Raw genomic sequence first — 40,599 nt, 5'->3', positions numbered from 1 at the left:
GATAAGTGTGTCCGGGGAAAGGGGAGCTGCGGCCAGTTTCAGATTTATGCAACAGCGCCCCTACGACCTTCAGATTATGAGCCCGAAGAGCTGCTCCAACCCGCGACACACACCAGAGCTGGTTCTGGTTTTTCGACCAGCTTTCTGCCGCAATAAGCTATAGCATTGGTCTCATGTCAGGCGGCAGCTTTCAGGTTCGTGTCGTCACTCGTTTTTAGATCTGAGATTTCGGACTGAGGAAAAACTGAAAGCGTTAACAAGCCGCTGAAAAGGATTTTGAGCAACTGTTCTCGAAGAACCGATCAATGCGGCTCACAAGAGGTTTTGATCAGCTTATCGAGAGAGCGCAAAACTCACCCTGTTCTGCCGGTTCGTGTGCCGCACCAGGCTTTTTCAGTGATCTTATAGGCCGCTATCCGAGCGGACTCGTCGCATTCAACATTTTGGTGCATCGCACACTTAAGACACGACATATTGAGGTCGAATCGATTTCGCGAGATCCTTGCCCCGATTTCGAGACAACTTTGCCCCGATTTACACCCTCAGTGCGTCCAGGCGCCCCGGCGATCGACGGCAAAGTTTTCTGCGTAGCCGCGCGGGCGGATATTGGATTTGCGCTTTTTCGGGTCGGACACCATCGCCTCTATGCCATTGTCGCGGGCATAATCCAGCGCGGCTTCCTTGGAATCGAACCGCAAGCGCACCTGAGCCTGTGTGTCTGTGGAAGAGGTCCAGCCCATCAGCGGATCCACTTCGCGCGCCGAGTCCGGTGCAAATTCCAGAACCCAGTGATGGGTCTTGGCCTGACCCGAGGACATGGCGGTTCGAGCCGGCTGATAGATACGCGCGCGCATGGGACACCCTCTGAATTGAATTGCGCCATTATCGCGAATTTGTGCCGCGAGGGCAAGCACCGCTGGCGGCGTCTTATGTCGCATCCGATCTTTCCGGCGCAGAGCGGGACTGGGAGGAGCAAGCAGCCCGAGCCGGACAGATCATCACAGGGAGAGCGAGGGGAGCGGGAGACGTGATCGCCTCGTGCGGCACACAGGCTGCTTGCTCTTTATCTTAGGAGGGTGGCATGCGCAGGACCAAATGAAAATTTCACTTAAAATGAACACGAAACGGGCCAAAGTCATCGGGAAATTCAGATCAAGACCTTGAAAAGGCATCACTATCACTCAAATATGCGACACTTTTGACGCGAGTTCAGCAAAAACCACTCTGCCGACTTTTCAGGCAGATGTCGCAAAACCCGTGCCGCAGCCTTCTCCTGACACCCGATGTCAGCAGCCAGACCGTCCACCTCTTTACCCGAAGCGCTGCGCCTGACAAAAGATGATGCCTTGAATATGCCGCCGCAAACGACACCTGTGTGAGGCACGCCACGAGGTTAGATCATGCCCTTTGCCCATTCCGACAAGTCCGAAGCTCTGATGCACGCGCCCGCGCCGGACGTGAAACAGCGCGAAAAGCTCGAAGGCGGAATCCGTTTTCGCATGGCGACGGATTTTGAACCGGCCGGCGATCAGCCCACCGCGATCAAGGAACTTGCAGGCGGCGTGATGGCGGGCGAGCGGGATCAGGTGCTGTTGGGTGCCACCGGCACGGGCAAGACCTTCACCATGGCCAAGGTGATCGAGGAAACCCAGCGTCCCGCGATCATCCTTGCCCCCAACAAGACGCTTGCCGCGCAATTATACGGCGAATTCAAGGGCTTCTTTCCCGACAACGCGGTCGAGTATTTCGTCAGCTTCTATGACTACTATCAGCCCGAAGCCTATGTGGCGCGCTCTGACACCTATATCGAGAAAGAATCCCAGATCAACGAACAGATTGACCGGATGCGCCACTCGGCCACCCGGGCGCTTCTGGAACGCGACGATGTGATCATCGTGGCCTCGGTGTCCTGCATCTATGGCATCGGGTCGGTGGAAACCTATGGCGCGATGACGCAGGATCTGCTGGTCGGCAGTGATTACGATCAGCGCAAGATCATCGCGGACCTCATCGTGCAGCAGTACAAGCGCAACGATCAGGCCTTCCAGCGCGGCACCTTCCGGGTGCGCGGCGATTCTCTGGAAATCTTTCCCGCCCACCTCGAAGACCGCGCCTGGAAACTGTCCTTCTTTGGCGAAGAACTCGAATCGATCACCGAATTCGACCCGCTGACTGGCGAAAAGACCGGCACATTCGACCGTATCCGCGTCTATGCCAATTCGCACTATGTCACGCCGAAACCCACGCTCAATCAGGCGGTGATCTCCATCAAGAAGGAACTGCGCCAGCGGCTTGACCAGCTGGTGAATGACGGCAAATTGCTTGAGGCCCAGCGTCTGGAACAGCGCACCAATTTCGACATCGAGATGATCGAGGCGACCGGCGTCTGCAACGGCATCGAAAACTATTCACGCTACCTGACAGGCCGCGCACCGGGCGAGCCGCCCCCCACCCTGTTCGAATTCATCCCCGACAATGCCATCGTTTTTGCCGACGAATCCCACGTCTCGGTGCCGCAGATCGGCGGCATGTACAAAGGTGACTACCGGCGCAAATTCACCCTGGCCGAACACGGCTTCCGCCTGCCTTCCTGCATGGACAACCGCCCCTTGAAGTTCGAGGAATGGGATGCCATGCGCCCCCAATCGGTCTTTGTCTCGGCCACCCCCTCGGCCTGGGAGTTGGAACAGACCGGCGGCGTCTTCACCGAACAGGTCATCCGCCCCACCGGCCTGATCGACCCATACATCGAAATCCGCCCGGTCGATACGCAGGTCGATGACCTGCTGGATGAGGTGCGCAAGGTGGCCGCCAATGGCTTCCGCACGCTGGTGACCACCCTGACCAAACGCATGTCAGAGGATCTGACCGAATACATGCACGAACAGGGCATCAGGGTGCGCTACATGCACTCGGACATCGACACGCTTGAGCGGATCGAGATCCTGCGCGACCTTCGCCTTGGTGCCTTTGACGTGCTGATCGGGATCAACCTGCTGCGCGAGGGGCTGGATATCCCGGAATGCGGGCTGGTTGCCATTCTGGACGCGGACAAAGAGGGGTTTCTGCGTTCTGAAACCTCGCTCATCCAGACCATCGGGCGTGCTGCGCGCAATGTCGAAGGCCGCGTGATCATGTATGCGGACCGCATCACCGGCTCAATGGAGCGCGCCATGGGCGAAACTGACCGGCGCCGGGAAAAGCAGATCGCCTATAATGTCGAGCACAACATCACCCCGGCAACGATCAAGAAGAACATCGATGATGTGATGTCAGGCATCTACAAGGGCGACACGGACATGAGCCGGGTCACCGCCAAGGTGGACAAGACCCATGGTGGCAATCTGCAAACGGTGCTTGAGGGGCTGCGCATCGACATGCGCAAGGCCGCCGAAAACCTGGAGTTCGAAGAAGCCGCCCGCCTTCGGGACGAGGTCAAGCGGCTGGAAGCGGTGGACCTTGCCATCTCGGCCGACCCCATGGCGCGCCAGCAGGCGGTTGAGCGCGCCTCGGAAGAGGCGGTCAAGGGGCGTGGACGGTCGACCGCCGGGCGGGGCGGGATGCACGGCGGCAATGTGAAACGACGGGGACGGTAAGCCGCCCCTCAGGTCACCCGCGCAGCACGGCCAAGGACCCGTTGCTCGTGGCGGTCGATCTCTTCCCTGCAGCAGAAAACCGCCAATCTGTGACAGCTTTCATATCGTCGGGAACAAAACCCCCTGCTCCATGCGTTGTCCTGTCAGCAAGTACGAAACAATCGCTCAGGAGGAAGCAATATGGAATATGGACTTCTAGGACTGATCGTCCTCGTTGCTGACATCTACGCCATCTACAACATCCTCACATCTGGCGCCTCCACGGCGGCCAAAGTTGTGTGGACACTGGTGGTATTCATCCTGCCTGTGCTGGGCTTTATTGCCTGGCTCGTGGCTGGACCCCGCGGCGCTTCGGCCCGCATCTGACCAGTCTTGCCCGGACGGTCAAAGGCCTGTGCGTATCCCTCCGCACAGGTCTTTTCTATGTCCGCCGCAAATCTCAACCGGGTCAGTCCAGAACGATGATCCCAGTGTGCTTGGCCTTGAATTCCGGCTCAACATGGATGGTCACGTTGGCATCAATGACCACTTCTTTCAGGCAATGCTCGACCTGATCGCAGACCTCATGCGCCTCGGCGACCGACATCTCGCCCGGCACCACAAGGTGAAAGTCGATAAAGGTGACCTTGCCCGCATGGCGCGTGCGCAGATCATGCGCCTCGACCGCGCCGCCGGCCTTGGTCGAGATGACCTCGCGAATTGCCTTCAGCGTGTCTTCGGGAACGGCCTCATCCAGCAGTCCACTCAGGGAATCGCGGATCACCTTCCAGCCCGACCACAGGATGTTCACCGCGACCAGCGCTGCAAGCGCGGGGTCCAACACCCACCATCCCGTCGCATAGGCCAGCAGGATGCCAAGGGCCACGCCGCAGGAAGTTACGACATCCGACAGCAGATGCCGCCCATCCGCCACCAGTGCAGGCGACCGTTCCACCCGACCCCGGGTGATCAGCACCCAGCACCAGAGCGCGTTCAGCACCGTCGCGCCCCCATTGACAAGCAGCCCCTCGATCGGGGCATCGATCACCTTCGGGGCAAAGAAGCCGCCATAGGCCTGATGCATGATCAGCATCGCGGCGATGATGATCATTACCCCTTCCAGAGTGGCGCTGAAGAATTCTGCCTTGTGATGACCATAGGGGTGGTTCGCATCCGCCGGCAGCGCCGCGACGCGGATGGCGATCAGCGCGGCAATCGCCGTCACCACGTTGACCGTGCTTTCCAGCGCATCCGACAGCAGCGCGACAGACCCGGTCATCCACCAGGCCAGAGCCTTGAGCCCGAGGACAGCAAACCCCACCAGAAGGCTGCCAAAAGCGAGTTTCATAGTGGTGTTCACAACGGCGTCCCCGCAAGGTTAGAATCGGCTGATAGCAGCGCCACTCGACCCGCGCAACACATTGATATTGCGCATGATAATCGCTCGCATTTACCTTAAACGCGCGGACGGGAATTCCGGCCCCGGCCACAAAGGGCGCGCATGGACAGCGGTTTGAAAAGGTTGCGAAAAATATACCCGTACCAGATCTTGCAGGGGCGCAAAGCCGCACCATCTACCATGCGCGTGTTAACCCTCAGATCCAAAGGATCATCCCCATGCGCCCGCTCCTCATCGCCTGTCTGCTCGCGACCGCTGCCGCCCCCGCATTTGCCGACAGCACCTCTGGCAGGGTTGTTGCATTTGACCGCAAGGCCAATGTTCTGGTGATGGACGACAAGACGGTCTGGTCGCTGGAAACGCTCAAGGTCGTGCCAGAGGGTCTGAAATCCGGCGATCTGATCAAGATCGATTATACCTCGAACGCAGACAACGGCTGGGGCAAGATAAACGCGATCGTGATCAAGGGCTGACACCCCCCCGACGCCCTGCCGCGCCAGCCATCACGGCGTTTGCCGCGGAAACCTGGACCGCTGATTTCGCGTGAAATCACGGCCAGAGACTGCGAATATCCGATTCAAGTTCAACCCGAACTGCTGTAGCGTGCCATCATGCGTATCCTCTTCCTCATCCCTCTTCTGGCGCTTGCCGCCTGTGGCACACCGCGCGAACGGTGCGAATCGGATGCGGCCGCGCCCTATCGCGCGGCCCTGCAGGAACGCGCCCGCATCGCCGAGGATCTGGCGCGCGGCTATGTCTTTCAGACCCGCTTTGAACAACGCCGGACCTTCGGCTGGTGCGGCCTGCCCAGCGGGGGCTTTTACCAGTGCTGGGAAACCGACACCCAGCCGGTGACCCGCCGTGTGCCGCTGGACACCGCCGTGGCTCAGGCCCGGATGTCCGAACTGAACACCACCCTGCCCTTCCTGCGCACGGCGGCAGAGGCCGACACCGGCCAGTGTCAGGCCCTTTATCCCGCAGAGACTCTCGCAGAGAAACCCGCAGAGACTCCGGCAGGCACGCCCAAGGGCTGATCCCGCGTCATTCCAGCGCGTAGGGACCGTGCTTTAGGATAACCGGCACGATCAGATCCTCTTCATCCTCCAGATGGCGATGAAGCAGCGCGCCAAAAGACAAAAGCTCCTTGTGGAACGGTCCCGGCTTGCCCTTGCCCTGCAGCACCGCATTGGCAGAGCTGGTAAAGCGGTTCAGCAGCCCGTCCATCGCATGGTGGTCCGCATCCAGGATATCAAACCCTTTCAGAAGCTTTGGCTCCATCTTGCTCAGCACCGGGAAATAATGGTGGTCTTCGATCTGATGATGACCGTGCAACTGACTGACCAGCATGCCGCCATATTGCGAAACCCGCTTCTTGTGGGACTGCGGGTCGATCTTGCGGTCGATGGCGGCCTCGGCATCGCTCTGAAGGCTGCCCAGCAGGTTGCGGAACATCAGATGCCTGTCCAGCCAGAACGCGACCAGACCCGAAAAATGCGGATGCGCCTCCCAGTCTTCGCGTGGGAATGTTTCCAGCAAGACGCGCAGCGCCTCGGGCATGTGGTCACGGTGTTTAAGGTCTAACTTGCTCATATCTCACCTCTGCCCCGCCACATGGCACAGGCAGAGGCGATGTCAATCACCGCAGCACATGTACGGCGCAAGCGGAATGGCGCACCACATGGGTGGCGGTCGATCCCATCAGCAGATCCTGCATGCCCGGACGGTGCGATCCGATCACGATGAGATCCGCGCCGCTCGTTTCGGCATATTCCAGAATCGTGCGCCCGGAATGCCCGGTAATCACCCTGTGCGACGCAGGACCATAGGCACTGGCGAGCCGGGTCAGATCCGCTTCGATCGCGGCATGCGAACTGCGTATGAAATCCTGTGGCAGATAGTTGATGACATAGCCGGGGATCTCTTCGATCACATGCAGCAGCGTTATCTTGCCACCCTTGCTTTGCAACATCTGTGCGACCTTCATGGCCGCAGCGATCTTGGTTTCGTCGTCGAATGAAATGGGCACAATGATGTTGCTGTACATGGCTCTGTCTCCCTTTGCCGGACGGACAAGAGCTAAGGCAAAATCCGCTCAGACGCGTTGATCCGGATCAATTGGGTGATTCGCACGGCCCCGACGGTTTCGATGCGCGGCGCGCTCAGTTGAAATCGCGCCGACCCACAGCGACCAAAGGCAGCGTTTGACCGCTCCGACGCGCTGACGCAAGGCGACGGTGCAATGGACTCAGACGTTCGGCTCGCCCTGCAAGCCCAGCAGTTTGCGAAACCCTGTCCAGTAGCCCGGCAGACGCGGCGGCTCCACCATACCCAGCAGCGCCTCATCTTCCCAACGCTGCATCCGCCGACGGGTGAAATCGCGGCCCCATTCCAGATAGGCACCGGCATCGTGGGGGCGCAGACGGCAGGCAGATCCGACCAGACCCACCAGCGTTTCCGCCGGCGAATACCATTCATCCTGAATGCCGGTCACCTTGGCCTGAACAAGCGGGCCGACCCAGCGCATCAGCGCCTTGTCGGAAAACTGCAGCAGCATCTTGCCCATTTCCGCGCGCGAATAATGAATCAGCGGCGGAAAAGTATCAAAAAACACGGCATTGCCATCGATAATCGCAAAGTTGCGGATCGACGGGTGAAACCCGATGCGCGTCTTGAACTGGTCGGCATTGTTCCAGAACGTGGCGATCACATCCCCTGCCGCTTCCATCATCGCAACCGTCTCGTCACGGGTACCCGACTGCATCAGTGGGCGCATCATCGCCTCGTTGGGCAGCGCGTCCTGCACGATGACCGGCACCCGGCGCCCCTCAATGGGCAGCAGCAGGAACGCGGTACACGGCAGCGGCACACCTGCGGTGCGCAGGGCCGCGGCATAGTCATCATGACAGGCTGCCAGCCGCTCCAGCGCCGTCTCGTCGGACAGACCGCGGTAGACCTTGATCACCTTGTTGGCAAAGGGGCCGCTGGCGGGCCGGAACGGCGCGCAGAAATAGCCGAGTTTGGAAATCGGCTGACCGCGCGTGGCGCTGTCTGCCACGATCAGTGCGCGCAGGGCATCCAGATCCATGTCTCACTCCTTTGGTTTGGCGGCAGCCTTACAGCGTTTCCTGATCACATTGAAGCATTCCCGGCCGCCCAAAGTCACAGAGAAGAGAGCGCATCTGGAAATACAGCTTAGACCCGAAACCTCTTAGCCATTTGCAAGCAGGGCCGCCACCTCTGCCGTAAGGGCGTCAACCTCGGCACGGGCCGGCGTCTTGGAGCCTTCGGCAGCGCTGCGCCCCTGCCCCAGCGCCTCGGCATAGATGACGCGGTTGGCAAATTGCGAATCGGCGATGCGCGCCATCAGCTTGTCCGCCGCCTGCGCCACATCCGCCGACAGGCGCGTGCCCGCACGGGCGCGGTTCATCACGATCAGCGCCTCCTTGTCCTCACGCTTGGCCAGATCCAGCACGCCCTCGGTTGCCCACAGATCCACATGGCTCATCGACACCGGCACAAGGACCAGATCGGCGCAGCGCAGCGCCGGGCGCAGATCGCTGTCCGCCTTGGGCGGGGTGTCGACGATGACGATGTCGTGGGTCCCGGTCAGTTTGCGGCATTCATAGGTGATCCCCCAGGCAGAAGATGTGGCAAACTCCATCCCCTCGACCAGTGCGGGATCCTGCTCCAGCCGCATCATGAACCAGCGGCCCAGCGATCCCTGAGGGTCGATATCCACCAGCGCAACGCTGCGTCCCATACGGCGAAAGCCGATCGCCAGATTGGCTGCAAGGGTGGTCTTGCCCGACCCGCCCTTTTGCTGCGCCACCGTGATCACCGATCCGGTCATGCCCGATACTCCCCTATCACCAAAAGGCCCTGCATCCCTGCAAACCTTAGGACCATGTTGCACGGGCTGCGGGCAAAACACCACCACCCCAACTGCGCGCGCATCGTTAAGGCCGCATTAACCAGCCTTACCCGATTCTAAAGATCAGGAGAGTGTGATGCGAATCCTTGCCCTGCTGCTGACCCTGCTTTGTCTGCTGCCCGGGCACGCCCCTGCAGGCGCCTGGCCGCGCGCGCAGGGCACATGGTTTGTCGCCTCCGACATGCGCCTGTCCTGGCCGCAGGATCTGACGCGCTGGACCAGCACCTTGCCGGTCGCGCAATATTACACGGTCTACGCCGAATATGGCCTGTCGCGCCACATGACGCTGGGCCTTGATCTGGGCCGGTCGGTGTCGGGCGGGGGCAAAAGCGTGCTGTTCCTGCGCATGCCGCTGCCCGACTTGCCAAGGCACACAAAACTGGCGGTGGATCTGGGGTTGGGCCAGATCGATGGCCGTGCAGTGCTGCGCCCCGGCCTGTCGCTGGGCCATTCCGTCGCGATGTTCGGCCTTCAGGGATGGCTCGCCGCAGACGGCGCTGCCGAACTTGCCCCGCTCAGCAAACGCGCCGATCTCAAGCTCGACCTGACGTTTGGTCTCACGCTGAACAACCGGGGGACCAAGGTCATCGTGCAGATGCAGACCGGGCGGCCATCGCAATTCGCCCCCTTCGCCCGGCTCGCCCCCTCTGTTGTCTTTCCCTTCGGGCGCAACCGCCTGGCCGAACTCGGCGTGACCTATGGGCTGCGCGGCGACGACAGCTTCGGCCTAAAGATGGGCCTGTGGCAGAGCTTCTGACACCCCTTCCCGCCGCCGCGCTTGCCCGGTATGCTGGCGCCATGACATCCCCGATCCGCCCCACCAATGACGAGGCACGCCAGCTTGCGCGCAAGCTGATCCACTCCGCGCGTCATGGCGCACTTGGCGTGCTCGATCCCGCCACAGCCACCCCGCTGGTCAGCCGCATTGGCCTTGTGCCAGGGCCCGACGGCCTGCCGCTGGCGCTGGTGTCGGACCTTGCACATCACACGGTGGCGCTGCAGGCCAATCCTGCCTGCTCGATCCTGCTGGGTGAACCTGGCGGAAAGGGCGATCCGCTCACCTGGCCACGCCTGTCTCTGCAGGGCACAGCCCAGTTCATCCGCCACGGCGACCCGGATCATGGCGCGCTCGCCATCCATTACCTGACCCATTCCCCAAAGGCCAAGCTCTACATCGGCTTTGCCGACTTCTCACTTTTGCGCATCAGGGTACTGTCGGCCCATCTGAATGGCGGCTTCGGAAAGGCTTTCGTGCTGATCCCGGCAGATCTGACCGTTGTCCACAGCCTTTCGACTTAAAGCGTCCTAAAATCAACAATTTGACCGCAACGGGTGAAATCCCGCGCCCCAGGTCAAAGGCGTCAGGCCGCGACCCCAGGCTGCGGAATGATCTGCACACCGCTGATGCGCCATTGCCCGCCTTCGTCAATCAGGCGATATTCCAGCAGATGCGTGCGCCCGTCCTGATCCTGGATCAGCACCCGTTGCGCCATCTCGCCGCCCTCGGCGTAAAGCTCGGTGAACCGCACATCGCCGGGGCGCCAGACCATCGGATAGCCTTGCCGGACCATCTGCCCAAACACCTCGGGTGTGCCGAACATGCCCTTGATCGACGGCGCGGCAAAGCTGAACGCCGTGACAAAATCGTCCCTAAGAAAGGCGTCCAGCTGTGACTGGATCGTCGTCTCTATCGCGGGATCACGCGCAACCGCTTCCTGCGCCGGGGCGGCACTGGTCCAGAACAGGGCGGCGAACAGGGCTAGGACAAGATGTTTCATGCTGAGGATCCTCCGGCGCAGGGGCTAAGGGTAAATCCCGCCCGCTTGCCGTCAAGTCACGCAGCGGCCCGCGCAAAAGTTTCACGCAGCCATTGCGCGCGAGGATGACCACAAAGCCTCCTCGCGCCAGTTTTTCAGACGATATCGCCCGCCAGCGCCCGCTCGATCAGGGCAGTGGTCTCTTCCACACCATAAAGCGCGATGAACCCGCCAAAACGCGGCCCCTGACTTGCGCCCAGCAGCACCTCGTACAGCGCCTTGAACCAGTCACGCAGCGGGTCGAACCCATGCTCTGTGCCCACGGCAAAAACAAGGGTCTGCAAAGCCTCATCATCGGCGGGGCCGTCATAGGCGCGCAACCGCTCGACCAGATCGCGCATCGCGGCGGCCTCTTTCTCATCCGGGGCGCGGAACACTTTGCCCGGCTTCACGAAGTCCTGATAATAGGCCACGGCAAACCCCGCCGCCTGATCCAGATCGGCGTGGGTGTCCGGTGCAGCATCCGGCGCATACCGGTGGATAAAGCCCCAGAGCGTTTCCTTGTCTTCGGCCCCCGATACCGACGCGAGGTTCAGCAGCATGGCAAACGGCACCACCATCCGGCTTTCGGGCACCTTGCCGCCGTGGATGTGCCAGACCGGGTTGTTGACCTTGCCTGCCGCATCCTGCGTCGCATAGGCACGCAGCTGCTGGTGATATTCATCCACGGCCTTGGGGATCACGTCGAAATGCATCCGCTTGGCGGTCTTGGGCTTGAGGTACATGAAATACGACAGCGATTCCGTGCTGGCATATTTCAGCCACTCATCAATCGACAGGCCGTTGCCCTTGGATTTGCTGATCTTCTGACCGGTGTCATCCAGGAACAGCTCATAGGTGAAATGCTCGGGCGCCTTGGCGCCCAGCGCGCGGCAGATACCGTCATAGATCGGCGTGTTGGTGCTGTGATCCTTGCCGTACATCTCGAAATCGACCCCCAGCGCCGCCCAGCGCGCGCCAAAATCCGGCTTCCACTGCAACTTCACATTGCCGCCCGTGACCGGCAGCGTCCATTCGCGCCCGTCCGCATCATCAAACGTGATCTCGCCCTTGGCGGCGTCAACATTCTTGATCGGCACATAGAGGACCCGGCCGGTTTCCGGGTGGATCGGCAGAAAGATCGAATAGGTCTGCTGGCGCTCATCGCGCAGCGACTTCAGCATGATCGCCATCAGATCATCATACCGCTCGACACAGCGCAGCAAGATTTCGTCGAACTGACCCGAACGATAAAATTCCGCGGCCGAGATGAATTCATACTCGAACCCGAAGGTGTCGAGGAAGCGGCGCAGCATCGCATTGTTATGCGCGCCAAAGCTGTCATGCGTGCCGAACGGATCAGGCACCGAACTCAGCGGCTTTTGCAGATGCTCATCCAGTTGGCGCGGATCGGGCACGTTGTCGGGCACCTTGCGCATGCCGTCCATGTCATCAGAGAAACAGATCAGCCGCGTCGGGATGTCCGAAATCAGCTCGAACGCCCGGCGGATCATCGTCGTGCGCGCAACTTCGCCGAAGGTGCCGATATGCGGCAGACCCGACGGACCATAGCCGGTCTCGAACAGCACATACCCCTTTTCGGGCGGCTTGTTTTCATAGCGTTTGAGCACCCGGCGCGCTTCTTCAAAAGGCCAGGCCTTGGCGCTCATTGCGGCGTCACGCAGATCGGACATCGGGTTTCTCCTACAGGGATGCGCGGGCGCGCGCAGTTCACAACGCCCGCTACCTATTGCGGGCCGCTGCCCGGGTCAATAATCTCTGCCCCGAACACTCCGCCCCTTTCAGGAAGGCCACACGTGAACGATTTGACCGCACACCCGCTCAGCCCGCAGGATTGCCTTGTTGCGCTGATGATTGCCGTTTCGGCCTCGGACGAAAATATCCGCACCGTCGAACTGGTCAAGATCCAGTCGACCGTGAACCACCTGCCGATCTTTGCCGACTATGACGATGACCGCATCAGCGGCATGGCCGAAACCGTGTTCGACCTGTTGGAGCAAGAGGACGGGCTGGATGCACTGTTCGGCCTGCTGCGCGACAATTTGCCAGAACGGCTGCACGAAACGGCCTATGCGCTGGCCTGCGACGTCGCCGCCGCCGATGGCACCCTTGCCGAAGCCGAACTGCGCCTGCTTGAGGAAATCCGCTACGAGCTGGACCTTGACCGCCTGCACGCGGCCGCCATCGAACGGGGCGCGCGCGCGCGGCACATGCGCGCCTGAGGCCGCGCGGATGGGGGCGCTGCCCCCGTCCCCTTTCAGGGGCCTCCCCCGGGATATTTAGGGGCAGATGAAAACCGAGGGTAGCCATTTTAGGTTTGGGAGGCTTCAGGCGGTGTAGAGCATGCCCCAGCGTTCGATCAGCGCCTGTTGCAACCCCTTGGCGCGGGCGTTCCAGCCTGAAGCACCTGCGGGGCTTTCACGCTCTTCCCGGTTCAGCTTGTCGCGGCGCGGGATGTTGGCGGCAAAGATCGCAAAGGCCAGTTCGGTCCCGTCCGGCAGATCGACATAGCCGGCAAGGCCGCTGACAAAATTCAGCGTGCCGGTCTTGGCGTGGACCTGGATCGGATTGCCCTTTGTCGGGCGGCCCTGGCTGTCACGCAACGCAACAGTCTTCAGCAGCGGCTTCAGCCCCAGCCGGTCGCGCACGTTCAACATCAGCTTCATCATGTCGGCGGCGGCGATCCGGCTGTCATCGCCCAGCCCCGAATGATCTACCATTGCCACATGGCCCAGCCCCAGCGTTTCCTTTGCCCAGGCGTTCATCGCGGCGGCAGAGTCCTTTTGCGAGCGGGCTTGTCCGTCACGGCGAATCGTTGCGGCAAGGCCGACCATCTCGGCGGTGATGTTGGTGGACCATTTCAGCATGTCATGCAGGATAACGGCCAGCGGCGCGCTTTCAAGCTGGGCGATCACCGTGCCTTCGGGGCGCTCTGTCACCAGCTCTGGCGTGCCGAGCAGGATTCCCTGTGAACGCGCAAAGGTCTGGAACACCTCACCGGCATACCGTTCCGGCTCGCGCACCGGCAGCCAGCGCGCGCCGTCATTGCCCAGCGCGCTGCGCGCCACCGTCCAGTCATCCCGCCCGTCGCGCCTCTGGTAGGTATAGATCGGCGCTGCACGCGGCACGATCTGCATCCGCGCCATGGTCACATCGGGGCGGTACCGGTCCGATCGGGCATCCATCGTCACCGCATAATCGGCCCCCTCCTTGCGCCATTCGAAATGTACGCGATTGAAATTCAGGCTCAGCCCTGACACCGCCGGGTTATAGCCGACCTGATCGGGCTGTTCGGGGTCGATGGCGGCGGTAAAGGGCAGCGCGCCGCCCCAGACCAGGAACCGCCCGCGCACCTCGCGCACGCCGACCTCTTTCAGCTGTTCGGCCAGGCTGGCCAGCCCGTTGGTGTCCAGCGTTGGATCCCCCCCGCCCGCCAGCACCAGATCGCCCTGCACCACCCCGTCTGCAAGCCCGCCGGTCAGGATCAACTGCGTGCCAAAGACATGATCCGCCCCCAGCGTTTCCAGCGCATAAGACGCGGTCATCGCCTTGGCCACGCTCGCCGGCGGCATCCCCGTTTCGGCCTCGTGTTCTTCCAGCATCAGCCCCGTCGCCAGATCCGCCACCGCAAAGCCGACCATGCCGTCCAGCCGCGCCTTGGCGATCAGCGCCTCTGCCGGGGCCAGGCTGCGTGCCAGCGCCGTCCCGCCCCGCGCCATCGGACGCAGCGAAGTGAGCGGGGCATCGGCCAGCGCCGGGGTGGCGACAGCAGCTCCGAGGGCAGCCAGAAAGGCGCGGCGGGAAAAAGCATATCTCATGGCGCGATGTAACCTCAGCCGTTCAGCGCAGGCAAGACGCCGCGGAGATGGAAATCGGGCACCCGGCAGGCAATTCTACGTGATGGGCCCCCTGCGTCGCGCCTCTGCCGGAACCGGCCGCGGCAGCCGAGGTCAGAGACGGGATTCGGCACACCGCAGCGCGGGTGCGCGTCCGCGGACTCTGCTCGCAGATGCACGGGTGTGATCGTGTCTGCCAACAGCCGGGAGCCGCGATAATCAAAACCCGGACAGCTCCGAGGCGCGCCGATCAGCCCGACCAGCCGCCCCGAGCCCGGATGGCCGACGAACTGACGTCGAGCATTGGCACATTCACGAAACACCAGGTCGGCGGTTTGGAGTGAGCCAAAAGGGCTGAGGCGCGCGGCGACAACTGGGAGGCGCGGAACACCCGGGCCGTGCGCGACATCCGGGCCGATATCCTGTCGCCCGGACGGGCCAGTACGCCGATGGGCACCGCTGCCATGATCTGTTTCCAGCGGTCCCAGCGGTGAAATTGCGCCAGATTGTCAGCCCCCATCAGCCAGACGAACCGGACCCCCGGATGCGCCTTTTGCAGCGCCGCAATCGTTTCGGCGGTGTAGCGCGTGCCGATCCTTGCCTCGGCATCGCTGACGATGACACGCGGCGTGTCCATCAACGCCCGCGCTGCCTGCAGGCGCGTCTCCAGCGGCGCCGGGCCGCGCGGCTTGAGCGGGTTGCCCGGACTGACAAGCCAGATCACCTTGTCCAGGGCAAAGCGGCGCAGCGCCTCCTTGGTGATATTCACATGACCCGCATGTGGCGGATCGAAGGAGCCCCCCAAAAGCCCCACGCGCTGCCCGGCGCGCAGATGCAGTCCGGTGTTCAAGATATCTGAGGTCATGCGCATGCGGGCTCCGGTACCGGTCGCACTGGCAAAAACACCGGATCGCGCTGGGATTCAACGTCTTTCCATCCTTTGACAAAAGGCGGCGCTGAAAGCGGGTCGGCTCCCTGCCCGCCCCCGCCGCGCCTGCGCCCTCAGAAGTCCTGCCAGATGCCCGGGCCGGCAGCCGCTGCGCGCTGCGGTGCCGCAACCGCAGCCTTGGCAGCTTTTTTCGGAGCGGCCTTGGCCGCTGCGCTTATCTCGATCGGGGCGCTGACCACATCAAAGGGTTCATCCCTGAAGCTGGGCTCGGGCGCGGTCGAACGCTTCGGCGTATCAACCTTGATGATCTTTTTGCTGTGAAACTTGCCCACCAGCTCACGCAGGCTCAGCGCCTTCTGGGTCAGCGACCGGCCTGCAGAGGTGAATTCCAGCACCATGCCCGCGTTTTTCTGTGTCACCGAATCCAGTTCGTTGATGCCGGTGTTGATTTCGCTCAGCGCCGTGGATTGTTCGCCAGATGCCGCACCGATCGCCTGCACCCTGTCCGTGATATCCAGAACCAGCCCCAGGATTTCGTCGATCGACCCGCCCAGTTCCGTCACAAGCTCCACGCCATTCGTGACGCTGCGTGTGGAGGAAGAGATCAGATCGCGAATCTCGCCGGCGCTGTCCGAAGACCGCTGCGCCAGAGAACGCACTTCCGAGGCCACAACCGCAAAGCCGCGTCCGACATCTCCGGCGCGGGCCGCCTCGACCCCGGCATTCAACGCCAGCAAGTTGGTCTGAAAGGCGATATCCTCCATCACGCGGATAATCTGGGCGATCTGCTTGGACGATTCCTCGATCGTTGCCATGGCCTGAACGGCGCGGTTCTTGACTTCACCCCCGCGCTCCGCACCGGCACGGATTTCACCAATAGCCTGAACGATGGACTGCGACCCTTCTGCGGTGGATTGCACGCTCGACGTGATCTCGTGCATCGCGGCGGCTGTCTCTTCCAGAGTGGCGGCCTGATTCTCCGTCCGGTTAGACAGCTCTTCGGCAGAGGTTCCGAGCATCGAGGATTCCGATTCGATGGACGAGGCGCTTTCGCTCAGCTCGCCAATCATCCGGCGCAACTCGTCAAGGGTGTCGTTGAAATGCATACCCAGATCCGCATATTCACTCGGCAGGTCGTTGCCCAGATCACAGTCCAGATTGCCCTTCGACAACTTCTCCAGCGATACGCTGAACTTCGACATGATATCGCGCTGTTCGGCAGACATTCTCTCGCGATCTGCTCCCGCCGCCTGCCCCTGCTGCAGCGCCTGCTGAAGCCGCTCCATCGTCCGCGCGATATCGCCGATTTCATCGCCCGTCTTGGCCTCATGGACCGAACTTGTGTAATCGCCAAGGGCAATGTCGTCCACACTCTTGGCCAGCCTGGAAATCCGCTGGGTGATGCTGCGCGCAATAAAGATCGCAAGCAGCAAGACAATCACGCAGACGATCGCCACCTGGATCAGGCTGACAAGGGCAAGGTTGTTTTGCGCCGCCAACACCTCGGTCATGTCCTGCTCAAGCACGACACCCCAGTGGCTTACCCCCACGGTCACACCCACCGTCAGCGCCTCGACAGGCTTGCCCAGCACCCCGGGGACATTCATCAGCACCTTGTGCTCATCCGCAAGGGCGTCCTGGATCTGCTCAAGCCCGGGCAACTGATCCAGCGGAGAAAAGGTGCGATCCCGGCCGACAAAGCTCAGCGCGCGCCCCTTCGCATCAACAAGATAGACATGGCCCGTCTCGCCCAGCAAAACCGATTTGGACAGGTTGCTGCTCATCGTTTCGAGCGGGACCTGAACCGCCACGACTCCCATAAACGCGCCCGCCGCATCAGATATCCTCGTGGCAAAGAAGGTTGTCACAAGACCATCGTCAGGGGCGTAGGCGGCAAAGATCGACCGATACACGGTGTCGCCGTCGCCGTCCCGCGCGGCAACAAAGGCTTGCGCCAACCCGCTGTCCTTGTAGGGGCCCGTCACAAAGTTTGTTGCAAAATCCGGCTCTTTTCCCGCGGAATAGACAACGTCACCTTCAGGATTCAGCAGAAGCAGATCGGAGTAACCGTTATAAACCGCAAAGCGGTGCAGCGTGTCATGATAGGTGGCATGCACCCCGGACCAGTCCGAACCGTCACCCGCATTGTCCAGCAGCGCCTTTTCCCCATCGGGATTCGGGTTTGCATCGACATACAGCTGCCGCAGCGTCGCGCCCGGATCGCTGCCCATCGTCGCCCACGCAGAGCTGAAGCCGCGCAGCGCCGCTTCTGTCGACATGCTGCTGGAGAGTACATCCATATCCGTATCAATGCCATCGAACCAAGCCACGAGGTCCTCGGCCGCCTGATCCAGAACCACTTCCAGCGCCTTGGCATTCTGCTCTTTCAGAACCCGCGCCCCATCGACATAAGAAAAAGCGGCCGCCGCAACGCTGATCAGGATCGTCGGCACCGCGATCATGATGGGAACCTTGATGCCCAGCTTGAGCCGGTTCCACTTGTTTGTGCTTTTGGGCATGGTGTTGGTCTGGGACATTGGCTGGGGCTCACTGATCAATTGACGGAGTGTCACGGATGCGCTCGCACTCGAGACGCTGCATCGCAAACTGACCACGAATGTCTTGAGAACTGTTTAAGCGGCGAAGATCGCGCACCGCATTGCCCCTGCCGCGCCCCTTCGTTATCTAGTCTGCCAAACGTTCACACATGTCCCAAGGGGTTCTCCGATGGCAGCCTATCAATACGTCTACCACATGGATGGCGTCTCAAAGACCTATCCCGGTGGCAAGAAGTGCTTCGAAAATATCAAGCTGAACTTCCTCCCCGGGGTGAAGATCGGCGTGGTCGGCGTCAACGGGTCCGGTAAGTCGACCCTGATGAAGATCATGGCCGGTCAGGACAAGGATTTCCAGGGCGAAGCCTGGGTCGCCGAAGGCGCGCGCGTCGGCTACTTGCCGCAGGAACCCGATCTTGACCCCAACCTCGATGTCCGTGGCAACGTCATGCTGGGCGTCGCGGCGAAAAAAGCCATTCTCGACAAGTACAACGAGCTGGCGATGAACTATTCCGAAGAGACGGCGGACGAGATGGCCGCTCTGCAGGATCAGATTGATGCAGAAGATCTCTGGGACCTCGATTCCCAGATCGACGTTGCTCTGGAAGCCCTCCATTGCCCGCCGGACGACGCCGATGTGACCACCCTCTCGGGTGGGGAACGCCGCCGCGTCGCGCTCTGCCAGCTGCTGCTCGAAGCGCCGGAAATGCTGCTGCTCGACGAACCGACCAACCACCTTGACGCCGAAACCATCGCCTGGCTGCAGCAGCACCTGATCGACTACAAGGGCACGATCCTGATCGTCACCCACGACCGCTACTTCCTTGATTCGATCACCTCCTGGATTCTCGAACTCGACCGGGGCCGCGGCATTCCGTACGAGGGCAACTATTCCGCCTGGATCGACCAGAAGGCCAAGCGTCTGCTGCAAGAGGCACGCGACGACAAGGCCAAGCAGAAGACGCTGGAACGCGAACTCGAATGGATCCGTCAGGGGGCCAAGGCACGTCAGGCCAAATCCAAGGCACGGATTTCATCTTATGAAAAGATGGCCGATCAGTCGGTCAAGGAACGTGTGGGCAAGGCGCAGATCGTCATCCCCAACGGCCCCCGTCTGGGCAGCAAGGTGCTTGAGGTCGAAGGCCTGAGCAAATCCATGGGCGACCGCCTGCTGATCAACAACCTCACCTTCTCGCTGCCGCCGGGCGGCATCGTCGGCGTGATCGGCCCCAACGGCGCCGGCAAATCCACACTGTTCAAGATGATCACCGGACACGAGACCCCCGATGCGGGCGAAGTCTCGGTCGGTGACACGGTGCAGCTGTCCTATGTGGACCAGTCGCGCGACGATCTGGCAGCAGACGACAACGTCTGGATGGCGATTTCCGGCGGGGCCGAGTTGATCACGCTGGGCGACGCCGAGATCAACTCGCGCGCCTATTGCGGGGCCTTCAACTTCAAGGGCACCGATCAGCAGAAAAAGGTTGGCTTGCTCTCAGGCGGGGAACGTAACCGCGTCCACATGGCCCGCCTCCTCAAAGAGGGCGGCAACGTCCTCCTCCTCGATGAGCCGACCAACGACCTCGACGTCGAAACCCTGCGCGCGCTCGAAGATGCGCTCGTGGATTTCGCCGGCTGCGCCGTGGTCATCTCGCACGACCGCTTCTTCCTTGACCGGATCTGCACGCATATGCTGGCCTTCGAGGGCGACGGCCATGTGGAATGGTTCGAAGGCAACTTCGAGGATTACGAAGAAGACAAGAAACGCCGCCTGGGCGACGACGCGGGCGAGACGAAGCGCAAGCACAAGAAGTTTACGCGCTAAGCGACAGACCCTCGCAAGGAGGTGGGTGATTCTTCGCGCAGGCGAAGGGTCACCCAGACCATCCCACCAAAAGGCCGCACCCGGCACCAGACAGCCACAGCCCGTCTCAGCCGGTCACCGCCTCCCCGCGAGGCTCACGGTTAAAAGATGCGCGCGCCGGGTCGGCGGTATCGGACAGACCCAACTTTGGCCGAACAAGCTTAACAATCGTTGTTCCCAATGGCACCAACACGACAGCCATACGCTTTCCATACGCAACCCATACGGGATCCAGCACCAGTTTTCTTCTGTGAACAGTCACAGCCTCTTTGTTAAAACTGTTGCCAGATGCCTGCGAACCTGTCATAAGGATCGTGCTGACGATCTTCTCTTCGACCATCTGTCTTCCTTTACCGGCTTGCAGGCTATCGATCCGAACGTGACCTCGCCGAGCCATCGCATACTGCGGATGGTACTATGACTAAAGGATATTCACATGGCTACTGGCACAGTGAAATGGTTCAACGCAACTAAAGGCTTCGGCTTCATTCAGCCCGATGGCGGCTCCAAGGACGTGTTCGTGCACATCTCCGCTGTTGAGCGTTCGGGCCTGTCCGGTCTGAAAGACGACCAGAAAGTAACCTTCGACATCGAAGCCGGCCGTGATGGCCGTGAGAGCGCGATCAACCTCGCACTCGCGTAAGCTTCTGTCTTAGATACAAAATTCGGCCGCCCTACGGGGCGGCCGTTTTCGTTTTGACGCACTTTCCCGCCTGAGTACACGGCTTCGTGATCCCAAACCGCGCGAAACTTGCCACAGAGTTTACCCCTTGCATGGCACATCCATTGAAATCCGGATCACCTTGGCCAACATACCCAAGTTCCAAACGAAAAGAGCACTGCCATGATCTCTCGCCGAACTTTTGTCACAGCCGCCGCGGCTTCCGTCGCACTGCCATCACTTGCCCAAGCATTTGAAGTTGCACCACGATTCCAGCCGCAGCCGGTCTCCTTCACCACGGAGTATGCCCCCGGTCAGATCCTGATCGTTCCCAAGGCGCATTTTCTCTACTACGTAACGGAACCCGGCAAGGCGCTTCGCTATGGCGTCGGGGTCGGCAAGGCCGGGCTCGAATTTACCGGCAACGCGACGATCAGCGTGAAAAAGGAATGGCCCACCTGGCGCCCGACGAACGAGATGATCGAACGTGAGCCCAGCCATTACGGCGAATTCATCGACAACGACTATGTCCAGCCCGGCGGCCCCGGCAACCCGCTCGGTGCCCGCGCGCTCTATCTCTTCCAGAACGGACGCGACACCTACTTCCGCATCCACGGCACCACGGCCCCCCAGTCCATAGGGCGCTCTGTGTCGAACGGCTGTATCCGCATGCTGAACGAGCATGTGGAGGATCTGTATGAACGCGTCCCACTGGGCACTGTCGTCACCGTTATTTAAAGCATTTCGGATTGAACCTGGGACAATCGGCATCGGATTTAGCGCCCGACCGACAGGAATAGCCTCGAATACCCGGACTGGTTTACCCGGAATCGCTGTAAGGTGACCCAGCAAGACGCTGTTGCGTTCACGTCCAGAACGCAACAGCCGGTAGATTGTTGAGTGGAAACGTTTTAGCGCGGGGGCTGCGGCATGGCTGACTTTGATCTGTTGGTGCTGGGCGCGGGCCCAGCGGGCAGTGCGGCGGCCATAACCGCCACACGCGCGGGTCTGCGCGTCGCCCTGATCGACAAGCACCGCTTTCCGCGCAACAAACTCTGTGGCGGCGGCTTCACCGGTCGCTCCATGCGCTATTTCCAAGAGATCTTTGGCACCGATCTACCCTACGACGGGATGCTGCGCCGGGATGCGGTCAGTTTCTGCGCCTTTGGGCAGGAGGTCGGACATTTCACCAATGTCCCGCCGCTGCATATGACCATGCGCTGGGATCTGGATCACGCCCTGCTTCGGGCGGCGGTGGCGGCGGGTGCCACGGACCTCACGGGCCAGCCTGTCAGCGCCATCGACACCTTGACCCCCTCGGTCACGCTGCGGGACCAGACCGTCACCGCTCGCCTGCTGATCGCTGCAGACGGCGTCAACAGCACAACAGCCCGCGCCTTGTTCGGCAAGGCCTTTGATGCCGACACCATCGGCTTTGCGCTCGAAGTAGAAGTCCCCTCGGACACGCCCGATACGCCAGTGCGCATCGATTTCGGAGCTGCGGACTGGGGCTATGGCTGGGATTTCCCCAAGACCTCTGGCAGGACCATCGGAGTGGGCGGGATCCTGCGCCGCAATGGCGACCTCAAGACCGCACTGGCCACCTACCTCAGGCATCTGGACGTCACCACCGACAGTCCTATTAAAGGACAGTTCCTGCCCTTTGGCGCCTATCGGCGGGTCCCTGGTAAGGGGCCTGTGCTTTTGGCGGGGGATGCGGCCGGGCTTGTGGATCCGATCACTGGCGAAGGCATCGCATATGCGATGAAAAGCGGACAGCTTGCCGCACAATCCGCCGTTGCAGCCATGCGCTCAGGCGCGCCCGCAACCGCCCTACCCCTCTATCGGGATGCACTGAGACCCATCCACCGCGCGATTTCTCAGGCCCGCATGATCAGGCCAATGATCTTTCTTCCGGCGCTGCGGGGCGGGTTTGTCGCCGGATTCCGCAATTCGTCAACGCTTCGGACGGAATATTTGCGGCTCCTTGCCGGTGAAACAGAGTATGGTCAGATCACGCGGCGCACCATAGCACGCATTCCGCGCCTTTTCATGCGCAGCGCTTTCCGACAAACAAGCGCATAGAGAGTTTCCGATTTACCCGAAACAAAGATCAACAAATTTCGCGTTTGATAAATATACTGGGATCGTGACCATCCAAGCAATGGTTCATTTGAAACACTCTCATGTGGCTTAGACTGTTTCCGGTCTCCAGAACAATCTTTACGAAATCCTATCGCAAAGAACGCAGGATAAAGATGAGCTCGTCAGGGGACGACCCATGGCAATCATAAGCTTTTTACTAGGAAGCGGTGTGGGCGCCGCGATCGGTCTGATAGGATGGATCGTCTTTGAATTGTCTGTAAAAAACGCCGTTTCCCTCTACATCATCACCGGCATTTCCATTGGCTTTTGCCTGATCGCTCTGGGAATGTGGTCTCACTCACGCCACAGGGGTTCTGATACCCCAGCAAACCGTAAATAATAACAAAGGTTTTAAAAGCCCGGACACCTATCCACCTTGCGTGAACCGCGTTTTAGAACAGGTACCGAACCACATTACAGCAGGACATGAATCACCAGAAGGTTCGGAATCACAAACAGAGCCGCAATGCAAAAGAGCTTGGCGAGGTGGGACATTGTTCTGAAGCCGGAGCTGGATTCAAGAACGTCACCATATGCCAGGGCGGCATAGACCATGGCACCCGACTGACCCGCCTCAATCCTGCGGAAACTTTCGATACTTGCACGCGACGTTTCATATCTTTTACGCAACGCGCTCGAATTGCCGACGCTTTCTGAGCGGTCCTGCAGGTTTGACATGATTCTTTCCCTAACTATTTCTTTTGACATGATGGAACGTGACACGATCTTGGCAAGGGTTTGGACAAAAGAAATGCACGCCCCCAAATTGCCTTGGCTGTGTCCTGAAACGATGGCCTGAATGACTTGGTACGCAGACCCAAGATTTTTTCTTGCAACGACTCAGGCCAATCATCATAAAAAAGGATGCGACGTTACCACTATCGACCCACTGCTCCTTTACGGCACAGTCACTCGATCTTGCACTGACTTAGCCGATCTGCCGCAATCCCGCGGGCAGCTGTGAAGAGGAGCATCGACGATGGCAACAGGCACCGTCAAATGGTTCAACACCACCAAAGGCTACGGCTTTATCGCGCCCGATGGCGGCAAGAAAGACGTATTCGTCCACATCTCCGCTGTTGAGCGATCCGGGCTGACCGGCCTCGCCGACAATCAGAAAGTGACGTTTGATATCGAGCCGGGCCGCGATGGCCGCGAAGCCGCTATCAACATTTCTTTGGCCTGAGGCCGCAACACCAGATATTCTGAAAGGGCGCCCCGGTGGCGCCCTTTTGCATTTCGCACTCCGTCTATCACTCCTGCGCCCGCGCAATCAGCTCCTCGACCGACGGCCCCATTGCAGCCACGATGCGCTTGACCCCTTCGGCATTGGGATGAATGCCATCCGCCTGCATATAGGCGCGCACGGCCTGCGGGCTGCGATCACCCCCTTCGGCAAGTCCTTCAAAGAACTCGGGAAAATAAAGCGTGCCGTATGCCTTGGACAATTCCGGATACATTGCATCAAAATCCGTCTTGAATTGCGGCCCGTAATTCCCCGGTGCGCGCAGCCCGACCAGAAGCACCGGAATATCGCCCGCCGCCTTCAGAATACCCTCAAGATTGGCGCGTGAATTCGCCGGATCAATGCCGCGCAAAAGGTCATTGCCCCCCAGCGTCACGATCATGCCGTCGGTGCTGTCGCTCAGCGACCAATCCACCCGGGCAAGACCCCCGGCGGTCGTATCGCCCGACACCCCGGCATTGACCACTGTCACATCATGCCCCTGCGCGCGCAGCCATTCCTGCATCTGCGGCACGAACCCCTCGCCCTGCGGCAGACCGTAGCCCGCCGTAAGGCTGTCCCCCAGCGCGACAAGCTCCACCGGGTCTGCCTGCGCCACAGTGGCCCACCCCAGCAGAACCGCCACCGCAAGCTTGCTCTGCAGCGCAGCAACCCCATATGTCCTAAAAGCCATCATATCCGGACCCTTCCCTTATGACCGATCCTGTTCTTGCCCTTAAAGATGTCACTCTGCGCCTGAACGGCAATGCCGGAATGGTCGAGATCCTTCACGGGATCACGCTGGATGTTCACAAGGGCGAGACTTTGGGCCTGATCGGCCCCTCTGGCTCGGGGAAATCCTCGCTTCTGATGATTATGGGCGGATTGGAACGTGCCAGCGGCGGCAGCGTCATGGCGCTGGGGCAGGATCTGACCGCCCTGAACGAAGACGGCCTTGCCCGGTTCCGCCGCGACCACATGGGCGTGGTCTTCCAATCCTTTCATCTGATCCCGACGATGACCGCGCTGGAAAATGTTGCGACCCCGCTTGAGCTTGCGGGCAAGCCGGACGCGTTTGAACTGGCAAGGGCGGAACTTGAGGCCGTTGGTCTTGGCAACCGCGCCGACCACTACCCCGCGCAGATGTCGGGTGGTGAACAGCAGCGTGTCGCCCTCGCCCGCGCCTCTGCCCCGCGTCCGAAGATCCTGCTGGCGGATGAACCGACAGGCAACCTTGACGGCGTCAACGGCGATGCGATCATCAAGATGCTGTTCGACCTCCGCGACCGTCACGGCGCCACGCTGGTTCTTGTCACCCATGCCAATGCCCTGGCCGAAAAATGCGACCGGGTGATCCGCCTGACAGATGGCCGCGTCGCCCCCGACCAAGCGCAGGCCGCAGAATGAGCCTGCGTATCGCTGCCCGCTTTGCCCGTCGCGAACTTCGCGGGGGCCTGTCCGGTTTCCGCATTTTCATCGCCTGCCTCGCCCTTGGCGTTGCCGCCATCGCTGGTGTCGGCTCCGTCCGCTCCGCGATCGAGGCGGGTCTTGCCGATCAGGGCGCCATCCTGCTAGGCGGCGACGCCGAGGTGCAATTCACCTACCGCTTTGCGACCGAGGAAGAGCGTCAATGGCTCGACTCCGTCGCCACAAACGTCTCTGAGGTCACAGATTTCCGCTCCATGGCCGTGGTTGACCCCGACGGCACCGCCGAACGCGGCCTGACACAAGTGAAATCCGTCGATGCCGCCTACCCGCTGAAGGGCGAAATCCTCCTCGACCCGCCCATGCCCCTCTCTGATGCCCTCGCGACCAAGGACCTGCCCGGCGCGGTCATGGCCCCGATTCTGGCCGACCGGCTGGGGCTGAAACCCGGCGACACCTTCCGCCTGGGCACGCAGGATTTCACCCTGAACGCCACCATCGCCCAAGAGCCGGACAATTCTGGCGCGGGCTTTTCCCTTGGCCCCCGCACCATCGTGCGCACCGAGGATCTCGCTAATTCCGGTCTGCTGACCCCCGGCACGCTGTTTGACAGCGAATACCGCCTCGACCTGCCCCCCGGCACCGACCTTGACGCCCTGCAGGCCCGCGCCGAAGAACAGTACCGCGACACCGGCCTGCGCTGGCGCGATGCCCGCAACGGCGCGCCGGGCGTGTCACGCTTTGTCGAACGTCTTGGCGCCTTTCTGGTGCTTGTCGGCCTCTCGGGACTTGCCGTGGGGGGTGTGGGCGTCTCTGCTGCTGTGCGCTCTTACCTCGCGCGCAAGACCTCTGTCATCGCGACCCTGCGCACCCTGGGGGCCAGCCGTGCGACGATATTCCAGACCTATTTCCTGCAGATCGGCGCGCTGAGCCTCGTTGGAATCACCCTTGGCGTGATCCTTGGCGCGGTGATCCCGCTGCTCTTTGCGCCGCTGATCACCGCCTCTCTGCCCGTGCCTGCGCTCTTTACACTGCACGCCGAACCGCTGATCGAGGCGGCGATTTACGGCGCGCTCACTGCCCTTCTCTTTACCCTCTGGCCGCTGGCCCGGGCCGAAGAGGTGCGCGCCGCCACCCTGTTCCGCGATGCGCTCGACAGCGCAAACTTTTTCCCGGCCCCGCGCTATGTCATTGCCACAGGTGTGCTGACGCTGGTGCTGGTCGGCACCTCCATGGCCTTTTCTGGCAACGCCTGGCTGACCCTCTGGACGGCGGGCGGCATCTTTGGCGCGCTGATCCTGCTCAGCCTTGCGGCCATCGCAATCCGCTGGCTGGCGCGCAAGGCTGCCCCCACCGCACGGGGCAAACCTGTGCTGCGATGGGCGCTCGGGGCCATTGGCGGGCCGCGTGAAGGCGCGGCTTCGGTTGTTCTCTCCCTTGGCCTTGGCCTCTCGGTCCTTGCCGCTGTGGGGCAGATTGACGGCAACCTGCGCAATTCAATCAGCCGCGACCTGCCGGAAATCGCGCCGTCCTATTTCTTTGTCGACATCCAGAAGGATCAGATGCCCGGCTACCTCGCCCGGCTGGAAAATGACCCGGCTGTGCGCAAGATCGACAGCGCCCCGATGCTGCGCGGCGTTGTGACGATGATCAACGGAAAACCCGCGCAAGAGGTCGCTGGCGATCACTGGGTCGTGCGCGGCGACCGGGGCATCACCTATGCCGACCGCCCCGGCGAGGATACGACCATCACCGCCGGCGAATGGTGGCCCGAGGGCTATGACGGCCCGCCACAGGTCAGCTTTGCCGCCGAAGAGGCCGAGGAAATCGGGCTCAAGCTGGGCGATACCATCACCGTCAACGTGCTGGGCCGCGACATCACCGCCACGATCACCAGCTTTCGCGATGTGAACTTCGCCACCGGCGGCATCGGTTTCGTGATGACCCTGAACGCCGCCGCACTGGAAAATGCGCCGCATACCTTCATTTCGACCGTCTACGCGACCCCGGACTCCGAGGCGCAGATCCTGCGTGATCTGGCACAGGAATTCCCCAACATCACCGCGATCCGCGTGGCCGATGCCATCGACCGTGTCTCGCAACTGCTCGAAGGAATCGCCGCCGCCGTCCGCTGGGGCGCGGCTGCCACGTTGCTCACCGGCTTCCTCGTCCTGATCGGCGCGGCTGCCGCAGGCGAACAGTCCCGCACCTTTGAAGCCGCAATCCTCAAAACCCTTGGCGCCAGCCGTTCGCGGATCCTGCGCAGCTTTGCCCTGCGCTCGGCCCTGCTGGGCGCGGGGGCGGGCATCGTCGCACTTGGCGCGGGCATTCTCGGTGGCTGGGCGGTCAGCACCTTCCTGATGGACACCTCGTTTTCGGTGATCTGGTCCTCGGCCTTTGGCATCATCCTGGGCGGCATTCTGGCCACGCTTCTGGCCGGTCTGGCCTTTGCCTGGCGTCCGCTCGCCGCACGCCCCGCTGGCGTGCTGCGCGCACGGGAATAGATCCTTGCACCCTGCGGCCAGCGCTGGCATGGCTTTGACCATCCCCGCCTGGCCAAAGGAAACCTTCCGCCGATGACCGATCATCTTCCCATGACCGTTCCCGCCGCAATCACCCCCGCACAGCGCACCAGCCTCATCAACCTGGTCCGCCGCACGGCCCGCACCGAAATCCTGCCGCGGTTCCGTGACCTGTCCTCGCTGCAGATCGACACAAAATCCGGCCCTCAGGATCTTGTGACCGAGGCAGACCGCGCCTCGGAAAAGATGATCGCACGCGGGCTGATCCGGATGTTCCCGAATGCATTGATCATCGGCGAAGAGGATGTCGCCGAAAACCCCGACATCCTTGACAAGATCGCCGATGCGCCGCTGTCTTTCACCATTGATCCGGTCGACGGCACCTGGAACTTTGCCCATGGGCTGACGCTGTTTGGCGTGATTCTGTCCGCCACCCGCTTTGGCACGCCGGTCTTTGGTCTGCTTTACGACCCGATCACCGATGATATGATCATCGCGGACGACACCGGCCCCGCCCTGCAGGTCAAACCGCGCCGCGCGACCCGCACGCTCAGCGTGTCCAAAGGCGGCGCGGTTGAGGATCTCGTTGGCTATCTCGGCCTCACCCACCTGCCCGAAAACAGAAAGGTCGCCGTCGCGGCCACCCTGCCGAAATTCGGGCGTGTGACCTCGATGGGATGTTCCTGTCACGAATTCCGGATGCTGGCGCAAGGCCATGTGGATTTCGTGTTTTCCGCCGGTCTGACCCCTTGGGATCATGCAGCCGGCGCGCTGATCGCTCAGCGTGCAGGCGGTCACGTGGCGCTTCTGGATGGAACCGACTACCGCGCCGACGCGCCGCGTTCAGCCTATCTGCTCGCCGCATCGGACGAAAAGACCTGGAACAACATCCGCGACACCTTTGCCTTCCTGCTGGAAGGCTGACGCTGTCTGCGGCGGGCGAAGGTTTCCCCACTCGCCCGCTGCAAAATCACTCGGCCGCTTCGGCGTAATCCGACATCGGCGGGCAGGTGCAGACCAGATGCCGGTCGCCATAGACATTGTCCACGCGATTGACCGGCGGCCAGTATTTGTCGACCCGGAAGGCGCCCGGCGGGAAACAGCCCTGCTCGCGCCCATAGGGCCGGTCCCAGTCGCCCACCAGATCCTCGACCGTATGCGGCGCGTTCTTGAGCGGGTTGTTCTCGCGGTCGATCTTGCCGTCCTCGATGTCCCGGATCTCCTCGCGGATCGCCAGCATCGCATCGCAAAACCGGTCCAGCTCGGCCTTGGTTTCGGACTCTGTCGGCTCGACCATCAGCGTGCCCGCCACTGGCCAGCTCATCGTCGGCGCATGAAAACCCGCGTCGATCAGGCGTTTGGCGATGTCATCCACCGTCACACCCGCGCTGTCGGCAAAGGGACGCACGTCCAGAATGCACTCATGTGCCACCCGGCCCTGCTTGCCCTTGTAGAGCACTTTGTAGGCCCCGCTAAGCCGCGCTGCGATATAGTTGGCGTTGAGGATCGCCACGCGCGTCGCCTGGGTAAGGCCCTCTCCGCCCATCATCTGGATATAGGCCCAGCTGATCGGCAACAGCGACGGTGATCCAAACGGCGCCGCTGACACCGACCCGACACCGGGTTCCAGCGGATGGGACGGCAGATGCTTGACCAGATGCGCCTTCACACCAATCGGCCCCATGCCGGGACCACCGCCGCCATGCGGAATGCAGAACGTCTTGTGCAGGTTCAGGTGGCTCACATCCCCACCGAGATCGCCGGGCCGCGACAGCCCAACCATGGCGTTCATGTTCGCACCGTCGATATAAACCTGCCCGCCATGCTCATGGGTGATGCGGCAGACATCGCGCACCGTCTCCTCGAACACACCATGGGTCGACGGATAGGTGATCATGCAGGCCGCCAGATCGGCGGAATATTTCTCGGCCTTGGCCGCGAAATCCTCAAGATCAATCGAGCCGTTCTCATCACAGTTGACCGGCACAACCTTCCAGCCGACCATCTGCGCAGAGGCCGGGTTGGTGCCATGGGCATTGACCGGGATCAGGCAGACATTGCGATGCCCCTGCCCCTCGGCCCGGTGCCAGTCCGCAATGGTCAGAAGGCCCGCATATTCGCCCTGCGCACCGGAATTGGGCTGCATCGACAATCCGTCATAGCCGGTGATCTGGCACAACTTGTCGCTCAGATCTCCGATCAGCTCGGCATAACCCTGCGCCTGATCCACCGGCACAAAGGGGTGCATGTCCGAAAACGCCCGCCAGCTGACCGGCATCATCTCAGCCGCCGAATTCAGCTTCATCGTGCAGGACCCCAGCGGAATCATCGCGCGGTCCAGCGCCAGATCGCGGTCGGCCAGACGGCGCATATAGCGCATCATCTCGGTCTCGGCCCGGTTCATGTGGAACACGTCATGCTGCAGATACTCAGTCGTCCGCAGCAGCGCCTCGGGCAGGCGATACACCTGCGTGCGATCCACATCCTTGCGCGCAAAACCAAAGGCTTGCCAGACCGCCTCGATCGTCGCCGGGCGGGTGGTTTCGTCGATGGTGATGCCAACCTTGGTCGTCCCCACCGCGCGCAGGTTCACCCCCTGCTGCACCGCCGCCTGCATCACGCCATGCTGGAACAGACCGACGTCCACAGTGATCGTGTCAAAGAATGTCTCGGGCTCAACGGTGAACCCCGCCTCCTCCAGCCCACGCGCAAGACGCGCGGTCTTGCGATGGATCCGCTGCGCGATGGCGCGCAACCCCTTGGGGCCGTGGAACACCGCATAAAACCCGGCCATAACCGCCAGCAGCGCCTGCGCGGTGCAGACATTCGACGTCGCCTTTTCCCGGCGGATATGCTGCTCGCGGGTTTGCAGGGCAAGGCGATAGGCTCGGTTCCCGTGACTGTCGATGGACATGCCAACAATCCGCCCCGGCATCGAGCGCTTGTAGGCATCCTTGGTCGCCATATAGGCCGCGTGCGGGCCGCCATAGCCCAGCGGAATGCCAAACCTCTGGGTCGATCCAACAGCGATATCCGCCCCCATCGTCCCCGGCTCCTTGAGCAGGCACAGCGCCATGGGATCTGCGCTCACGATGCCGATTGCCTTGGCAGCGTGCAGCGCCGTCATCTCGGCGGTGAAATCGCGCACATGGCCATAGGTGCCGGGATATTGAAAGATTGCCCCGAACACCGCTTCGGGGTCCAGATCATCTGCCGCGCCCACGATCACCTCAATCCCCAGCGGCGCGGCGCGGGTCTTCATCACGGCGATGTTCTGCGGATGGCAGTTCTCGTCAACAAAGAATGCCTTGGCCTTCGACTTGGCCACACGCTGCGCCATCGTCATCGCCTCGGCGCAGGCCGTCGCCTCGTCCAGAAGCGAGGCATTGGCAATCTCAAGCCCGGTCAGATCCGACACCATGGTCTGATAATTCAAAAGCGCCTCAAGCCGCCCCTGCGAAATCTCGGGCTGATAGGGCGTATAGGCCGTGTACCAGGCGGGGTTCTCAAAGATATTGCGCTGGATCGCCGGGGGCGTCACCGTACCGTGATACCCCATCCCGATCAGAGAGGTCAGGACCTGGTTCTTTTCGGACACTTCGCGCATGTGAAACAGCAGCTCGCGCTCGGACAGAGCCTTGCCGAAATCCAGCGGCTTTTCCTGCCGAATCGCCTGCGGCACCGTCTCCTCCATCAGCGCTTCAAGGTCGGCCACGCCCAGCGTCTTGAACATCCCCGTCATCTCGTCCGGAGACGGGCCGATATGCCGCCGATTGGCGAAATCATAGGGTTTGTAGTCAATCGGTTTGAAAGACATATTGCTCTCCCGTCCGGCCAAAAAGGCCGTTTGCCGTGACCGGGACTGGCCCGCCACGCATATCTGTTTCAGAGGGTCCCCTGCTTCTTCTCTTTGAAAATACGCCGGGGGGTGCGGGGGGCTGCCCCCCCGGTGTCGGCCCGGTGCCACAGGCACCGGGCCGATCAAGTGGCCTCAGCCGATAAACTTCTTGTAGGCCGCTTCGTCCATATAATCGTCGAGCTGGCTCAGATCCTCGACCTTGACTTTGAAGAACCAGGCGTCGCCCTCAGGATCGTCGTTCACCTTGCCGGGCTCTTCGACGATGATCTCGTTGACCTCGACAATCTCGCCGTCCAGCGGCGCGAGGATGTCGGACGCGGCTTTCACGCTCTCGATCACCACGACCTCGTCATCCTTGCTGATGACCGTACCCACATCGGGCAGCTCGACGAACACCACGTCGCCCAGCTGTTCCGCGGCATGCTCGGTGATGCCAACCACGACCGTGCCATCGTCTTCGACGCGCAGCCATTCATGTTCTTCGGTGAACTTCATCTATGTCTCCCGTGACAGTTCAGCGTTTGAAATTTGCAGGGGTAAAGGGCATCTTCACCACCTTGACGGCCAGCCGCTTGCCGCGGACCTCACCGTACAGAACCGTATCCGGCGCCGCCAAAGCCGCCGGAACGTATCCCATCGCCACCGGTGCGCCGACCGTCGGGCCAAACCCGCCCGAGGTCACATGACCCACAGGGGTCGCACCCTCCTCGGCAGCGAACAGCTCGACACCTTCGCGCATCGGCGCGCGCCCCTCGGGCAGCAGACCGACACGCATGCGCGGCGCGGCCTCGACCAGTTCGCGCAGGATGCGATCCGCGCCCGGAAAGCCACCCGCGCGGGCACCATCGGCCCGGCGCACCTTCTGGATCGCCCAGCTCAGCGCGCCCTCGACCGGCGACGTGGTCGCGTCGATGTCATGACCATAGAGGCACAGCCCCGCCTCAAGCCGCAGCGAATCCCGCGCGCCCAGACCGATGGGGGCCACATCGTCATGCGCGAGCAAGGCACGCGCCAGATCGACTGCTGCCGCCTCGGGCACCGAAATCTCGTATCCGTCTTCGCCGGTATAGCCCGACCGCGACACCCAGCATTCAGCACCTGCCAGTTCGACCGTCGCCACATCCATGAATGTCATCTCGCGCACGGCGGGGTTCAGACCCGCCAGCACATCCACAGCCGCAGGCCCCTGCAGCGCCAGAAGCGCGCGCGAGTCAAGCTGCCGCACGATCACATCCGGCTCAAGCGCGGCGCGCATACGGGCCACATCAGCATCCTTGCAGGCGGCATTGACCACAACAAACAGGTGATCGCCCCGGTTGGCGACCATCAGGTCATCTTCGATCCCGCCATCGTCATTGGTGAACATCGCATAACGCTGGCGGCCTGCCTTCAGGCCCATCACATCCACCGGCACCAGACGTTCGAACGCCTCGGCCGCGTCCACCTTGCGCGATTGCAGGATGACCTGCCCCATATGGCTCACGTCAAACAGACCGGCCCTGGCGCGGGTGTGCTGATGTTCCTTAAGAACGCCCATCGGATACTGCACCGGCATCTGATACCCGGCAAATTCAACCATCTTGCCGCCCAACTCAAGATGCAGATCATAAAGCGGCGTGCGCTTGGGACCCTGCTCCTCGGCCTCATCGGCATGGCGATGGTGGTGCCCGCCCGGCCCGTGGTCAACGCCACAGCCGCAGACATCCTGCACCTCGTATTGCGCCAGATCATCCGTGGCGGTCTTGTCAGTCTTGCCAGTGTGGTCGGTCATATAACCCCCGTCTTGTCAGGCCCGGGGGCGGCATAGACCGCACCTTGGGGCATTCACCGCACGGGGTCTCTCCCCGCACCTGGAACGCCCCCTCTGTCCTGTCGCCTGAGATCATTATCCCTTCGGCGGACGCGGGCTGGCGCGCCTCTCTCCAGAGTCTTCGATGTCCCGACGGTCCTGGGGCCTGAGAGTTTCCGGGGCGGTTGCTCCTTCGGCACCGGCAATTTCCGGTTCTCCCGTCGTGACGTGGGTCAAGCTAGACGACTCTCCAGGTTGACACAAGCACCCACCAGAAGGTTTTGAAAGCAATCTCAGGCGATGCCACCGGTCCGGGCAGAACGGACAAAGCCGATGTCTGAAACGCCACAGCCTGTTTGACAAGCGTCCGACACCCGCGCAGTTATGCATCCATGAGCAATGCATACTTCTTTGGCTACGGCTCCCTCGTCAACCGCCGTACGCATATCTATGACCCCGCCTTTCCCGCCCGCGCCAAAGGCTGGCGACGTGCCTGGCGTTGCACGCCTGACCGCGAACCGGCGTTCCTCACAGTGATTCCCGACGCGGATTGCGAAATTGAGGGCCTTGTTGCCGGTGTTCCAGATCAGGACTGGTCAGCACTGGACCTGCGCGAGACGAATTATGACCGCCTGCCTGCATCGGACTGCGTCACCCATGACCTTGGGGACCATGCCGATGTGGCGATCTATTCCATCCCGGAACACACACGCCACCTGCCAGATGAGGATCACCCTGTCCTTCTCAGCTATCTTGACGTGGTTCTGCAGGGCTATCTGACTGAATTTGGCCGCGACGGCGCCGACCGTTTTCTGGCAACAACAACCGGCTGGGAGGCGCCGATCCTGAATGACCGCGCCAGCCCACGCTATCCCCGAGCACAAAGTCTCAGCACGGATGAACGCGACTACGTGGACGGCGCGCTGACCTCACTGGGCAGCAGGATCCTGATCTGATGCTGTCCAAGAGCCTGATGCTCTTGCTGCGTTTTGCCCGTCGGCTGGGCGTGCGGGTGGTGCTGATGGCTGCCCTTGCGGTTCTTGCCGCGCTTTTTGCGCCGCTGTTCGACGGATTCATTCCCAAATCCCTGACTGAACGCTTTGGCGCCGATGCCGTGCGGCCAATCCTGAACATCCTCGCCTCATCGCTGCTGACGGTGACCACCTTTTCGCTGGGCGTCATGGTCAGTGCCTTTCAATCCGCATCAAGCCAGGGCACCCCGCGCGCCTATCGCGTGCTGATGCAGGACGGCACGACGCAGACCGTTCTGGCAACCTTTGTCAGCGGTTTCCTGTTTTCGCTGACCGCGCTGGTCATGTTCAACGCGGGCTTTTACAGTGAAACCGCAGCCGTGGTGATCTTTGGCCTGACCATCGTCACCATCGTGCTGATTATCGCGGCAATCCTGCGCTGGATTGACCTGCTCAGCCATCTTGGCAGCATGGATCACACGCTGCGGCAGGTCGAAAATGCTGCCCAGATCAGCCTGCAGACCAACGCGAGCGCGCCCAACCTTGGGGCCAATCGGCTCATCGACATGCTCCCGCCGCCACCCGGTGCGCGCCCTGTCTTCGCCGCTGAGTCGGGCTATGTGCAATTCATTGATCTCGCTCGTCTCAACGATGCGCTGATGGAAAAGGACGGTGTGCTCTGGATCACCGCCAGCCCGGGCAAATATGTGCTGCGCGATCAGCCGATGGGCTATATTTCCCGCGCCGATCAGGGGTTGTGCGACAGTATCTGTGACTACATCACCTTTGGGCGCGAACGAACGATGGAACAGGATTGCCGTTTTGGCCTTGTCGTGCTCAGCGAAATTGCCGCCCGCGCAATGTCCCCCGGCGTCAATGATCCGGGCACCGCGATAGACGTGGTGCACAGACTGAAAAAGCTGCTTTGGGAATACATTCAAAGCCTTGGCGCCCATGACGCGGCCGAACAGGATTCGCAGGATGACGAAGAGCCAGTGCTTTATCCCCGCATCCACCTGCCTGCGACCACGGCCAGCGACCTTCTCCACGACGCTTATGGCGTGATCATCCGCGATGCAGCAGGACGGGTCGAGGTGATGGGACAAATCATTCATGCGCTGCAGGAGCTTGCCACCGCACCGGGGGCAATGGGCACTGCTGCGAGGGCCGAGATCACCTATGCCCGCACCCATGCAGAAGAGGCAATTTCGAACGAGACAGATCTTGACAAGATCCGCAGGCTCGCGCCCGCTGAAGGAGATTAACTTGCTCTGACTGCGCGCCGATTGAGGTACAAAACGGCGCGCAGTCAAAAGGGAACATCTAGTGCCGGTTGATTACCCTTGGGCGAGGTTTTTCGCGCGGATCACCTGCATCAGCGGCAGCACATCAGCCATCTCCGGCCCACGTTGCTGACCGGTCACGGCAAGACGCAGCGGCATGAACAGACCTTTGCCCTTGCGGCCCGTCGCTTCCTTCACCGCAGCAGTCCACTGCCCCCAAGTGTCGTGATCGTAGGGTCCGTCGGGAAGCAATGCCATTGCCTGAGCGATAAAATCGCGGTCCTCATCAGCCACAACAGGTTCAGCGCCTTCAGAAAACATCGTCCACCATGCAGCCAGATCGCTGCGCACAGTGATATTTTCGCGCGCGACCTGCCAGAACAGTTCGGCCTTGTCATCGGGTACACCAAGGGCCGCGATATCCGCCTTGATCGCATCAAACGGCAAGCCGTGCAGCTTGCGCGCGACCAGCGGCAACAGATCGTTCACATCAAACTTGGTCGGTGCCGCGCCGAACTGTTCCAGTTCGAATCCTTCGGCAATCTCTTCCAGCGACATGCGCAGTTCCACCGGCTGCGACGAACCCAGTCGCGCCATCAGCGACAGCAGCGCCTCGGGTTCAATCCCCTGCGCGCGCAAATCCTGCAAGGCAAGCGAGCCCAGACGTTTGGAAAGTCCCTCACCCTGCGGACCAGTCAGCAATGAATGGTGTGCAAAGGACGGCGGCGTGCCACCCAGTGCGCGGATGATCTGAATCTGCGTCGCCGTATTGGTCACATGGTCAGATCCGCGCACCACATGGGTCACGCCCATGTCGGTGTCGTCGACAACTGACGCCATGGTATATAGGTTCTGTCCATCGGCCTTGATCAGCACCGGATCGGAAAGGCTGGCGGCATCAATTGACAGATCTCCCAGAATCCCATCGGTCCATTCGATGCGTTCCTGATCCAGCCTGAAACGCCAGACGCCAGCACCCCGGTCTGTCCGCAGCGCGTCCTTTTCAGCATCAGAAAGGGCCAGCGCCGCACGGTCATAGACCGGGGGCTTACCCATGTTCAGCTGTTTCTTGCGCTTGAGGTCCAGTTCGACCGGCGTCTCGAAGGCCTCATAGAACCGGCCCATGCCGCGCAGCTGATCAGCCGCTTCGGCGTAGCGGTCCAGCCGCTCGGACTGCCGCTCTTCCTGATCCCATGTCAGGCCCAGCCATTCCAGATCCCGCTTGATCGAATCGACATATTCCTGCTTGGATCTCTCGGGATCGGTATCGTCGATCCGCAGAATAAAGGTCCCGCCAGCCTTGCGGGCGATCAGATAGTTGAACAATGCGGTACGCAGGTTCCCGACGTGGATGAAACCTGTGGGTGATGGGGCAAAACGGGTCGTGGTCATTGGCATCTCCTGGGACGGCGATGCTCTTTCACACCGGGGCCGATTTGTCCAGTTCGCCGGTTTGGCGGATCTGCGCGCCGCCCGAACAACCGGACTGCGCACAGAACAATACTCATGCGACCTCGGCGACGTCCACATTGGCCACATGCAGCTTAACCATGGTCCGCTTCAACAGAACATAAGCAATCTCGCCAAACGTCGCGGGACCGGTGTAAGTGTCGGTCTTCTTGCCCTCAAGCGCGCCATAAAGATGGTTGAGAATGCAGTTGCAGGACAGTGCGCTTGCATTGTCTTCCCCGCCAGCACAGGCAGCAAAGACGCTGTCGTAATCGCCCGGCGACTTTGCAATGCGATAGCTTACACCTTCGATCACCGGGACGTAGAAATCGACCTATTTCGCAGCAGCATCAACGGTCCGAAAGGACACGGTGATCATTGCCCCGGCATAGTCAGCAACCAGCGGAAGCTGGGTTTAGGTGCCCTTTTGCACCAGATAGGCCGCTATGTTCGTCACCTTGCCGTCAATCGTCGCCGGGCTGGCGGAAGACCCATCTGCGCCAAAAGTGATCAGATCGCCTGCGGGGTCCTGTTCGAAGAGGTTTACGATTTACAGCGCAGCTGTGCGATCGGCAGGCAGGGAGACATGCATCAGCATCGCACCTTCCTCATGTACCGAGCCGTTGCAGCCGTCAAATACCTTGGGAGTAACCTTACCGAGATCGTCGAGCTGCATGCCTGTGACCAAACCCATCCGCGGCGGATCGAACAGACCCGTGTGGCAGGCCCCATCAATGGCGAATTGCGCATGTGCCTTGGAAAACGCAGGGATCAGGATCATCGACATGCCGTTGTCGAAACGGTCCTTGCCAAGCTCGGGCAAAGCTTCGGGCAGACGATGTTCGATCCGCGAGTCGGTAATGCCCTCTCTTTCCGTCACGAACAGGTTCTCGCGATCCACGCACCCTCCCTTTTCGGTCACTAAATAAACCGAGGTTCCGCCGATCCAACGTCCTTTGGGCAGCTTGCGCAGCGCCTCTCCAGAGTCGGTCATCAGAAGAGCGCCACCCGAGCCGATCAGTGTCGTCGTTTCGGCGAATCATCATCTTGTTTTTCATAGTCCAAGACTCTCCCTGTTAAAGTACTGCAATGTCTTTGGCGGCAAAAGCATTCTGGGCGAAAAACGCCCGAAGCTCTGCCGCCTTCGTGGCGAGCGTTGACGGGTTTGCCGACACTTCCCACCGCAGGTGCGCGATCAGAATCTTGGCGGCAAGCGATGCGCCAGAAAGATCTTTCTGGATGGTCAGAGCGCGCGCCAGCACGGAATCTGAAACGACATTCGACATCCCAGGCGGCTCTAACCGCCTGAGGTGCTTGCCTGGCAAGGCAGGTTGAACAAGTGTTTTCCTGCTGTCTCAGAATTACGAAACGTGGTATCCGCATTTTTAACCACCTTCCGACTTGCGAACCGCCCGCTCTTACGCCAATCCTTGGGTCCCAGACTTAGGCAAATCGATCGATGCGCTGCTTCATTGCCCTTCCCCTGCCCGACTCCGACATTGCCGTGCTCGAAGCCTTGCAAAACCGACTTCCCTTCGGTCGCCACGTCCCGGCCGAAAACCTGCACCTGACATTGGCCTTTCTCGACGAACAGCCGATGGAAACGCTTGAAGAAATCCACGAAACGCTGGAATCGCTTCGCGCCACGCGCTTCAGCCTGACTTTGAATGGCTTGGATGGCTACGGCGGTCAGTCGCTGGCGATCAATGCAGAGGGTGGACCGGCGCTGCTGGAGTTGCATAAACGCATCCGCTCACGGCTGCACGGGATCGGCCTGCAGCTTGATCGTCGGCGGTTCCGCCCGCATGTGACGCTCGCCCAGCTGCCCGCGCAGACCAATTCCGATCAGCAAGACCGCCTGGCCAAGTTCCTGCTGCGCGAGTCGTCGCTGAAAATGACCGATATCCCGATCCACAGTTTCGCGCTCTACAGCTCGCGGCCGCACATCACTGGTGCCGAGCATGATGAGCTGTGCCGCTACCCGCTGACGCATTAGCGAAATCCCGGCCCATGCGCCCATACGGTCAGGGAATGCCGCTCGCCTTTTGTCACCGGCGTCACGCGATGCAACTGGAACGCCGGGAAAAGCGTCGCCGTGCCACGGACCCGTCCCGCAGACACCACATTGGCCGAGGGCATTATTTCCAGAGCCCCGCCCTCATAGCCCTTCTCTGACGACAGCTGCACGACCATCGTCAGCTTTCGCCGCGCAGCAACGACGCCGTCACCGATATCCGCATGCCAGTCAAAATGCCCCTCGCGCTCGGCTCCATAGCGGGCGATCTGCGGGCTTTCCGCAAAATCGCTCAAATCGAACTGAAACAAACCCCGGTTCGCATCGCGGACAACCTCGATGATCCGATCCATGATCCAGGCTGTTCCTGGCAGTTCGTCTACCCAGACCAGATCTGCACGGCGCAGGTTGTGATCCCGCTGCTGCCCGACCAGTCTGGCGTCACTCGATTCCGATGCGCGCGCCAGCGCGACGATCTGGTCGCACTCGACTTCTGAAAAGGCCGCCTCGCGGCTGTGAACAGCAATCATCCCGGCTCTCCTGCCTTTGCAAACCGCTGTCCTGCGCCAATCCTGCCAAATGCGCCACGCCAGAAACGACATCATCGGCGGAATAAGTCGCGCGCGCGCTCTTCTGTCCGACGTGCGCTGCCTCCATATGCAGAGAATGTATAACCCGGAACACACCGCGCCTGATCTTGACGCTTTCCATGCGATGGCGTTCACCGCGCTCGACCAGCTTCCGGCGACCTTTCAGCAGGCCGCACGGGAGGTGGTTCTCAGAATCGAGGAGATACCGCCGCAGGACATCCTTGATGGCCTTGGAATCGAAGACCCGATGGAATTGACTGGCCTTTACGAGGGCATCCCCATGACGGAAAAATCCTTTGCAGATCCCGCGCCTTGGCCCGATACGATCTGGCTGTTCCGCCGACCGATCCTTGCAGAATGGCGCGAACGTGGCGATGTCGCTCTGCCTGACCTTGTCACGCATGTCATGGTTCACGAGCTGGCGCATCATTTCGGTTGGTCCGATACGGATATCGCCACCATAGACCGTTGGTGGGAATGACCCCCGCGCCATTCTACACGGCATGCAGATCAGCAACCGGCGGGCCTGTTCTAAAGAGAAAAAGCCGTGGAGAGGTTGGTAAGCGTCGTCTGGGCGGCACTGGGGTTTCAGCTTGACGGCTGAAAGTTCCAGGGAAGCAACTCGTCGATGCGCTGTTGCGGATGTCCGGCCGCGATGGCTTCGAGCGTAGATTTCAGATAGGCGAAAGGCTCCACGCCATTGATCTTGGCTGTCTCGATCAGGAATGCGATGCCGCCTTCGTCCGATCCGGCGAAGAATGCGTTTTTTCTGTTCAGAGCAATCGACTGGACCAAATTCT

Annotated in this window: 41 protein-coding genes, 1 pseudogene and 1 riboswitch; of the genes and pseudogenes, 20 read left to right on the top strand and 22 right to left on the bottom strand. The window is 61.2% G+C overall.

Features of this window, described 5'->3' with window-relative positions; all coding sequences use genetic code 11:
* Positions 1-542: 542 nt before the first annotated feature.
* Complete coding sequence (locus P775_RS20585) at positions 543-854, bottom strand: ETC complex I subunit (RefSeq protein ID WP_099912749.1); 312 nt, start codon at positions 852-854, stop codon at positions 543-545.
* A gap of 546 nt (positions 855-1,400) precedes the next feature.
* On the opposite strand from P775_RS20585, the gene uvrB reads away from it, so the two are divergent.
* Together uvrB and P775_RS20575 are read left to right on the top strand one after the other, a co-directional pair.
* Entirely contained in the window at positions 1,401-3,596 is a 2,196-nt protein-coding gene (gene uvrB / locus P775_RS20580) for an excinuclease ABC subunit UvrB (protein WP_099912748.1), read from the top strand.
* Positions 3,597-3,776: 180 nt separating this feature from the next.
* Entirely contained in the window at positions 3,777-3,962 is a 186-nt protein-coding gene (locus P775_RS20575; RefSeq protein ID WP_099912747.1) for a PLD nuclease N-terminal domain-containing protein, read from the top strand.
* An 82-nt stretch (positions 3,963-4,044) separates the two neighbouring features.
* Here P775_RS20575 and P775_RS20570 read toward each other — a convergent pair whose 3' ends face one another.
* Positions 4,045-4,935 (bottom strand): cation diffusion facilitator family transporter, encoded by an 891-nt coding sequence (locus P775_RS20570; protein WP_099912746.1) that lies wholly within the window; start codon positions 4,933-4,935, stop codon positions 4,045-4,047.
* A gap of 257 nt (positions 4,936-5,192) precedes the next feature.
* Here P775_RS20570 and P775_RS20565 point away from each other — a divergent pair, with 257 nt between their 5' ends.
* Together P775_RS20565 and P775_RS20560 are read left to right on the top strand one after the other, a co-directional pair.
* The gene (locus P775_RS20565) at positions 5,193-5,447 is read left to right on the top strand and encodes a hypothetical protein (protein WP_099912745.1); all 255 of its coding nucleotides are present in this window, start codon (positions 5,193-5,195) and stop codon (positions 5,445-5,447) included.
* Between the two features lie 138 nt (positions 5,448-5,585).
* The gene (locus P775_RS20560) at positions 5,586-6,008 is read left to right on the top strand and encodes an excinuclease ABC subunit B (protein ID WP_099912744.1); all 423 of its coding nucleotides are present in this window, start codon (positions 5,586-5,588) and stop codon (positions 6,006-6,008) included.
* Positions 6,009-6,015: 7 nt separating this feature from the next.
* Here P775_RS20560 and P775_RS20555 read toward each other — a convergent pair whose 3' ends face one another.
* The 4 genes from P775_RS20555 to parA all read right to left on the bottom strand — a co-directional run bounded on the left by P775_RS20555 (position 6,016) and on the right by parA (position 8,824).
* Entirely contained in the window at positions 6,016-6,564 is a 549-nt protein-coding gene (locus tag P775_RS20555; protein ID WP_099912743.1) for a hemerythrin domain-containing protein, read from the bottom strand.
* A gap of 46 nt (positions 6,565-6,610) precedes the next feature.
* On the bottom strand, positions 6,611-7,018 hold the full coding sequence (locus P775_RS20550) for a universal stress protein (protein WP_099912742.1): 408 nt from the start codon (positions 7,016-7,018) through the stop codon (positions 6,611-6,613).
* Positions 7,019-7,219: 201 nt separating this feature from the next.
* Complete coding sequence (locus tag P775_RS20545; RefSeq protein WP_099912741.1) at positions 7,220-8,059, bottom strand: DUF6206 family protein; 840 nt, start codon at positions 8,057-8,059, stop codon at positions 7,220-7,222.
* 123 nt (positions 8,060-8,182) lie between these two features.
* Complete coding sequence (parA, locus tag P775_RS20540) at positions 8,183-8,824, bottom strand: ParA family partition ATPase (RefSeq protein ID WP_099912740.1); 642 nt, start codon at positions 8,822-8,824, stop codon at positions 8,183-8,185.
* Between the two features lie 157 nt (positions 8,825-8,981).
* On the opposite strand from parA, the gene P775_RS20535 reads away from it, so the two are divergent.
* Both P775_RS20535 and P775_RS20530 read left to right on the top strand, forming a co-directional pair.
* Positions 8,982-9,662: a hypothetical protein gene (locus P775_RS20535; RefSeq protein WP_099912739.1), complete on the top strand. Its 681-nt coding sequence runs from the start codon at positions 8,982-8,984 to the stop codon at positions 9,660-9,662.
* Between the two features lie 41 nt (positions 9,663-9,703).
* Positions 9,704-10,204, top strand: a complete 501-nt coding sequence (locus P775_RS20530; protein WP_099912751.1) for a HugZ family pyridoxamine 5'-phosphate oxidase — start codon at positions 9,704-9,706, stop codon at positions 10,202-10,204.
* Between the two features lie 62 nt (positions 10,205-10,266).
* Here the strand turns inward: P775_RS20530 and P775_RS20525 are convergent, their stop codons facing one another.
* Complete coding sequence (locus P775_RS20525) at positions 10,267-10,683, bottom strand: DUF4864 domain-containing protein (protein ID WP_099912738.1); 417 nt, start codon at positions 10,681-10,683, stop codon at positions 10,267-10,269.
* A 134-nt stretch (positions 10,684-10,817) separates the two neighbouring features.
* Positions 10,818-12,395, bottom strand: a complete 1,578-nt coding sequence (locus P775_RS20520; protein ID WP_099912737.1) for a lysine--tRNA ligase — start codon at positions 12,393-12,395, stop codon at positions 10,818-10,820.
* 123 nt (positions 12,396-12,518) lie between these two features.
* Between P775_RS20520 and P775_RS20515 the strand changes: the two genes are divergently transcribed.
* Positions 12,519-12,944, top strand: coding sequence for a tellurite resistance TerB family protein (locus tag P775_RS20515; RefSeq protein WP_099912736.1), 426 nt, complete (start codon positions 12,519-12,521; stop codon positions 12,942-12,944).
* A 105-nt stretch (positions 12,945-13,049) separates the two neighbouring features.
* Here P775_RS20515 and dacB read toward each other — a convergent pair whose 3' ends face one another.
* The 3 genes from dacB to P775_RS20500 form a co-directional block, all read right to left on the bottom strand.
* Complete coding sequence (dacB, locus tag P775_RS20510; RefSeq protein ID WP_099912735.1) at positions 13,050-14,540, bottom strand: D-alanyl-D-alanine carboxypeptidase/D-alanyl-D-alanine endopeptidase; 1,491 nt, start codon at positions 14,538-14,540, stop codon at positions 13,050-13,052.
* Positions 14,541-14,808: 268 nt separating this feature from the next.
* Entirely contained in the window at positions 14,809-15,423 is a 615-nt protein-coding gene (locus tag P775_RS20505) for a nicotinate-nucleotide adenylyltransferase (protein WP_099912750.1), read from the bottom strand.
* Between the two features lie 137 nt (positions 15,424-15,560).
* Positions 15,561-17,984: a methyl-accepting chemotaxis protein gene (locus P775_RS20500; protein ID WP_099912734.1), complete on the bottom strand. Its 2,424-nt coding sequence runs from the start codon at positions 17,982-17,984 to the stop codon at positions 15,561-15,563.
* Between the two features lie 190 nt (positions 17,985-18,174).
* On the opposite strand from P775_RS20500, the gene ettA reads away from it, so the two are divergent.
* Positions 18,175-19,827, top strand: a complete 1,653-nt coding sequence (gene ettA, locus P775_RS20495) for an energy-dependent translational throttle protein EttA (protein ID WP_099912733.1) — start codon at positions 18,175-18,177, stop codon at positions 19,825-19,827.
* A gap of 106 nt (positions 19,828-19,933) precedes the next feature.
* On the opposite strand, the gene P775_RS20490 is transcribed toward ettA, so the two are convergent.
* Positions 19,934-20,206, bottom strand: a complete 273-nt coding sequence (locus tag P775_RS20490) for a hypothetical protein (RefSeq protein WP_099912732.1) — start codon at positions 20,204-20,206, stop codon at positions 19,934-19,936.
* Positions 20,207-20,302: 96 nt separating this feature from the next.
* On the opposite strand from P775_RS20490, the gene P775_RS20485 reads away from it, so the two are divergent.
* The 4 genes from P775_RS20485 to P775_RS27685 all read left to right on the top strand — a co-directional run bounded on the left by P775_RS20485 (position 20,303) and on the right by P775_RS27685 (position 23,012).
* Complete coding sequence (locus tag P775_RS20485; RefSeq protein WP_089273477.1) at positions 20,303-20,509, top strand: cold-shock protein; 207 nt, start codon at positions 20,303-20,305, stop codon at positions 20,507-20,509.
* Positions 20,510-20,710: 201 nt separating this feature from the next.
* Positions 20,711-21,265 carry a L,D-transpeptidase gene (locus P775_RS20480; protein ID WP_099912731.1) on the top strand — a complete coding sequence of 185 codons (555 nt, stop codon included), beginning with the start codon at positions 20,711-20,713 and terminating at the stop codon, positions 21,263-21,265.
* Positions 21,266-21,457: 192 nt separating this feature from the next.
* Positions 21,458-22,612, top strand: coding sequence for an NAD(P)/FAD-dependent oxidoreductase (locus tag P775_RS20475; RefSeq protein WP_099912730.1), 1,155 nt, complete (start codon positions 21,458-21,460; stop codon positions 22,610-22,612).
* Positions 22,613-22,808: 196 nt separating this feature from the next.
* Positions 22,809-23,012 (top strand): hypothetical protein, encoded by a 204-nt coding sequence (locus P775_RS27685; RefSeq protein WP_143520957.1) that lies wholly within the window; start codon positions 22,809-22,811, stop codon positions 23,010-23,012.
* A 74-nt stretch (positions 23,013-23,086) separates the two neighbouring features.
* Here P775_RS27685 and P775_RS20470 read toward each other — a convergent pair whose 3' ends face one another.
* Complete coding sequence (locus P775_RS20470; RefSeq protein ID WP_099912729.1) at positions 23,087-23,350, bottom strand: hypothetical protein; 264 nt, start codon at positions 23,348-23,350, stop codon at positions 23,087-23,089.
* 301 nt (positions 23,351-23,651) lie between these two features.
* On the opposite strand from P775_RS20470, the gene P775_RS20465 reads away from it, so the two are divergent.
* Positions 23,652-23,858 (top strand): cold-shock protein, encoded by a 207-nt coding sequence (locus P775_RS20465; protein ID WP_099912728.1) that lies wholly within the window; start codon positions 23,652-23,654, stop codon positions 23,856-23,858.
* Positions 23,859-23,925: 67 nt separating this feature from the next.
* Here P775_RS20465 and P775_RS20460 read toward each other — a convergent pair whose 3' ends face one another.
* Positions 23,926-24,594: an arylesterase gene (locus P775_RS20460; protein ID WP_099912727.1), complete on the bottom strand. Its 669-nt coding sequence runs from the start codon at positions 24,592-24,594 to the stop codon at positions 23,926-23,928.
* A gap of 17 nt (positions 24,595-24,611) precedes the next feature.
* On the opposite strand from P775_RS20460, the gene P775_RS20455 reads away from it, so the two are divergent.
* The 3 genes from P775_RS20455 (at position 24,612) to P775_RS20445 (ending at position 28,768) form a co-directional block, all read left to right on the top strand.
* Positions 24,612-25,304 carry an ABC transporter ATP-binding protein gene (locus tag P775_RS20455; protein ID WP_099912726.1) on the top strand — a complete coding sequence of 231 codons (693 nt, stop codon included), beginning with the start codon at positions 24,612-24,614 and terminating at the stop codon, positions 25,302-25,304.
* Positions 25,301-27,826 (top strand): ABC transporter permease, encoded by a 2,526-nt coding sequence (locus tag P775_RS20450; RefSeq protein ID WP_099912725.1) that lies wholly within the window; start codon positions 25,301-25,303, stop codon positions 27,824-27,826. The genes P775_RS20455 and P775_RS20450 overlap by 4 nt, the downstream gene beginning before the upstream one ends.
* Before the next feature lie 72 nt (positions 27,827-27,898).
* Positions 27,899-28,768, top strand: coding sequence for an inositol monophosphatase family protein (locus P775_RS20445; protein WP_099912724.1), 870 nt, complete (start codon positions 27,899-27,901; stop codon positions 28,766-28,768).
* A 46-nt stretch (positions 28,769-28,814) separates the two neighbouring features.
* Here the strand turns inward: P775_RS20445 and gcvP are convergent, their stop codons facing one another.
* From gcvP to gcvT, 3 genes are all read right to left on the bottom strand, one after another.
* Entirely contained in the window at positions 28,815-31,661 is a 2,847-nt protein-coding gene (gcvP, locus tag P775_RS20440) for an aminomethyl-transferring glycine dehydrogenase (protein WP_099912723.1), read from the bottom strand.
* A 174-nt stretch (positions 31,662-31,835) separates the two neighbouring features.
* The gene (gene gcvH, locus P775_RS20435; RefSeq protein ID WP_099912722.1) at positions 31,836-32,198 is read right to left on the bottom strand and encodes a glycine cleavage system protein GcvH; all 363 of its coding nucleotides are present in this window, start codon (positions 32,196-32,198) and stop codon (positions 31,836-31,838) included.
* Between the two features lie 19 nt (positions 32,199-32,217).
* A complete protein-coding gene (gene gcvT / locus P775_RS20430) occupies positions 32,218-33,474 on the bottom strand; it encodes a glycine cleavage system aminomethyltransferase GcvT (protein ID WP_099912721.1) in 1,257 nt (418 codons plus the stop codon).
* A gap of 162 nt (positions 33,475-33,636) precedes the next feature.
* Positions 33,637-33,723, bottom strand: a riboswitch (glycine riboswitch).
* Between the two features lie 161 nt (positions 33,724-33,884).
* Between gcvT and P775_RS20425 the strand changes: the two genes are divergently transcribed.
* Positions 33,885-34,448, top strand: a complete 564-nt coding sequence (locus tag P775_RS20425; protein ID WP_099912720.1) for a gamma-glutamylcyclotransferase family protein — start codon at positions 33,885-33,887, stop codon at positions 34,446-34,448.
* Positions 34,448-35,728 (top strand): DUF2254 domain-containing protein, encoded by a 1,281-nt coding sequence (locus P775_RS20420; protein WP_099912719.1) that lies wholly within the window; start codon positions 34,448-34,450, stop codon positions 35,726-35,728. The genes P775_RS20425 and P775_RS20420 overlap by 1 nt, the downstream gene beginning before the upstream one ends.
* A 72-nt stretch (positions 35,729-35,800) precedes the next feature.
* Here the strand turns inward: P775_RS20420 and gltX are convergent, their stop codons facing one another.
* The 3 genes and pseudogenes from gltX to P775_RS20405 form a co-directional block, all read right to left on the bottom strand.
* Positions 35,801-37,138 (bottom strand): glutamate--tRNA ligase, encoded by a 1,338-nt coding sequence (gene gltX / locus P775_RS20415; RefSeq protein WP_099912718.1) that lies wholly within the window; start codon positions 37,136-37,138, stop codon positions 35,801-35,803.
* 112 nt (positions 37,139-37,250) lie between these two features.
* Positions 37,251-38,189: pseudogene (locus P775_RS29955) on the bottom strand (DUF6976 family protein).
* Between the two features lie 82 nt (positions 38,190-38,271).
* A complete protein-coding gene (locus tag P775_RS20405; RefSeq protein WP_099912717.1) occupies positions 38,272-38,481 on the bottom strand; it encodes a hypothetical protein in 210 nt (69 codons plus the stop codon).
* A gap of 173 nt (positions 38,482-38,654) precedes the next feature.
* On the opposite strand from P775_RS20405, the gene thpR reads away from it, so the two are divergent.
* Positions 38,655-39,191 carry an RNA 2',3'-cyclic phosphodiesterase gene (thpR, locus tag P775_RS20400; protein WP_099912716.1) on the top strand — a complete coding sequence of 179 codons (537 nt, stop codon included), beginning with the start codon at positions 38,655-38,657 and terminating at the stop codon, positions 39,189-39,191.
* Here thpR and P775_RS20395 read toward each other — a convergent pair.
* Positions 39,188-39,739, bottom strand: coding sequence for a 2OG-Fe(II) oxygenase (locus P775_RS20395; protein ID WP_099912715.1), 552 nt, complete (start codon positions 39,737-39,739; stop codon positions 39,188-39,190). The genes thpR and P775_RS20395 overlap by 4 nt on opposite strands.
* Before the next feature lie 136 nt (positions 39,740-39,875).
* Between P775_RS20395 and P775_RS20390 the strand changes: the two genes are divergently transcribed.
* The gene (locus tag P775_RS20390) at positions 39,876-40,280 is read left to right on the top strand and encodes a metallopeptidase family protein (protein ID WP_099912714.1); all 405 of its coding nucleotides are present in this window, start codon (positions 39,876-39,878) and stop codon (positions 40,278-40,280) included.
* Between the two features lie 107 nt (positions 40,281-40,387).
* Here the strand turns inward: P775_RS20390 and P775_RS20385 are convergent.
* On the bottom strand, positions 40,388-40,599 hold a 212-nt coding region (locus P775_RS20385; RefSeq protein WP_143520956.1), incomplete at its 5' end, for a transposase domain-containing protein.

Source organism: Puniceibacterium antarcticum (genome assembly GCF_002760615.1).
In the GTDB taxonomy this organism is placed as follows: Bacteria; Pseudomonadota; Alphaproteobacteria; order Rhodobacterales; family Rhodobacteraceae; genus Puniceibacterium; species Puniceibacterium antarcticum.
The sequence above is the reverse complement of the archived record's forward strand: the minus strand, read 5'-3'. Positions and strand labels throughout refer to the sequence as shown.

Coding starts and splice junctions, on each gene's coding strand:
- P775_RS20420 (WP_099912719.1), top strand. CDS start 34,448: ATGCTGTCCAAGAGCCTGATGCTCTTGCTGCGTTTTGCCCGTCGGCTG.
- P775_RS20505 (WP_099912750.1), bottom strand. CDS start 15,423: ATGACCTCAGATATCTTGAACACCGGACTGCATCTGCGCGCCGGGCAG.
- P775_RS20455 (WP_099912726.1), top strand. CDS start 24,612: ATGACCGATCCTGTTCTTGCCCTTAAAGATGTCACTCTGCGCCTGAAC.
- P775_RS20500 (WP_099912734.1), bottom strand. CDS start 17,984: ATGTCCCAGACCAACACCATGCCCAAAAGCACAAACAAGTGGAACCGG.
- P775_RS20565 (WP_099912745.1), top strand. CDS start 5,193: ATGCGCCCGCTCCTCATCGCCTGTCTGCTCGCGACCGCTGCCGCCCCC.
- P775_RS20560 (WP_099912744.1), top strand. CDS start 5,586: ATGCGTATCCTCTTCCTCATCCCTCTTCTGGCGCTTGCCGCCTGTGGC.
- P775_RS20585 (WP_099912749.1), bottom strand. CDS start 854: ATGCGCGCGCGTATCTATCAGCCGGCTCGAACCGCCATGTCCTCGGGT.
- P775_RS20425 (WP_099912720.1), top strand. CDS start 33,885: ATGAGCAATGCATACTTCTTTGGCTACGGCTCCCTCGTCAACCGCCGT.
- P775_RS20530 (WP_099912751.1), top strand. CDS start 9,704: ATGACATCCCCGATCCGCCCCACCAATGACGAGGCACGCCAGCTTGCG.
- uvrB (WP_099912748.1), top strand. CDS start 1,401: ATGCCCTTTGCCCATTCCGACAAGTCCGAAGCTCTGATGCACGCGCCC.
- gltX (WP_099912718.1), bottom strand. CDS start 37,138: ATGACCACGACCCGTTTTGCCCCATCACCCACAGGTTTCATCCACGTC.
- dacB (WP_099912735.1), bottom strand. CDS start 14,540: ATGAGATATGCTTTTTCCCGCCGCGCCTTTCTGGCTGCCCTCGGAGCT.
- P775_RS20490 (WP_099912732.1), bottom strand. CDS start 20,206: ATGGTCGAAGAGAAGATCGTCAGCACGATCCTTATGACAGGTTCGCAG.
- P775_RS20445 (WP_099912724.1), top strand. CDS start 27,899: ATGACCGATCATCTTCCCATGACCGTTCCCGCCGCAATCACCCCCGCA.
- thpR (WP_099912716.1), top strand. CDS start 38,655: ATGCGCTGCTTCATTGCCCTTCCCCTGCCCGACTCCGACATTGCCGTG.
- P775_RS20520 (WP_099912737.1), bottom strand. CDS start 12,395: ATGTCCGATCTGCGTGACGCCGCAATGAGCGCCAAGGCCTGGCCTTTT.
- P775_RS20535 (WP_099912739.1), top strand. CDS start 8,982: ATGCGAATCCTTGCCCTGCTGCTGACCCTGCTTTGTCTGCTGCCCGGG.
- P775_RS20460 (WP_099912727.1), bottom strand. CDS start 24,594: ATGATGGCTTTTAGGACATATGGGGTTGCTGCGCTGCAGAGCAAGCTT.
- P775_RS20555 (WP_099912743.1), bottom strand. CDS start 6,564: ATGAGCAAGTTAGACCTTAAACACCGTGACCACATGCCCGAGGCGCTG.
- P775_RS20480 (WP_099912731.1), top strand. CDS start 20,711: ATGATCTCTCGCCGAACTTTTGTCACAGCCGCCGCGGCTTCCGTCGCA.
- P775_RS20475 (WP_099912730.1), top strand. CDS start 21,458: ATGGCTGACTTTGATCTGTTGGTGCTGGGCGCGGGCCCAGCGGGCAGT.
- P775_RS20465 (WP_099912728.1), top strand. CDS start 23,652: ATGGCAACAGGCACCGTCAAATGGTTCAACACCACCAAAGGCTACGGC.
- P775_RS20390 (WP_099912714.1), top strand. CDS start 39,876: ATGTATAACCCGGAACACACCGCGCCTGATCTTGACGCTTTCCATGCG.
- P775_RS27685 (WP_143520957.1), top strand. CDS start 22,809: ATGGCAATCATAAGCTTTTTACTAGGAAGCGGTGTGGGCGCCGCGATC.
- gcvH (WP_099912722.1), bottom strand. CDS start 32,198: ATGAAGTTCACCGAAGAACATGAATGGCTGCGCGTCGAAGACGATGGC.
- P775_RS20450 (WP_099912725.1), top strand. CDS start 25,301: ATGAGCCTGCGTATCGCTGCCCGCTTTGCCCGTCGCGAACTTCGCGGG.
- parA (WP_099912740.1), bottom strand. CDS start 8,824: ATGACCGGATCGGTGATCACGGTGGCGCAGCAAAAGGGCGGGTCGGGC.
- P775_RS20395 (WP_099912715.1), bottom strand. CDS start 39,739: ATGATTGCTGTTCACAGCCGCGAGGCGGCCTTTTCAGAAGTCGAGTGC.
- gcvT (WP_099912721.1), bottom strand. CDS start 33,474: ATGACCGACCACACTGGCAAGACTGACAAGACCGCCACGGATGATCTG.
- P775_RS20470 (WP_099912729.1), bottom strand. CDS start 23,350: ATGTCAAACCTGCAGGACCGCTCAGAAAGCGTCGGCAATTCGAGCGCG.
- P775_RS20485 (WP_089273477.1), top strand. CDS start 20,303: ATGGCTACTGGCACAGTGAAATGGTTCAACGCAACTAAAGGCTTCGGC.
- gcvP (WP_099912723.1), bottom strand. CDS start 31,661: ATGTCTTTCAAACCGATTGACTACAAACCCTATGATTTCGCCAATCGG.
- ettA (WP_099912733.1), top strand. CDS start 18,175: ATGGCAGCCTATCAATACGTCTACCACATGGATGGCGTCTCAAAGACC.
- P775_RS20405 (WP_099912717.1), bottom strand. CDS start 38,481: ATGTCGAATGTCGTTTCAGATTCCGTGCTGGCGCGCGCTCTGACCATC.
- P775_RS20550 (WP_099912742.1), bottom strand. CDS start 7,018: ATGTACAGCAACATCATTGTGCCCATTTCATTCGACGACGAAACCAAG.
- P775_RS20525 (WP_099912738.1), bottom strand. CDS start 10,683: ATGAAACATCTTGTCCTAGCCCTGTTCGCCGCCCTGTTCTGGACCAGT.
- P775_RS20545 (WP_099912741.1), bottom strand. CDS start 8,059: ATGGATCTGGATGCCCTGCGCGCACTGATCGTGGCAGACAGCGCCACG.
- P775_RS20575 (WP_099912747.1), top strand. CDS start 3,777: ATGGAATATGGACTTCTAGGACTGATCGTCCTCGTTGCTGACATCTAC.